This window comes from Pectobacterium sp. PL64 (assembly GCF_022477975.1).
GTDB lineage: Bacteria > Pseudomonadota > Gammaproteobacteria > Enterobacterales > Enterobacteriaceae > Pectobacterium > Pectobacterium jejuense.
In genome coordinates this window covers 173,015-230,685 of the sequence record NZ_CP092070.1, presented here as the reverse complement: position 1 = coordinate 230,685, position 57,671 = coordinate 173,015, and the positions used below count along the sequence as shown (strand labels likewise).

At 54.2% G+C, this 57,671-nt stretch carries 53 protein-coding genes, 4 tRNA genes and 1 pseudogene (1 of these 58 cut by a window edge); 23 read left to right on the top strand and 35 right to left on the bottom strand.

What is annotated here, in order from left to right; all coding sequences use genetic code 11:
- The 9 genes from HP572_RS01090 to xerD all read right to left on the bottom strand — a co-directional run.
- On the bottom strand, positions 1-70 hold the start of the coding sequence (locus HP572_RS01090) for an SgcJ/EcaC family oxidoreductase (RefSeq protein ID WP_240584539.1). The gene continues 323 nt to the left of window position 1, outside the view; 70 of the gene's 393 nt are visible here — the first part of the coding sequence; its start codon is at positions 68-70; the stop codon falls past the left edge of the window.
- A gap of 270 nt (positions 71-340) precedes the next feature.
- Positions 341-414 (bottom strand) — tRNA-Gly (locus tag HP572_RS01085).
- Between the two features lie 81 nt (positions 415-495).
- Positions 496-1,179, bottom strand: a complete 684-nt coding sequence (locus tag HP572_RS01080; protein WP_240584538.1) for a LysE family translocator — start codon at positions 1,177-1,179, stop codon at positions 496-498.
- Between the two features lie 62 nt (positions 1,180-1,241).
- On the bottom strand, positions 1,242-1,997 hold the full coding sequence (locus HP572_RS01075) for an AraC family transcriptional regulator (RefSeq protein ID WP_240584537.1): 756 nt from the start codon (positions 1,995-1,997) through the stop codon (positions 1,242-1,244).
- A 276-nt stretch (positions 1,998-2,273) separates the two neighbouring features.
- Entirely contained in the window at positions 2,274-3,791 is a 1,518-nt protein-coding gene (gene lysS, locus HP572_RS01070) for a lysine--tRNA ligase (protein WP_240584536.1), read from the bottom strand.
- Between the two features lie 8 nt (positions 3,792-3,799).
- A protein-coding gene (gene prfB / locus HP572_RS01065) for a peptide chain release factor 2 (RefSeq protein WP_117625043.1) occupies positions 3,800-4,898 on the bottom strand; the annotation gives its coding sequence in 2 pieces (ribosomal slippage) (positions 3,800-4,822 and positions 4,824-4,898; 1,098 coding nt in all).
- A gap of 114 nt (positions 4,899-5,012) precedes the next feature.
- Positions 5,013-6,773, bottom strand: coding sequence for a single-stranded-DNA-specific exonuclease RecJ (gene recJ, locus HP572_RS01060; protein WP_240584535.1), 1,761 nt, complete (start codon positions 6,771-6,773; stop codon positions 5,013-5,015).
- 6 nt (positions 6,774-6,779) lie between these two features.
- Positions 6,780-7,496: a bifunctional protein-disulfide isomerase/oxidoreductase DsbC gene (dsbC, locus tag HP572_RS01055; protein WP_205604963.1), complete on the bottom strand. Its 717-nt coding sequence runs from the start codon at positions 7,494-7,496 to the stop codon at positions 6,780-6,782.
- A 138-nt stretch (positions 7,497-7,634) separates the two neighbouring features.
- The gene (gene xerD, locus HP572_RS01050) at positions 7,635-8,534 is read right to left on the bottom strand and encodes a site-specific tyrosine recombinase XerD (RefSeq protein WP_095993685.1); all 900 of its coding nucleotides are present in this window, start codon (positions 8,532-8,534) and stop codon (positions 7,635-7,637) included.
- A 311-nt stretch (positions 8,535-8,845) separates the two neighbouring features.
- On the opposite strand from xerD, the gene HP572_RS01045 reads away from it, so the two are divergent.
- From HP572_RS01045 to HP572_RS01030, 4 genes are all read left to right on the top strand, one after another.
- Complete coding sequence (locus HP572_RS01045) at positions 8,846-10,174, top strand: MFS transporter (protein WP_039534583.1); 1,329 nt, start codon at positions 8,846-8,848, stop codon at positions 10,172-10,174.
- 244 nt (positions 10,175-10,418) lie between these two features.
- Entirely contained in the window at positions 10,419-10,805 is a 387-nt protein-coding gene (locus HP572_RS01040; RefSeq protein ID WP_039282122.1) for a thioesterase family protein, read from the top strand.
- Positions 10,806-11,133: 328 nt separating this feature from the next.
- Positions 11,134-11,652, top strand: coding sequence for a flavodoxin FldB (gene fldB, locus HP572_RS01035; RefSeq protein ID WP_240584534.1), 519 nt, complete (start codon positions 11,134-11,136; stop codon positions 11,650-11,652).
- Between the two features lie 28 nt (positions 11,653-11,680).
- Entirely contained in the window at positions 11,681-12,004 is a 324-nt protein-coding gene (locus HP572_RS01030; RefSeq protein WP_240584533.1) for a hypothetical protein, read from the top strand.
- A gap of 65 nt (positions 12,005-12,069) precedes the next feature.
- Here HP572_RS01030 and rlmF read toward each other — a convergent pair whose 3' ends face one another.
- The 3 genes from rlmF to sdhE all read right to left on the bottom strand — a co-directional run bounded on the left by rlmF (position 12,070) and on the right by sdhE (position 13,734).
- Positions 12,070-13,005, bottom strand: a complete 936-nt coding sequence (gene rlmF / locus HP572_RS01025) for a 23S rRNA (adenine(1618)-N(6))-methyltransferase RlmF (protein ID WP_240584532.1) — start codon at positions 13,003-13,005, stop codon at positions 12,070-12,072.
- Positions 13,006-13,073: 68 nt separating this feature from the next.
- The gene (locus tag HP572_RS01020; protein WP_039275532.1) at positions 13,074-13,487 is read right to left on the bottom strand and encodes a protein YgfX; all 414 of its coding nucleotides are present in this window, start codon (positions 13,485-13,487) and stop codon (positions 13,074-13,076) included.
- Complete coding sequence (gene sdhE, locus HP572_RS01015) at positions 13,468-13,734, bottom strand: FAD assembly factor SdhE (protein WP_005971623.1); 267 nt, start codon at positions 13,732-13,734, stop codon at positions 13,468-13,470. The genes HP572_RS01020 and sdhE overlap by 20 nt, the downstream gene beginning before the upstream one ends.
- Positions 13,735-13,969: 235 nt before the next feature.
- Between sdhE and ygfZ the strand changes: the two genes are divergently transcribed.
- Positions 13,970-14,971 (top strand): tRNA-modifying protein YgfZ, encoded by a 1,002-nt coding sequence (ygfZ, locus tag HP572_RS01010; protein ID WP_240584531.1) that lies wholly within the window; start codon positions 13,970-13,972, stop codon positions 14,969-14,971.
- A gap of 54 nt (positions 14,972-15,025) precedes the next feature.
- Here the strand turns inward: ygfZ and HP572_RS01005 are convergent, their stop codons facing one another.
- Positions 15,026-15,673, bottom strand: a complete 648-nt coding sequence (locus tag HP572_RS01005; RefSeq protein ID WP_240584530.1) for a hemolysin III family protein — start codon at positions 15,671-15,673, stop codon at positions 15,026-15,028.
- A gap of 429 nt (positions 15,674-16,102) precedes the next feature.
- Here HP572_RS01005 and HP572_RS01000 point away from each other — a divergent pair, with 429 nt between their 5' ends.
- The 4 genes from HP572_RS01000 to HP572_RS00985 all read left to right on the top strand — a co-directional run bounded on the left by HP572_RS01000 (position 16,103) and on the right by HP572_RS00985 (position 21,584).
- Positions 16,103-16,711, top strand: a complete 609-nt coding sequence (locus HP572_RS01000; protein WP_240584529.1) for an HD family hydrolase — start codon at positions 16,103-16,105, stop codon at positions 16,709-16,711.
- A 54-nt stretch (positions 16,712-16,765) separates the two neighbouring features.
- The gene (locus HP572_RS00995) at positions 16,766-17,770 is read left to right on the top strand and encodes a LacI family DNA-binding transcriptional regulator (protein WP_240584528.1); all 1,005 of its coding nucleotides are present in this window, start codon (positions 16,766-16,768) and stop codon (positions 17,768-17,770) included.
- A 209-nt stretch (positions 17,771-17,979) separates the two neighbouring features.
- Positions 17,980-20,124: an alpha-galactosidase gene (locus tag HP572_RS00990; RefSeq protein ID WP_240584527.1), complete on the top strand. Its 2,145-nt coding sequence runs from the start codon at positions 17,980-17,982 to the stop codon at positions 20,122-20,124.
- A 197-nt stretch (positions 20,125-20,321) separates the two neighbouring features.
- Entirely contained in the window at positions 20,322-21,584 is a 1,263-nt protein-coding gene (locus HP572_RS00985; RefSeq protein ID WP_205553502.1) for an MFS transporter, read from the top strand.
- Between the two features lie 45 nt (positions 21,585-21,629).
- Here HP572_RS00985 and HP572_RS00980 read toward each other — a convergent pair whose 3' ends face one another.
- From HP572_RS00980 to HP572_RS00960, 5 genes are read right to left on the bottom strand one after another with little or no spacing between them, the layout of a single operon-like run.
- Positions 21,630-22,937, bottom strand: a complete 1,308-nt coding sequence (locus tag HP572_RS00980; protein ID WP_240584526.1) for an ABC transporter substrate-binding protein — start codon at positions 22,935-22,937, stop codon at positions 21,630-21,632.
- Entirely contained in the window at positions 22,930-24,018 is a 1,089-nt protein-coding gene (locus HP572_RS00975) for an ABC transporter ATP-binding protein (RefSeq protein ID WP_240584525.1), read from the bottom strand. Before HP572_RS00975 ends, HP572_RS00980 begins: the two co-directional genes overlap by 8 nt.
- Entirely contained in the window at positions 24,018-24,842 is an 825-nt protein-coding gene (locus HP572_RS00970; protein WP_095993674.1) for a phosphodiesterase, read from the bottom strand. Before HP572_RS00970 ends, HP572_RS00975 begins: the two co-directional genes overlap by 1 nt.
- 36 nt (positions 24,843-24,878) lie before the next feature.
- Positions 24,879-25,799 (bottom strand): carbohydrate ABC transporter permease, encoded by a 921-nt coding sequence (locus tag HP572_RS00965; protein WP_240584524.1) that lies wholly within the window; start codon positions 25,797-25,799, stop codon positions 24,879-24,881.
- On the bottom strand, positions 25,789-26,661 hold the full coding sequence (locus HP572_RS00960; protein ID WP_240584523.1) for a carbohydrate ABC transporter permease: 873 nt from the start codon (positions 26,659-26,661) through the stop codon (positions 25,789-25,791). Before HP572_RS00960 ends, HP572_RS00965 begins: the two co-directional genes overlap by 11 nt.
- Positions 26,662-26,898: 237 nt before the next feature.
- Here HP572_RS00960 and HP572_RS00955 point away from each other — a divergent pair, with 237 nt between their 5' ends.
- Positions 26,899-27,498, top strand: a complete 600-nt coding sequence (locus HP572_RS00955; protein WP_240584522.1) for a hypothetical protein — start codon at positions 26,899-26,901, stop codon at positions 27,496-27,498.
- Positions 27,483-27,902 carry a type II toxin-antitoxin system YafO family toxin gene (locus tag HP572_RS00950; RefSeq protein WP_240584521.1) on the top strand — a complete coding sequence of 140 codons (420 nt, stop codon included), beginning with the start codon at positions 27,483-27,485 and terminating at the stop codon, positions 27,900-27,902. The genes HP572_RS00955 and HP572_RS00950 overlap by 16 nt, the downstream gene beginning before the upstream one ends.
- A gap of 138 nt (positions 27,903-28,040) precedes the next feature.
- Here HP572_RS00950 and gcvP read toward each other — a convergent pair.
- The 3 genes and pseudogenes from gcvP to gcvT form a co-directional block, all read right to left on the bottom strand.
- A pseudogene (gene gcvP, locus HP572_RS00945) lies at positions 28,041-30,912 on the bottom strand (aminomethyl-transferring glycine dehydrogenase).
- A gap of 118 nt (positions 30,913-31,030) precedes the next feature.
- On the bottom strand, positions 31,031-31,423 hold the full coding sequence (gcvH, locus tag HP572_RS00940) for a glycine cleavage system protein GcvH (protein ID WP_039274123.1): 393 nt from the start codon (positions 31,421-31,423) through the stop codon (positions 31,031-31,033).
- A gap of 175 nt (positions 31,424-31,598) precedes the next feature.
- Complete coding sequence (gene gcvT, locus HP572_RS00935; protein WP_240584520.1) at positions 31,599-32,714, bottom strand: glycine cleavage system aminomethyltransferase GcvT; 1,116 nt, start codon at positions 32,712-32,714, stop codon at positions 31,599-31,601.
- 562 nt (positions 32,715-33,276) lie between these two features.
- Here gcvT and fucO point away from each other — a divergent pair.
- Complete coding sequence (fucO, locus tag HP572_RS00930; protein ID WP_240585815.1) at positions 33,277-34,428, top strand: lactaldehyde reductase; 1,152 nt, start codon at positions 33,277-33,279, stop codon at positions 34,426-34,428.
- A gap of 44 nt (positions 34,429-34,472) precedes the next feature.
- Here fucO and HP572_RS00925 read toward each other — a convergent pair whose 3' ends face one another.
- From HP572_RS00925 to budA, 3 genes are all read right to left on the bottom strand, one after another.
- Positions 34,473-35,939, bottom strand: coding sequence for a carboxylesterase (locus HP572_RS00925; RefSeq protein ID WP_240584519.1), 1,467 nt, complete (start codon positions 35,937-35,939; stop codon positions 34,473-34,475).
- Positions 35,940-36,072: 133 nt separating this feature from the next.
- Entirely contained in the window at positions 36,073-37,752 is a 1,680-nt protein-coding gene (gene alsS / locus HP572_RS00920; protein WP_240584518.1) for an acetolactate synthase AlsS, read from the bottom strand.
- Between the two features lie 21 nt (positions 37,753-37,773).
- Positions 37,774-38,556: an acetolactate decarboxylase gene (gene budA / locus HP572_RS00915; RefSeq protein ID WP_205553524.1), complete on the bottom strand. Its 783-nt coding sequence runs from the start codon at positions 38,554-38,556 to the stop codon at positions 37,774-37,776.
- Positions 38,557-38,685: 129 nt separating this feature from the next.
- On the opposite strand from budA, the gene HP572_RS00910 reads away from it, so the two are divergent.
- Together HP572_RS00910 and HP572_RS00905 are read left to right on the top strand one after the other, a co-directional pair.
- Positions 38,686-39,588, top strand: coding sequence for a LysR family transcriptional regulator (locus tag HP572_RS00910; RefSeq protein WP_174868582.1), 903 nt, complete (start codon positions 38,686-38,688; stop codon positions 39,586-39,588).
- Between the two features lie 106 nt (positions 39,589-39,694).
- Positions 39,695-39,985, top strand: a complete 291-nt coding sequence (locus HP572_RS00905) for a DUF1435 domain-containing protein (RefSeq protein ID WP_029369019.1) — start codon at positions 39,695-39,697, stop codon at positions 39,983-39,985.
- Between the two features lie 145 nt (positions 39,986-40,130).
- On the opposite strand, the gene HP572_RS00900 is transcribed toward HP572_RS00905, so the two are convergent.
- From HP572_RS00900 to HP572_RS00885, 4 genes are all read right to left on the bottom strand, one after another.
- Positions 40,131-40,217 (bottom strand) — tRNA-Leu (locus tag HP572_RS00900).
- A gap of 43 nt (positions 40,218-40,260) precedes the next feature.
- Positions 40,261-40,347 (bottom strand) — tRNA-Leu (locus tag HP572_RS00895).
- Between the two features lie 73 nt (positions 40,348-40,420).
- Positions 40,421-40,507: transfer RNA gene (locus tag HP572_RS00890), tRNA-Leu, on the bottom strand.
- A gap of 103 nt (positions 40,508-40,610) precedes the next feature.
- Positions 40,611-41,516, bottom strand: coding sequence for a LysR family transcriptional regulator (locus HP572_RS00885; RefSeq protein ID WP_240584517.1), 906 nt, complete (start codon positions 41,514-41,516; stop codon positions 40,611-40,613).
- Positions 41,517-41,629: 113 nt separating this feature from the next.
- Here HP572_RS00885 and HP572_RS00880 point away from each other — a divergent pair, with 113 nt between their 5' ends.
- Positions 41,630-42,622 (top strand): aldo/keto reductase, encoded by a 993-nt coding sequence (locus HP572_RS00880; RefSeq protein ID WP_240584516.1) that lies wholly within the window; start codon positions 41,630-41,632, stop codon positions 42,620-42,622.
- Positions 42,623-42,637: 15 nt separating this feature from the next.
- On the opposite strand, the gene rsmC is transcribed toward HP572_RS00880, so the two are convergent.
- Positions 42,638-43,687 carry a 16S rRNA (guanine(1207)-N(2))-methyltransferase RsmC gene (gene rsmC / locus HP572_RS00875; RefSeq protein WP_205553553.1) on the bottom strand — a complete coding sequence of 350 codons (1,050 nt, stop codon included), beginning with the start codon at positions 43,685-43,687 and terminating at the stop codon, positions 42,638-42,640.
- Positions 43,688-43,846: 159 nt separating this feature from the next.
- Between rsmC and HP572_RS00870 the strand changes: the two genes are divergently transcribed.
- From HP572_RS00870 to HP572_RS00860, 3 genes are all read left to right on the top strand, one after another.
- A complete protein-coding gene (locus tag HP572_RS00870) occupies positions 43,847-44,260 on the top strand; it encodes a DNA polymerase III subunit psi (protein ID WP_240584515.1) in 414 nt (137 codons plus the stop codon).
- Complete coding sequence (gene rimI, locus HP572_RS00865) at positions 44,229-44,672, top strand: ribosomal protein S18-alanine N-acetyltransferase (RefSeq protein WP_014914153.1); 444 nt, start codon at positions 44,229-44,231, stop codon at positions 44,670-44,672. The genes HP572_RS00870 and rimI overlap by 32 nt, the downstream gene beginning before the upstream one ends.
- 202 nt (positions 44,673-44,874) lie before the next feature.
- Positions 44,875-45,354 carry a discoidin domain-containing protein gene (locus tag HP572_RS00860; RefSeq protein WP_094433628.1) on the top strand — a complete coding sequence of 160 codons (480 nt, stop codon included), beginning with the start codon at positions 44,875-44,877 and terminating at the stop codon, positions 45,352-45,354.
- Between the two features lie 143 nt (positions 45,355-45,497).
- On the opposite strand, the gene HP572_RS00855 is transcribed toward HP572_RS00860, so the two are convergent.
- Positions 45,498-45,887, bottom strand: a complete 390-nt coding sequence (locus HP572_RS00855) for a tautomerase family protein (RefSeq protein WP_240584514.1) — start codon at positions 45,885-45,887, stop codon at positions 45,498-45,500.
- 4 nt (positions 45,888-45,891) lie between these two features.
- Positions 45,892-46,191: a carboxymuconolactone decarboxylase family protein gene (locus tag HP572_RS00850; RefSeq protein ID WP_012773310.1), complete on the bottom strand. Its 300-nt coding sequence runs from the start codon at positions 46,189-46,191 to the stop codon at positions 45,892-45,894.
- 100 nt (positions 46,192-46,291) lie between these two features.
- Here HP572_RS00850 and HP572_RS00845 point away from each other — a divergent pair, with 100 nt between their 5' ends.
- From HP572_RS00845 to HP572_RS00825, 5 genes are all read left to right on the top strand, one after another.
- Positions 46,292-47,188, top strand: coding sequence for a LysR substrate-binding domain-containing protein (locus tag HP572_RS00845; protein WP_240584513.1), 897 nt, complete (start codon positions 46,292-46,294; stop codon positions 47,186-47,188).
- A 181-nt stretch (positions 47,189-47,369) separates the two neighbouring features.
- Positions 47,370-47,912, top strand: a complete 543-nt coding sequence (locus tag HP572_RS00840) for a sigma-70 family RNA polymerase sigma factor (protein ID WP_240584512.1) — start codon at positions 47,370-47,372, stop codon at positions 47,910-47,912.
- On the top strand, positions 47,909-48,871 hold the full coding sequence (locus HP572_RS00835; RefSeq protein WP_240584511.1) for a FecR domain-containing protein: 963 nt from the start codon (positions 47,909-47,911) through the stop codon (positions 48,869-48,871). Before HP572_RS00840 ends, HP572_RS00835 begins: the two co-directional genes overlap by 4 nt.
- A 149-nt stretch (positions 48,872-49,020) precedes the next feature.
- Entirely contained in the window at positions 49,021-51,375 is a 2,355-nt protein-coding gene (locus HP572_RS00830) for a TonB-dependent receptor (RefSeq protein ID WP_240584510.1), read from the top strand.
- A gap of 179 nt (positions 51,376-51,554) precedes the next feature.
- Positions 51,555-53,303, top strand: coding sequence for an ABC transporter ATP-binding protein/permease (locus HP572_RS00825; protein ID WP_240584509.1), 1,749 nt, complete (start codon positions 51,555-51,557; stop codon positions 53,301-53,303).
- 52 nt (positions 53,304-53,355) lie between these two features.
- Here the strand turns inward: HP572_RS00825 and deoD are convergent, their stop codons facing one another.
- From deoD to deoC, 4 genes are all read right to left on the bottom strand, one after another.
- Positions 53,356-54,075, bottom strand: coding sequence for a purine-nucleoside phosphorylase (gene deoD / locus HP572_RS00820; protein ID WP_010279739.1), 720 nt, complete (start codon positions 54,073-54,075; stop codon positions 53,356-53,358).
- 45 nt (positions 54,076-54,120) lie between these two features.
- Positions 54,121-55,344 (bottom strand): phosphopentomutase, encoded by a 1,224-nt coding sequence (deoB, locus tag HP572_RS00815; protein WP_039515174.1) that lies wholly within the window; start codon positions 55,342-55,344, stop codon positions 54,121-54,123.
- Between the two features lie 89 nt (positions 55,345-55,433).
- Positions 55,434-56,762: a thymidine phosphorylase gene (deoA, locus tag HP572_RS00810; protein ID WP_240584508.1), complete on the bottom strand. Its 1,329-nt coding sequence runs from the start codon at positions 56,760-56,762 to the stop codon at positions 55,434-55,436.
- Between the two features lie 93 nt (positions 56,763-56,855).
- Positions 56,856-57,635 carry a deoxyribose-phosphate aldolase gene (deoC, locus tag HP572_RS00805; protein ID WP_203470425.1) on the bottom strand — a complete coding sequence of 260 codons (780 nt, stop codon included), beginning with the start codon at positions 57,633-57,635 and terminating at the stop codon, positions 56,856-56,858.
- Positions 57,636-57,671 lie beyond the last annotated feature (36 nt).

The window sequence follows — 57,671 nt, the reverse complement described above, 5'->3', positions numbered from 1 at the left end:
CATCAAAATTTCGCTCAGAAATTGCTTTATCACAGGCGTCAATAATTTCGCGTATCGGATGTGGTTTCATAAGCATTGACCTCAGTAACGTGGCGTAAAAAACCAATAGAAATAACGCACAACCCTATGATAATAGAGATATTATTTATAATAATCTCTTGTATTCAGATTGCGAGAAAATTCTGCTTATGAATACTCTCCTTTCTTCGGGGATTACCCTATACACATTAGACTGTAGATTTAGATAGACGCGGTTTTTCCCTAAACGACTGAGAAGTAGCGCGAAGCATTGTGATTGTTGGATTTAATGGACTTGGGTCGACATTGAGAGAAGAGAGCTTGGAGCGAGTGAAGGGAATCGAACCCTCGTATGCAGCTTGGGAAGCTGCCGTTCTACCATTGAACTACACTCGCACGCAGAAGCGACTGGCATTATAGCGCTATGCCGTTGCCGAGCAAGTAAAAAACCCGGCAAAGTGCTGATGTTTTAGCCGGTTATGCGGCTGTCGAGAGCGGTAGAAACAGCGTCTCATAGCCATTGGAAATGACGTGCCAGGCAAAGTAGGCAAATAACAGCGCGGAAATCAGGCTGCAATAGAATGAGATCCGTTCTTTCAACAGGCGCTGACCGTACTTCACCAGTGCGGCAAGGAAGAACGTCCACAGCACGCCGCCAACGAAAAAGCCTAGAAGAAACAGGCTAATCATGAAGGCTGAACCATCCGTAGACTGCGCGATAATCGTGCCGCCAATCGCAGCGAACCACAGCAGCGCCGTCGGTGACGCAAGCGCCATGCCGACGCCGCTGAAAAACTCGGTATATCGGGCAGGTGATGCAGTAAAATCCGCCGCATTCGCTGTCGCAGACAGGTCGGCGAAGCGTTTAACCTGATAGTCACGCCATGCCGCGCGCGCCATGCTGAACGTCATCCAGATCAGAATCAGCCCGCCGCCAATCCATAACACCCAGCGAACGGGCGTCAGGTTAAACACCACCGCCAAACCCAGCACTGACAGCGTGGCATAAAATAGATCGCCGAAACAGGAACCCAGCCCGATATAAAACGCCGAACGCGCGCCGTGCCGCAGCCCACGGTTAATAATCGCAGTATTGACCATTCCCAGATCGAGACAAAGTGACAGGGATAGCAGCATCCCCGTGAAGACAACTAACAGCATGGTATTCCCTTCGAGCGTTAAGCAATAAGGCGAGTGTAGAGCCGAAGGGAAACGCTGTATTGTCAAAAATTGATACGGCGGAACTGCCCTGGAGTCATAGCGTTATAACGGTTGAAAGCCTTGGTGAAATGCGCCTGATCGGCAAACCCGACATCGCCCGCAACCTGACTAATCGCAGCGCCCTGCCGCAGCAACTCCCGTGCTTTACACATGCGTCGCTGCATCAACCACGCCAGCGGCGGCAGCCCAACCGCCTGATTAAACGAGCGCACCAGATGTGCGACCGACAGATTTTCCTGCTGCGCGAGCTGGTCGAGCGTGGGGACATCGCTGAGATCGTTCAGCAACCCGTCTTTGATCCGCGTGATCCGCTCTGCTTCTTTGACCTGACCCTGAGACGGCACATGATGCTGGTTTTCCATCAACCCCGCGAGCAGCAGGATAATGCGCTCCTGACGCGTGCTGTCGTCCAAATCAGAGATGACCAGCTGTTTTAGCTCGGACGCCAACTGTGCTGACGGATTCCAGCCCCGTGAGAACCGAAAGGTTTGGTGGAAATAATGCTCGAATGCCTGTGGGTGAACATACAAGGATGCGCACTGCCAGCGGTCAAATTCGTTATCGCTGCCCTGTAGCTGATCGGGATTGTAGGTCGTCACCATATCGTTGGTGGCAACAAAAGTCTCTCCATCCAGCCAGACCGTTTCCAATCCGCTGAGATTGGCGCTAATGACGAACTCGTCGTGCGTATGCCGTGGAAAACTGCGGCCATTGGTTAACAGCGCCAGTTCGAACCAGGCATCGCGGTACGTCATCATGAGGGTGTTCCGGCAGTGAATGAATGCCTGAAAATAGCATCTTCGCCCGTTGGGCGACAATCACAGAATGACGGCAAGAATACGGAGGGAAAACGAGATGATAATACTATCGAGGTGAGATCGAGATACACGGGGCTACCACGGTGCGAGGTATCCCTACGGGAACCTCATCCCCGTGTTTCCCCTAAAATTTTACATTGTCGATAATAAAAAAACCGGTGCAGTTGCACCGGCTTAATGAAGTTTGACGACAACGTCAGTCTGACTTTCTCTATCTTATTTTTGCGGACGCATCGCCGGGAACAGGATCACGTCGCGGATGGTGTGGCTGTTCGTGAACAACATCACCATACGGTCGATACCGATACCCAGACCCGCGGTTGGCGGCAGGCCGTGCTCCAGCGCAGTCACGTAGTCTTCGTCGTAGAACATCGCTTCGTCATCGCCCGCGTCTTTAGCATTCACCTGCTGTGCAAAACGCTCTGCCTGATCTTCGGCATCGTTCAGCTCGGAGAAGCCGTTACCGATTTCACGGCCGCCGATGAAGAATTCAAAGCGATCGGTAATTTCTGGGTTCTGATCGTTACGACGCGCCAGCGGCGACACTTCAGCAGGATATTCGGTGATGAAGGTCGGCTGGATCAGGCTGCTTTCTGCCGTCTCTTCGAAGATCTCGGTCACGATGCGGCCCAGACCCCAGCTTTTCTCGATCTTGATCCCCAGAGACTGAGCAATCGCGGTCGCTTTCTCCAGATCGTCCAGATCGGCAACGTTGGTTTCAGGACGGTATTTGCAGATCGCTTCGCGCATCGTCAGCTTCTCGAACGGCTTACCGAAGTCGAATGTCTGGTCGCCGTATTGCACCGTCGTCGAGCCCAGCACGTCCTGCGTCAGCGTACGGAACAGGTTCTCCGTCAACACAATCAGATCTTTATAATCGGCATACGCCATATAAAGTTCCATCATGGTGAATTCAGGGTTGTGACGCGGGGAAACGCCTTCGTTACGGAAGTTACGGTTGATCTCGAACACACGCTCAAAACCACCCACAACCAAACGCTTCAGGTACAGTTCCGGCGCGATACGCAGGTACATGTCGATGTCCAGCGCGTTGTGGTGCGTGATGAACGGACGGGCAGATGCGCCGCCTGGGATCACCTGCATCATTGGCGTTTCGACTTCCATAAAGCCATTATCCACCATGAAGCGGCGAATCGCAGCCATCACGTTAGAACGGATACGGAAGGTATTGCGTGATTCGTCGTTGGCAATCAGATCCAGATAACGTTGACGATAGCGAGTTTCCTGATCGGCCAGACCGTGGAATTTATCCGGCAGCGGACGCAGCGCTTTGGTCAGCAGACGCAGTTCGGTACAGTGGATGGACAGCTCGCCCGTCTTGGTTTTGAACAGCTTGCCGCGCGCGCCCAGAATATCGCCCAGATCCCACTTCTTGAACTGCTCGTTATAGATGCCTTCCGCCAGATCGTCGCGGGACACATACAGCTGAATACGGCCACCGACGTCCTGCAAGGTCACGAAAGAGGCTTTACCCATGATGCGACGGGTCATCATACGGCCCGCGACAGTCACTTCAACGCCCAGTTCTTCCAGCTCTTCGTTCTCTTTGGCATCGAACTCAGCGTGCAGACGATCGGACGTGCTGTCACGGCGGAAATCATTCGGGAATGCGATCCCGGTTTCACGCAGCGCCACCAGCTTCTCACGACGCGTTTTTAATTCGTTATTCAGATCTTGCGCCTGATCGGCACCCTGTGATTGTGATTCAGCCATGTGAATTCTTATAACCCCGCTTTTAAACTTGCTTCAATAAATTTGTCCAGATCGCCATCCAGTACCGCCTGAGTGTTACGTGTTTCCACTCCGGTACGTAAATCTTTGATGCGCGAATCATCCAGAACATAGGAACGAATCTGGCTGCCCCAGCCGATATCAGACTTGTTGTCTTCCATCATCTGTTTCTCAGCATTTTTCTTTTGCATCTCAAACTCGTACAGCTTCGCTTTCAGCTGTTTCATCGCCTGATCTTTGTTTTTATGCTGGGAACGGTCATTCTGACACTGCGTAACAATATTGGTCGGAATGTGGGTAATACGCACCGCGGACTCTGTCCGGTTAACGTGCTGACCACCCGCACCGGATGCGCGGTACACGTCAATACGCAGGTCGGCTGGATTGATTTCGATATCAATATCGTCATCCACTTCCGGATAGACAAACGCGGAGCTGAATGAGGTGTGACGGCGGCCGCCGGAATCGAACGGGCTCTTACGCACCAGACGGTGTACGCCCGTTTCAGTACGCAGCCAGCCAAACGCATAGTCACCGATGATCTTGATGGTGGCGGATTTCGTACCGGCCACGTCACCGTCTGACTCTTCAATAATTTCGGTTTTAAACCCTTTGGCTTCCGCCCAACGCAGGTACATACGCACCAGCATGCTAGCCCAATCCTGCGCTTCCGTACCGCCAGAACCCGCCTGAATATCCAGGTAGCAATCCGCACTGTCGTACTGGCCAGAGAACATGCGACGGAACTCGAGCTGGCCTAATTTATTTTCCAGCGCGTCCAGTTCTACCGACGTTTCATTAAACGTATCTTCGTCGTCTTCTTCCACCGCGAGCTCAAGCAGACCATTCACATCTTCCAGACCTTGAGTCAGTTGATCGATGGTGTCGACGATAGCTTCCAGCGAGGAACGTTCTTTTCCCAATGCCTGAGCGCGTTCAGGCTCATTCCAGACATCAGGCTGTTCCAGTTCGGCGTTTACTTCTTCGAGGCGTTCTTTCTTGGCATCATAGTCAAAGATACCCCCTAAGAACGGCACTACGTTCAGACAGATCCTGAATGCGGTTTTTTACCGGATTAATTTCAAACATGATTTTTTATATTCTTACGTTAAGTCGTTGACAACGGAATGGTGTAACCCGCCATTCTAGCGGATAAAAGGCCCATTTTATAGACTTTCTGCCCGCCGTATTCGGTTCACGCTATCAGCGCGGCCACAGATGTTGAATCATCAATTGCACCGAGCGTTTACCGCGAAACTCGTTAATATCCAGCCGATACACCATTTCCACTTCTTTAATGCTCGGATCCGGCCAGATGGTGGTATCGATATTGAACGCGATGCCATCTAACAACGGCACTTGCCCGGTTGCGCCGATCGGTTCAAACATCGCTTTCAAATGGCGTTCTTTGAGTAGGCGGGGTTGCAGAATGCGGAAGCAGCCATCGAACGTCGGTTCGGGGAACGCTTGTCCCCACGGCCCTGCGTAACGCAGCATTTCTGCCGTTGAGAGCAGATCCAGTTCTGGCAACATCAGCTCACCGTCAGACCAGACGACGCCTTCAAGCTGAGACGGATCGAGCCATTCGCCAACCAGATCGCCGAAGCGCTGACGAAAATCCTCGAACCGATCTTCATGCAACGATAACCCTGCCGCCATCGCGTGTCCGCCGAATTTCTGCATCATGCCGGGATACAGCGTATCCAGCCGCTCCAGTGCATCGCGCAGATGCAAACCGGAAATGGAACGTCCTGACCCTTTCAGCATGCCGTCGCCCGCGGGTGCAAAGGCAATCACCGGACGATGAAAACGCTCTTTAATACGCGACGCCAAAATGCCGACAACGCCCTGATGCCACTCTGGGTGATACATTGCCAACCCGTAAGGCAACTCAGTACGAGTGCGCTCCAGCGATTCGCACAGGCGCAGCGCTTCGACCTGCATCCCTTGTTCGATCTCCCGACGATCCTGATTCATTTCATTCAGTTCGTTGGCAAGGATGCGTGCTTGTACAATGTCATCGCTGAGCAACAAGTCGACACCGATTTTCATGTCGTGTAATCGCCCAGCAGCATTCAGCCGTGGGCCTAACGCAAAGCCTAAATCGCTGGCGACCAGCTGGCTGGCATCGCGGTTTGCCACTTCCAGCAGCGCCCGAATGCCCGGACGACACTCGCCCGCACGAATGCGATTCAACCCCTGAGCAACCAGAATGCGGTTATTCGCATCCAGCGGCACCACGTCAGCGACCGTGCCCAGCGCCACCAGATCCAGTAATTCGGTGAGGTTCGGCTTCGCCAGCCCCTGTTGCGTAAATAAGGGCTGCGTAAACCAGCCGCTATCACGCAGGCGTACGAACAGTGCCATCATCAGGTAAAACGCGACGCCCACGCCCGCTAGCGCCTTCGAGGGAAACTGGCAGTCAGGCAGATTGGGATTAATCATCGCATCGGCGTCAGGCAAGATTTCGCCCGGTAGGTGGTGATCGGTCACCAGCACTGCGATACCGCGCCGATGCGCATCTTCGACACCCGCGTGAGAAGAGATCCCGTTATCCACGGTCACAATCACTTCAGCGCCCAGCGCGGCAGCCTGCGCCACCACTTCCGGGCTTAGCCCGTAGCCGTTTTCAAAACGGTTCGGCACCAGATATTTCACGTTCACGCCGCCCATACTGCGCAGCGCTAATACGGTGAGCGCCGTGCTGGTGGCACCATCGGCATCAAAGTCACCAACGATGACGATACAGCGCTTTTCGGCCAGCGTGTGTTGCAGCAGATCAATCGCTTTATCAATGCCGCTAAGCAAACGGTAATTGAGTAAACCACTCAGGCTACGTTCCAGCTCCTGCGCCCCTTTCACGCCGCGCTGCGCATAAAGGCGACGCAGCAAGGGCGGAACGGTATCAGGTAAATCAATGTCCTCCGCCAGCGGACGCCGACGGAGTTGGGTAATCATATCCACGTAGCATTAACCGCCGGTTTTCTTCGAAGCTTTGTGTGCTTCCAGCATCGCCAGCATTTCTTTCGGCCCTTGATATCCCGGTACGACCATACCGTCTTGCAGCACGATGGCAGGGGTGCCCTGCACGCCAAACTGTATGCCCAGTTGGTAATGCGCGGCGATATCAGTTTTACACGTTGCTGCCGAGATCGCGTCACCCTTCATCGCGCTATCAAACGCTTTATTGCGATCGGCCACGCACCAGATGGATTGCATATCTTTCGCTGCCGGCGATTTCATACCCTGACGCGGGAAGGCCAGATAGCGCACGGTAATGCCCAGCGCGTTGTAGTCTTTCATCTGTTCATGCAGTTTGTGGCAATAGCCGCAGGTGATGTCGGTGAACACGGTGATCACGTGTTTTTCCTGCACGGCTTTATACACAATCATCTGTTCCTGTAGCGCATCCAGCTTGCCGATCAGGATCTTATTGGTGGTGTTAACTGGCATGGTGCCGCTCACGTCATAAAGCGGGCCTTGCAGCAAATGCTTACCGTCTTCGCTGATGTACAGCACGCCGCTGTCGGTAATGACGGTTTTCATGCCCGCCATCGGCGAAGGCAGGATTTCCGCCCCCTGCATGTCCAGACGCGTTAACGTCTGCTTGATCGCGGCATCATCGGCGTGCGCAAAATTGGTCGCCGTCGCCACCAGCAAAGAAAGCAGTAATAACCCTTTTTTCATTTCATCAATCCTGTTTGTCGCAACATGGTTCGTAGCAAAATAGCCTTGTACCAATGCGCTGTGATAGTGAACGGGGGTGTCCCGTCAGCCAGATAACGTCCTGTTACTCTGATAGTGACTCGATTGGTTATGTTATCCCTAGGCGCGCGGATGGTGCTGCTGATGCAGCTGTTTCAGCCGCTCCGTCGCGACATGGGTGTAAATCTGCGTCGTGGAAAGATCGCTGTGCCCCAAGAGCATCTGTACGACCCGTAAATCCGCGCCGTGGTTCAATAAATGGGTCGCAAACGCGTGACGCAAGACGTGCGGCGAGAGCTTTTCGCTGTCGATGGACGCCAGTACCGCATAATGCTTGATACGATGCCAGAACGTCTGGCGCGTCATTTGCCGTGCGCGATTGCTGGGAAACAGCACATCCAGCGTCTGCCCGTTCAGCAGCCACGGACGACCATGTTCCAGATAATACTCGATCCAGTACACCGCTTCTTCACCCAGCGGCACCAGCCGTTCTTTATTGCCTTTCCCCAGCACGCGTACCACGCCCTGCCGCAGGCTGACATCGCTCATCGTCAAACTGACCAGCTCGGAAACACGCAGTCCTGTCGCATACAATACCTCAAGCATGGCCTTATCGCGTAATTCCAGCGGTTGTTCAATGCTTGGGGCGTTGAGCAACGTATCCACCTGCGCCTCACTCAAATCTTTGGGTAGGCGCTGCGGCAGTTTTGGCGATGACAGCACGGCACTCGGATCGTCACTGCGCAGCTTTTCCCGATAAAGGTACTGAAAGAAGCGACGCATCGCGCTCAGCAAGCGAGCCGAGCTGGTTGCCTTGTAGCCCCCCTCAACTCTGTCAGCGAGAAACGCCTGAAGATCGAGCGACTGTGCCTGCAATAAATCGTTGTCATGGTGCGCAAGCCACTCTGCCAGCGTTCGCAGATCCAGCCGATAAGAGGCCAGCGTATTCTCTGCCAGATTTCTTTCCAGCCACAGCGCATCGAGAAACTGTTCGATAAGCGCCTGATCGTGTTCTTGCATCGCTGTGTCCTTCTTCACTGATTGGCAATATTATGCCGATGAAGCGGCGACTTTACACCCTCATCAAGTCCGCATTCTCTCGCAAACAGAATTGTGTGCGATCTCACATATCCCGTGAACATCAACATCGCCATAACATTCTCCGGCAAAAATAAGGCCGTGGCACATTATATTTTATGTATTGATAATATATTGGAACAGGCTCCTTGAAGCCGCGTACCGACTGGCATTGCCCTTACTTAATCAACGTTGAAAAGCCGATTTTTCTGTGCGTAGAATGGTCGTTCGTGTTGTTAAAATAAAGAAACATTATGCAAGCCACCACCGTCACTCCCACTCTCGATGCCGAAGCGGAAGCACCACCCGTAAACTCACGCAATAAAGTGATTGTTGCGTCATTAATTGGCACCGCTATCGAATTTTTCGATTTTTATATCTACGCCACTGCCGCGGTGCTGATTTTCCCGCACATTTTCTTCCCACAAGGCGATCCGACTGCCGCCACGCTACAGTCGCTGGCAACCTTTGCGATTGCCTTTGTGGCTCGCCCGATTGGCTCGGCGGTCTTCGGTCACTTTGGTGACCGCGTCGGACGTAAAGTCACGCTGGTCGCTTCTCTGCTGACCATGGGGATTTCAACCGTTCTTATTGGACTGTTACCGACCTACGAAACCATTGGTATTTTTGCACCGATTCTGCTGGCACTGGCACGCTTCGGCCAGGGGCTGGGTCTGGGCGGTGAATGGGGTGGCGCAGCGCTGCTGGCGACCGAAAATGCCCCGTCCCATAAACGTGCGCTGTATGGGTCGTTCCCTCAGCTTGGCGCACCGATTGGCTTCTTCTTCGCTAACGGTACCTTCCTGCTGTTGTCCTGGCTGCTGACGGAAGAGCAGTTCATGACCTGGGGCTGGCGCGTGCCGTTCGTCGCGTCTGCCGCGCTGGTGCTGGTTGGTCTGTATGTCCGTATCTCTCTGCATGAAGCTCCCGTCTTTACCAAAGCGGTCAAAGCCGGCAAGCAGGTACGTATGCCGCTGGGCACACTGCTCAGCAAGCATATGAAAGTCACGATTCTCGGCACCTTCATCATGCTGGCGACCTACACGCTGTTCTACATCATGACCGTTTATTCCATGACGTACGGTACGACGCCAGAACCTAAAGGGCTTGGCTTCTCGCGTAACAGTTTCCTGCTGATGCTGATGATCGCGGTGATCGGTTTTGGTCTGATGGTGCCGGTAGCCGGCTATCTGGCGGATGCTTTTGGCCGCCGTAAAACCATGATTACTATCACCTGTCTTATGATCGTCTTCGCCATGCTGTTCCCTTATATGCTCGGTTCAGGTAATCAGGCGCTGGTGATGGGCTTCCTGGTGTTGGGTCTGAGCATCATGGGACTGACGTTCGGCCCAATGGGTGCGCTGCTGCCGGAGCTGTTCCCGACGGAAGTGCGCTACACCGGCGCGTCATTCTCCTATAACGTTTCGTCGATTTTGGGTGCATCGGTTGCACCGTATATCGCGGCGTGGTTGACGGCTAACTATGGCCTGTTCTACGTCGGCGTTTATCTGGCAGCCATGGCGTCGCTGACACTGATCGCACTGCTGGCAACCAAAGAAACGCGTCACCAGTCTCTGGGATAATGTCCCTTCAGTGGGGGCTACGGCCCTCACTGCACCTTTCCTTTTCACGATGTCACCACACCGCTCAGCCCCGCTCAAACCATAACCCCACGTTATTATCACTTTGATACATTTTCGCATTTACCACGCTAATCAAGTGAGGTATACCAACAAGCCTGTCGGTGTAACAAATCCGTTCAGTACAACAAATTCATTCGGTACAACAAATCTGTTCAGTACATACAACCAGATTGGGATGCAAAAAATGTTTTCAAAACATTATGAAGTTGAGGACAGCCATATCGACTTTCAGGGCGTCGTCGACGGTCTCTATTACCCGTTTTACATGGAGTGGACGCGCCATGCCTTTATGAAAGAGGCGCTGGGCATTGATATTGAAGAAGAGTTCAAGCAGGGAAAGATTTACATGGTGCTTGAGTACACTCTGCGCTTCCGTAAAAGCCTGCAAAAAGGCGATCAATTAGAAGTGACCTGCCAGTTGGAAAAGAACGAGAAACGTAATCGTGTCAATTTCGTTCAGCAAATCAAGGTTGGCGGCGTCCCTTACGCAGAAGCCACGTTTGTCGCTACTTGCCTGACCAATGGTCGACCATCCATGCCGGAAGCAGTAGTGAATGCGTTAGCGCTTTAAGCGTTCGTGTTGCCATGAGTTCTCTTCGTTAGCACACTCGACATATACGCGGGTGTGCTAATACAGAGATCCTGAATGTTGTAATGAGATATGTGCTTTCCTTTGAAATCATCCCCCCAATACGGTTCTTTCCCCCGCCATTTAAGCCAATAGCTCTGCGCCGCGAGTTTCACCAGCGATTGTAAAAGACCTCAATATCATCGAATATGGCAGCCATTACCTGTTTTCTGCTGCAAATGAGCGATGGCCTTGCAGTGACATCGCTGCGCAGAGACGGAACCAACGCATTGATTGTAGAAAATAATTAAATCATGGACTTATAGATAGTATGAAAATCGGTCTGTTTTACGGCTCAAGCACCTGCTACACCGAAATGGCGGCGGAAAAAATTCGCGACATTCTGGGCGAAGAACTGGTGGATCTGCACAATCTTAAGGATGTCGACCCTCAACGTATGGAAGATTACAGTACGCTGATTCTCGGCATCCCCACCTGGGATTTCGGTGAGATTCAGGAAGACTGGGAGAACATTTGGGGTCAACTAGCGACGCTAAACCTCAAAGGCAAAGTCGTCGCGCTCTACGGTATGGGCGACCAGCTTGGCTATAGCGAATGGTTCCTTGATGCGCTGGGCATGCTGCATGACCAACTGCTGCCGCTGGGTGTCACATTCATTGGGTACTGGCCGATAGAAGGCTACGAATTCACCAGCCCGAAACCGCTGACCGCCGACGGCAAACACTTTGTCGGGCTGGCGCTGGACGAGGTGAACCAATACGATCTCAGCGATGAACGGCTGGAACAGTGGTGCGAACAGATCCTGCAAGAAATGGCGTCACTGCTGTAAACCGTACGACTCAACAGAGATAAGCACGATGAAAATGTTACTCATAGCGGTCGCAGGATTGTTGCTTGCCGGTTGTGCTCAAACAGGCACAGAGGAATACGCCAGAAATCTGGGCGGGAAATGCGATGTGCCGCAGTATTACGCTATCGATTTCTCAAGGTTTGATGAGACAGCACAACAAATCGCGCATGCAACAGGCTGTGGCATCATCACCGATACCACGTTGACTGGCGCGATTAAACCGCATCCCGTCAAAGGCTATCTGACCCGGCGGGAAGCGGTGTTTATGGCGATTCTGGGAACGTCGTTGAAGGTGACCCAACAGGAACCGGATACGATTACCGTCGAGTAACATGTTCACGGATACCGTTGTGACCGGTATCCGCGAATATTGATATTTGTAGACGTTGAAATGGCTTAGCGCTTTTGTAACCAGCGGGTACGCGCGGCGGTATCAAGGAAACTCCACGCGACAAAGCGGCTTTGCTTCTGGCCTTGCGCCATATCTATCGTTCTGACCTTCTCCGCATCAACCGCTTCCAGCGCACGATAAATATCCGGCAGATTCTCTTTGCGTGACACCAGCGATGTAAACCACAGGCACTGACGGGCGAAACTGGCGCTCTCTTTGATCATCTGACCAATGAAAGCAGACTCACCACCTTCACACCACAGCTCATCCTGCTGGCCGCCAAAATTCAGCGGTGAGCGCTTATCCAGCCCCAGATTATGCAGTTTGCGCTGCGATCCCTGACGGGCATCCTCCGCAGACGCATGGAACGGCGGGTTACACATGACGGCATCAAACGAGTCGTTCTTGTGAATAATCCCTGCCAGTATCGCTTTGCTGTTCTTCTGACGACGCAGACGAATCGACCGGTTCAATCCAGGGTTCGCCTCAATAGTCTCATTGGCGGCTTTCATCGCTTGCGGATTGATCTCGCTGCCGGTAAAACGCCAACCGTACTCGCGATGTCCAATCAGCGGATAGATACAGTTGGCACCACAGCCGACATCCAGCACGGACGCATCGCGCGGCACCACCGAACGGTTATCTTCCGCCAGCAAGTCAGCCAGATGGTGGATATAGTCGGCGCGACCAGGAATCGGCGGGCACAGAAAGCCCTCTGGAATCGTCCAGTGCTCAATCTGATAAAAATGCTGCAACAGCGCCTGATTCAGCGTTTTTACCGCCTCAGGATTGGCAAAGTCCACAGACTCATCACCGTAGGCATTCACCTTTACAAACGGGATCAGCGCAGGATAGCTCTGTTTGAGCGCGGGGAAATCATAACGGTCGCGATGGCGATTACGAGGGTGCAGACCATTTTTTTGCACTGCGGGCTTAGTCATCAGTTATATCCAATCAATTTCAAAGCACGGCCAAACGATGACCGAATAAAAACCAGTCCAACGCGCGGCTATCTTGCCCAGTGTTTCTGCTGCAAAAGAATTTGGCGCAAGTGACGCCATTCGTCATCGCCCATGCTGTCCGATGCCAGCCACAGCTGTTGCTTGTCTTTACCGTTAACCGCTTGTAATGACAGTAATACGCCATTCTTCAGCAGCCACGGTCGTTTAACGATCTGCCATTCCTGCTGCCGCCAGTTCAGGGTCGTTTCGCTGAGCAGAACGATTTCCCCCTGTCGGGATTTAATATTCCGTTGGCTACGGATAAAACCGAACATCACCATCGTGACCAGGCATAGCCATAGCCACGCGTAGCCGTCCGGCCACGGTGCCAGCAGAATGAGCAATACTAATAGGCCATGCACAACCAATGACAGCAGTTGCATGCGCCAGGAAACGCGAAGGTCACATCGCCACTGGGCCACGATCTTTATTTCGCGTCTGAATAAGGGAAATCATGCGTTTCAGCTCTCCGTCCTCCGGTTCACCGTGGTTCATCAGCCAGTTGAATAAATCGGGATCGTCGCTTTGTAACAAGCGTACAAACGTGCGCTTATCAGTGTCATTAAGTGTGTCATAGTCATGCTCAAAAAACGGCATGATCGCGATATCCAATTCGCGCATACCACGGCGGCATGCCCAATGAATGCGTGATTTATTATCGATTTCCATATTTCATGTCCACCTTGTTATCGCTGCTTGCCGCTAGTGTACTCTGATTCCGGTAGCGGGTATCAACTAATAGTAACATTTTGACATAGTTTACCGGCGTGCGCCGCGCCGAGTGCGCTCATCAGTATCAGGATGTGCTCTCTAATAACGCAGCGTGAATAACCACTTGCAAACCCTGAGCGCTCTTTTACCATTAGGTCATTCGGGTATCGCCCTTAGCGCAGGATTGTACTATATGGTTAATCAACATACGGCTCATCAACGCCCTTTTGCATCACAACCCCCATTTGCTTCCGCTCAACTGGCCGCTACGCTCATCTCACTGGATGACTGGGCACTGGTCACGATGGTCGGGCCGGATACCGTCAAATATCTTCAGGGGCAGGTCACCGCAGATGTCGGCGCGCTGCCTGACGATGGGCACATCCTTTGCGCCCACTGCGACGCGAAAGGAAAAATGTGGAGCAACCTGCGTCTGTTCCATCACGGCGAAAGCTTTGCGTTTATTGAGCGTCGTAATCTACGCGACGCCCAGCTTAACGAACTGAAAAAATACGCCGTTTTCTCGAAAACAACCATCGCACCGGACGACAACGCCATCCTGCTGGGCGCGGCGGGTGCGGGCATCCGCGATCTGCTGGCATCTGTATTTAGCCAGCTTCCTGACGCTGAACACCCTGTTGTGCAGCACGAAGGGGCTACCTTACTGCATTTCGCCCATCCTGCAGAACGTTTCTTGCTGGTTCTGTCGCCTGAGCACAGTGCGTCGCTGCTTGAACAGCTCGGCGATAAAGTCAGCCTGAATGACAGCCGTCAATGGCTAACGCTGGATATTGAAGCAGGTCAGCCCATCATTGACAGCGCAAACAGTGCGCAGTTCATCCCGCAAGCGACTAATCTACAGGCATTAAATGGAATTAGTTTCAGCAAAGGGTGCTATACCGGTCAGGAAATGGTCGCTCGGGCAAAATATCGTGGTGCCAACAAACGTGCGCTTTATTGGCTAGCGGGTAAGGCAAGCAAGGTGCCGCAGGCGGGGGATGACCTCGAATTGCAGCTCGGTGAGAACTGGCGTCGTACCGGTACGGTGTTGGCAGCCAGCCAATTGCAGAACGGTGACGTGTGGGTACAGGCGGTGCTGAATAACGATCTTACCGCAGAGAACGTTTTGCGCGTCCGTGAAGATGCCGACAGCCAGCTCACGGTTCAGCCGCTGCCGTATGAAATAACGGATTAATTCGACGAGTAATACCACGCATGAGCCAGTCTGGCTCATGCGTTTTATGCAGGCTCAGATATAAAGATAAATAGCCAGAAAGTGGCAGACGCTGCCGCCCAACACAAATCCGTGCCAAATCGCGTGATTATACGGAATGCGCTTGCAGGCGTAGAAAATCACCCCCAGCGTGTACACCACGCCGCCCACCGCCAGCAGCGTCACGCTCCCCGCCGCCAGTTTCATCACCATCTGATAAATCACCACCAGCGACAGCCAGCCCATCACCAGATAGGTAATTAACGATAGCACTTCAAAACGGTGAGCAAACGCCAGTTTGAAGATCACGCCCAACAGCGCCATGCTCCAGATGACGACCATCAGGCCATGCGCCAACGGCGAATTCAACCCAACCAGCAAAAACGGCGTATAGGTTCCGGCAATCAACAGATAGATGGCGCAGTGATCGAATTTCTTCAGCCACGGCTTAATACGCTGAGACGGGATCGCGTGATACAGCGTCGATGCCAAAAACAGCAGAATAATGCTGCCGCCATAGAGGCTGTAGCTGGTAATCGCGACGCTGCCAGCGTCATTGTTGACCGCCTGCACCAGCAATAAAACCAGCCCCACAATCCCGAAAATCACACCGATTCCATGGCTTATGCTGTTCGCAATTTCCTCTGCCAGAGAGTAATCCGGCATGTGTTCATTTTTTGACATCAATCGATTCCGCAGTATTCAACAGTACACGTCGTGTGCTGACGTTATCCACCTTGCCTTTCCCATTTTCATGCAGGGACGCAGGTGCAGGTGCTTAACCTTTGAGCAGATTAACTGAGAATAGTTTCAGTGTACACGTGTAAGCTAAAATATTTACACTCACCTGATTTCCGGTTTTCTCTCTCACTGAGCGTGTAATCATTCATGTCAATCTCGGGCGACATCCCCTACAATGATCGACGTTGATATCTCCCTGTTTTTTGAAGGGCTCTGCCGTTGTTACCGGTTATTCGCGTTAACGGTCATCCGGTTCTGACGCTCACAGCGCCTTCCTGTAGTTTTCGCTACATATCGTTTTGGTTTTCGCTACATATCGTTTCACTGCATGATTTTTACTGCATCGTGTTCACTGCAAGAGGTAAGTTTTTCATGTCATCTGCCCCATCTACTCTGAATTTCGGTTCCATGACCGATGTCTTCGGCTTTCTGATAGAAATCGATAAATTAAAAAGCGTGCAGCGCCGTAACAAAATTATCGGCAGCGAACGTCACGAAGATTCTGCCGAACACAGCTGGCACTTTGCCGTCGCAGCAATGGCGTTGGCGCCTTATGCCGGTGAAGGCGTGGATATCCAGCGCGTGATCCAAATGGCGCTGATTCACGACATCGTCGAAATTGATGCGGGCGATGTGCTCGTTTACGATCTTTCCGCTCGTCTGGCGATTCACGATCAGGAAGTCGCCGCCGCCGCCCGTATTTTCGGCCTGCTGCCCGAGCCACAGCGTCAGCAATTCCACGATCTGTGGGAAGAATACGAAGCGAATGAAACCCCCAGCGCCCAGTTCGCTCTGGTGCTTGACCGCGTCATGCCGATGCTGATGAACCTGTCTAACGGCGGCCAAAGCTGGGTAGAAAACGGCATCCGTCTGGAACAGGTTCTTGACCGCGCCGAGTTCATCTCCACAATCAACCCAGAACTGTGGCAATACCTCCAGCAACATCTGGAAGACGCCAAAGCCAAGGGCTGGTTGCTATAATTCGGTTTTCCCGCTAGACGCCCCGTCGCCGGGCATGCACGTCAGGAGAGGGTGATGTCTTTAAAAACAATCGCGAATAACCTGGGTTTGTCCGTGGCGGCGGTGAGTCGTGCGTTGAACGGCCATAGCGATATCTCCGACGCCACGCGCCAGCGTATTCAGGAAGAAGCGGCGCGCATTGGCTACCGCCCCAATACCCACGCACGCCGTCTGAAAATGGGCAAAAGCAACGCCGTTGGTCTGGTCTATCCCTACGCCTCTTCACTGAGTAACGATATCTTTTTTGAGATGATTGGCGCGATCAGCCGCAAGCTGGCACAGCATGAAGTCGATTTTCTCCTGCTGGCTGACGAGCAAGACGCCTGTCAGGGTGCCGCCAGATTGATCGCCAGCCGCCGTATCGATGCGCTGATTGTGGCGCATACGTGCGAGCAGGATGCACGACTGACGTTACTGCAACGCCACAACGTGCCTTTTCTGGCGCTGGGTCGAAGCCAGCTTCCCCATCCTTACGCCTGGTTCGATTTTGACAACCGCGCAGGTATGGCGCTGGCAACCGAACACCTGATCGCGCTTGGGCATCGCCGTATCGCCATGTTAAGCGAAGATCACCCGCAGGCGTTTATCATGCAGCGTCGTCAGGGCTATCGCGATGCTCTGCAACACCACGGCCTGCCGTTTCACGATGCCTATCTGCGCTGTGTGAACCCCACGCGCCGCGCGGGCTATCAGGCCATGCTCGATCTTCTGGCGCTGCCTGAACCGCCCACCGCGATGGTGATGGACGGCAACGTCTACGGCGACGGTGCCGTTGCCGCATTGCAGCAGGCGGGGCGGCTTTCTGGTTCACACCCTATCGCATTAGTGATGTATGACGGCCTGCCACAGGACAGCCTGACCGACATCACCGTGACCGCCATCGAACAGGCGACACGCGAGCAGGTTGGCGAACAGATTGCCAGCATGATGCAGGCGCTGATCGCGGGCGAAGCCGTAGAAAACTTGCAGGTGCTATGGCAGCCAACGTTACGCCTCGGTAACACGAGTTTTCCCGCCTAATCTATCCCGCTCTCTGCCACATTTCATAAAGCCACCGGTTGGTTTGCGACGCCAGCCGTCAGCGAGATGATCTTCACATCCCCATCGCAACCTTTTTCCATTTTCTAACGATTATTTTAACAATATCACATTTCTTAAACGTTTAAGTTGATGACTTAAACGTTTAAGTTTTCACTGAGATCCACTATTCGTAATTTGGAATCCTCCTCATGATGCGTGATATTGTTCAATTAACCAGCGCACAGTGCGATGTCATCGTACGCTGCGCCCCAGCGGCGGAAATTCTCTACTGGGGACCACGGCTGCGCGGTTTTTCACCAGAAGATATCGTTTCTCTGCAACGCCCCGTCGCTAACGGTCGTCTGGATGTGGATCTTCCTCTGACGCTGGCGATGGAATACGGGCGCGGTCAGTTCGGTTCGCCGGGTATTGAGGGGCACCGCTCAGGCTATAACGCCGCGCCGATCTTCACGACGACGCAGGCTGACGTTCAGGGCAATACGCTCACCATCACGGCGGAAGATGAACTGGCAGGGCTACGCCTGATCAGCGAACTGCGTCTGGATCCGCAGACCGACATCCTGCAACTGCGCCACACGCTAGAGAATCTGCGTGCGGATGCCTGGCAAGTACAGCGCCTCGCCGTCACGCTGCCCATCCCGGAACGAGCGAGCGACGTCATGGCATTCCACGGCCGCTGGCTGCGTGAGTTTCAGGCCCACCGCCTCACGTTGCAGCATGGCGGTTTTATTCAGGAAAGCCGTCGGGGCAGAAGCTCCCATGAATATTTCCCCGCCTTTATCCTCGGCGAGTCCGCGTTCAGCGAACAGCGTGGATCGGTATGGGGTGTGCATTTAGGCTGGAGTGGCAACCACCGCCTGCGTGCCGATATCAAAACGGACGGCCGTCGTGTCGTCCAGGCGGAAGCCCTGTATCTGCCGGGCGAAATCACGCTGGCGCAGTCGGAATCCCTCACCACGCCGTGGGTCTACGCCGCCTTCTCCGATGCCGGTTTAAACGGCATGAGCCAGCGCTATCACACCTTCTTGCGCCAGTCCCTGATCCAATTTTCCGGCGATAAACCACGCCCGGTACACCTCAATACGTGGGAAGGGATCTATTTCGATCATGACCCCGAGTACATCATGCAGATGGCGAGCAAGGCCGCCGACGTCGGCGTGGAGCGCTTCATTATCGATGACGGCTGGTTCCGTGGGCGTCACCACGACCAAGCCGCGCTCGGCGACTGGTATCTGGACGAGGAAAAGTACCCTAACGGGCTGATGCCAGTGATTGAGCACGTCAAAGCCTTAGGGATGGAGTTCGGCATTTGGGTCGAACCGGAGATGATCAACCCCGATTCCGACCTGTTCCGCGCCCATCCTGACTGGGTGCTGCAACTGCCCGGCTACGCACAGCCAACGGGTCGCTACCAGTACGTGCTGAATTTAAACCAGCCCGAGGCCTTTGCTTATCTGCTGGAGCGGCTGAGCTGGCTGCTGGGCGAACACCCGGTCGATTATGTGAAGTGGGATATGAACCGCGAGCTGGTGCAACCCGGCCATGAAGGGCGTCTGGCCGCCGATGCGCAAACTCGGCAGTTCTATCGTCTGCTCGATACCCTGCGCCAGCGCTTTCCTCATGTCGAATTTGAATCCTGCGCCTCCGGTGGAGGACGCATCGACTACGGCGTACTGGAGCGTACCCAGCGCTTCTGGGTGTCGGATAACAACGACGCGCTAGAGCGCCAGACTATCCAGCGCGGCATGAGCTACTTCTTTCCACCAGAAGTCATGGGGCAACACATTGGGCACGCTCGCTGCCACGCCACCTATCGGCGTCACACCATCGCCTTTCGCGGCCTGACGGCTCTGTTCGGCCATATGGGCATTGAGCTGGATCCCGTGAAGGCTGACGACGACGAGCTGGAAGGCTATCGCCACTACATCCAGTTGCACAAAACGCTGCGCCCACTGCTGCACAGCGGCACCACCTGGCGGGTCGAGATGCCGGACGATACGGTGCAGGTCACCGGCGTGGTGAGCAACGATCGGCAACACGCCGTTTTCCAGGTAGCTCAGCTACGTATGCCGGATTATTCGCTGGCGGGGACGCTCCGCATCCCCGGTCTACAGCCTGACGCACGCTATGAGGTCACGCTGCTGGACGGCCCGGAAATCAAAACGGTGCGAGAAGGCGGCGGCACTATGCGTGAGCTTCCGCCCTGGTTACGTCAGCCGATCGTGGTTTCCGGTGATTGGCTGATGCAGGCCGGCCTTGCCCTGCCCGTCCTGACGCCGGAAACCGCGATTCTGGTCGCGCTTTCCGCAGTGCCGGACACCGCTGGCAGCTAGCTTTTTTGCTGTATAGCAATCATGGGACACCAACACATAACCACACACCGATACCCTAAATAATTCGAGTTGCAGGCAGGCGGCAAGAGAAGGCATCCCGATGAGCTTACTCAAGTAAGTGATTCGGGTGACTAAGCGCAGCCAACACACCTGCAACTTGAAGTATTGACGGGTATACCCTCCAGGGGGAAAGTAAGATGCCTACAACCTCGTGCTACTACAAAAATAACCGTAACTTCTGGATTTTCGGCGCGTTCTTCTTTCTTTATTTCTTTATCATGGCAACGTGCTTTCCGTTTTTGCCAATTTGGCTGGCGGACGTTATCGGGCTCAACAAGACCGATACTGGCATCGTTTTCTCCTTCCTGTCGTTGTTCGCGATCCTGTTTCAGCCTTTCCTCGGCATCCTGTCCGATAAGCTGGGTATGAAGAAGCACCTGCTATGGGTGATCTCGGTGCTGTTGCTCTTTTTTGCCCCTTTCTTTCTGTATGTCTTCGCACCGCTGTTAAAAATCAACGTGATACTGGGTGCTTTAGTCGGTGGTTTGTATATCGGGTTCTCTTTCAGCGCGGGAGCCGGAGCCATTGAAGCCTACATCGAACGCATCAGCCGACAGCACCACTTTGAGTACGGCAAGGCGCGCATGTTTGGCTGTTTTGGCTGGGGAATTTGCGCCTCAACGGCGGGTATGCTGTTTAACATCAACCCCGATATCGTGTTCTGGATGGGATCCGGCTCGGCGATTATCTTGATTGTGTTGCTGTGTCTGGCGAAGACGGAAAGCAACCCGACTGCCGCCGTCATGGACTCGCTCGGGGCTAACGCTTCGCCTTTTAGTGTGAAGCTGGCGTTAGGATTGCTGGCCAACCGTCAGTTCTGGCTGCTGGTGCTGTACGTGGTCGGCGTCGCCTGTATTTATGACGTCTACGATCAGCAATTCGCTAATTTCTTTAAATCGTTCTTTAGCTCGCAGGAACAGGGCAACCAGATCTTTGGTTTTGTCACCACCGCGGGGGAAGCTGCAAATGCGCTAGTGATGTTCTGTACGCCTTGGCTTATTAACCGGATCGGCGCTAAAAATGCGCTTCTGGTGGCTGGCACGATTATGTCGATCAGGATCTTGGGCTCGGCCTGTGCCACGTCCGTCACGGAGGTGATCATACTGAAAATGCTGCACGCCTTTGAAGTGCCGCTGCTGCTCATCGGGATTTTCAAATACATCGCCAATACGTTTGATTCGCGCCTGTCGGCCACGATTTATCTGGTGGGCTTCCAGTTCGCCAAGCAGTTTATGGCGATATTCCTCTCCTCCGCGGCGGGCAATCTGTATGACCGCATCGGCTTCAACCAGACTTACCTTATTCTGGGCGGCATCGCGCTTACCTTCACTGCAATCTCTGCCTTTACGCTGTCATCGTCACGTAGCTCGGCGGGGATGAGTTCTCAGGCTGCGCATTAACATTATCGCGCCCCATCGGTTTAATACCAACGGGGCACGATATTACTATTTCACATCTCGCAACGCCGTTTTATCCACATAAGGCTTCATGATGCCATCCGCCTCTTTTTGTGCGGCAGCAGCGGCGTCATCGACCTTTTTCGCCGGATCGTTTAGCAGCGCCGCCAGCTGATTTTCCATCGCTTTACGTACTGCAACCGTTTCATAGGTGGCGTACCACGGATGGGCGTATTGCAGCTGTGACAGCGCAATGGCCGCACGCGGATCTTTCGCCAGATAGTCCTTCATTTCTGGCAGATCGTAGGCCGCCATGCGCGGGGCGAAGTAGCCGGTAAAACGACTCCAGTTACCGCTCACTTCAGGGCTGACCAGATAGTTCATGAATTGCCAGGCCGCTTTCTTCTGCTCTTCGGAAATCCCTTTGAAGCTCACCAGACTTGCCCCGCCGATGGTCACGCCACGACGCTCTTTTTCCGGCATCATCGCCACACCAAGCTGGAAATCTTTGGTGTTTTCACGCATAAAGCCCAGCGCGCCGGTACTCAGCATCGTCATGCCCAGCTTGCCGGAGAAAAACGCGGCGCTGATCTGTTTGGAATTCAGCACGCCAGCGGGCATCACTTTGTCGCGATACACTAAGTCGCGCCAGAACTGGAGTGCGCCTTTGGTCGAGGCGGTGTTGTAATACACTTCGCCCGGATAGTCGGCATTGTAATACGCCCCGCCGTTGGCTCGCGTCAGCGCAGACAGCATCCAGCCGCCGTAGTCATCGTTCGTGGACGGAATCATGATGCCCCACTGCCCTTTTGCCGGGTCAGTCAGTTTCTTCGCGACCGTAATCACTTCATCCCAGTTTTTCGGCGGTTCGTTGAAACCGGCCTTCTTCAGCATGTCTTCGTTGTAATAAAGGATCGGCGTCGAGTTGTGGAACGGGATCGCGTAAGTTACGCCCATCACCTGCGCGTTCTGATGCAGCGCGGGCCAGAAATTTTTAGTCAGGAAAGGCGTGGCCTTTTCTTTGCCGTATTTGAACAGCTCGTCCATCGGCAGAATTTCATCTTTGATGACCAGATCGGCAGTGAAGTTTGCCGACATAATTACCAGCGCGGGAGGATCGCCCGCTTTAGCAGCGGCTTCCGCTTTCACCTTCGTCGTGTCGTAATTGCCGGTGAAGATCCCGCGCACTTCAACCTGATCCTGCGATTGGTTGTACTCCTTGATGATGCGCGTCATTTCCATCGTCAGCTTGCCATCAACCGGCGCGGGAAACATGAAATCGATACTCTCTTTCGCCAACGCGGGGCCGGACATCAGCAAGGCTATCGCCAGCGCCATCATACGGGGCTTACGCATTTCTTTTCTCCTGGGATAAATTACGGGCGGTTTGCCCGGAAAACCAATGACAATCCTGCGGTGAAAAATGAAGCACAATGGAGGCGCCGACATCCGGCACGACATCGCGATTTGGCCGACGGTAGCGAATATTTCCCAACGGCGTATCCACATGGATCAGATACTCCGCACCAAACAGCTCCCGTTGCTTCACCGTTCCCGACAATGACAAGTCGCCGTCTGACGCGGCGTGTTCGGTAATATGCTCAGGGCGAATACCAAGCAGCACACTGGTCAGTGAACGCGTTTCTTCACTGGCGGGCAGCGCCACAGACAATGCCTGTAGAAATGCTTGCCCATCAGCACAAGGCAGCGTCACCATATTCATCGCGGGCGTGCCGATAAATCCGGCGACAAAGACATTCGCGGGGTGAGAATACAGCTGCTCTGGCGTGCCAACCTGTTGCAGCACGCCACGGTCGAGCACCGCAATTCTGTCCGCCATCGTCATCGCTTCGATCTGATCGTGCGTGACGTAAACGGTGGTTGTTTTCAACTGCCGATGCAGATCCATAATGCCGTCCCGCACATCGCTGCGCAGGCGGGCATCCAGATTCGACAGCGGCTCATCCATCAAAAACAAGCGCGGATCGCGCACGATCGCCCGCGCCATTGCTACACGCTGACGCTGACCGCCGGACAGTTTTCCCGGCTTACGTTTCAGGAGTGGCTCAAGCTGAAGCAGGCTGGCAACGCGCTGCACGCGCTGTGGATACTCCGCTTTCGGCTCACCGCGCATCCGCATCCCGAAAGTGATGTTTTGCTCGACGGTCAGGTGCGGAAACAGCGCGTAGTTCTGGAAAATCATCGAGAAATTGCGCTGCTTCGGACTCCACGTCGTAATGTCGTCGTCACCCAGCAGGATCTGCCCATCGCTCACGTCTTCCAGACCGGCCAGCATACGCAGCAGCGTACTTTTTCCGCAGCCAGACGGCCCGACCAGCACCAGAAACTCACCGTCAGCGATATCCAGCGAAAGCGACGCCAGCGCCTGCATGTGCTCGAAGCGTTTACTGATATTACGTAACTGAATCACGGCCATTACGCATCCACCGGGCAGCTGATACGCGGATCGTAGAGGTAAGGTCCAGGATACGAGGTGATCGACTGGCTGTAGCTCACCAGCCCGGTGACTGGCACATAGCGGTGCATGACCACGCTGGCGGGTTCCAGGTTGTAGTACGACGTATCGTCATAGTAGAAATACGGTACCTGATGGACGGTACCCGGCACGGTGGCGATAATCGCCTGCCGATGCTGCGTCATAATCAGGCGGTGCGTATGTCCACAGAAGATCCGCGTAAGCTGCGGGAAACGCTCGATCAGCGTCAGCAGCTCACTCCCGTTTTCGCAGGCGATCCGATCCATGTGCGCCGATCCCAGAGGAAGAGGCGGATGGTGCATGAAGATCGCCGTTTCGCGCGTTGAGTGATCCTGCAATTGCTGCTCCAGCCAGCCCAACGTGGACGGCGTCAGCCAGCCTTTCGCCTGCCCGGCCAAACTGGTGTCGATGAACAGCAGGCGCATCGGGAAGTCATCCACCGCATAGCGGATGTTCTCTGGATCATCGCCCAATTGCGGGCAAAGCGGGCGCATCGCATTGAGGAAATGCTGCTTATCATCATGATTGCCCGGAATCACGTACATCGGGTAATCCAGCATCTGCAATACGCGCTGTGCCACCTGATACTCCTGCGGGCTTCCGCAGTTGACGATGTCGCCGCTAATCACCACCGCGTCCGGCCGCTCGCTCAGCGCGTTTAGCTGGTTAATGACCTTGGCGTTTTCTCCGTTAATATCAATAAATTCATAGAGCTTGCGCCCCTCACTGCGAAAATGCAGATCGGAAATTTGTGCCAGCAACATAACTACCACCTCATCGTTATTTCGCCCGTTGGCGATTCACTTAATGCCCGAGAAGCCGAAGCTGCTCAGGAACTGCTTCTGGAACACCACAAAAGCCACCATCAACGGCAGGCACACCAGCAGCGTACCCGCGCAGATCAATCCCCACTGCCCCCCGGACTCCGCGCCCATAGCAAACGACACCAGCCCGATGGTCAGCACCTGTTTGTCAGGGTCATTGAGCACCATCAGCGGCCAGAGATATTCGTTCCAGTGGTAGGTAATGCTGACCGTGGCAAAAGCCAGAATCGACGGCCAGGTCATCGGGATCAGGACGTGAAATACCACCTGCCACCAGCGACAGCCTTCCATCAACGCGGCTTCTTCAATCTCTTTGGCGATATTGAGAAACGCCTGACGCATCAGGAATACGCCAAATGCCGAGGCGAAATACGGCATCATCACGCCAGTCAGAGTGTTAAGCAGGCCGAGCTGTTTGAGCGTCATCATGTTTGGCACCATCATGACGACGGGCATGATCATCATCTGAATCAACAGCAGGTAGAACAGCAGCGTTTTGCCGCGAAACTCGTGGTAGGCAAAGATGTAGCCCGCCGTGGTGATCGTCACCAGCTGTACCAGAAACGTGCCGACCGCAAAGATCAGCGTGTTGGTGTAAAGCCGTAACCAGTCGGCGCTATCCCACGCATCGCGGAAGTTATCGAGCGTCAGCGGGAGACGCGGCAACAGCGAGGCCATGTCCACGCCAAAGCTGCTGGTGCTGACGGAAGAAGACAGCATCCAGATAAACGGGCTGACCCACAGTAACGCGGCGCAAATCAGCAGCAGCGGCAGCGTGAACCGCGTCGTAATGCGCAGCGGATGACGATTGGCAACGCTGCGGTTAGCAACATGCCGAACGTCAACGCTTAGGTTCTCAACATTCGGGCGATCAACGCTCGGATTTTCAACGTTCATAGTGCGCCCCTTTCTCCAGCACTTTCAGATTCATAATGGAAAAGGCGAACAGCATCGCCAGCGTCAGGAAGGTCGCCGCAGAGGCTTTGCCCAGATCGTGCGTGTCATTCGCCAGATCCTGGATGTAATAGAGCAGCACAGTCGTCGCATTATTCGGCCCGCCGCGCGTCATCACGGCAACATGGTCGATTTGGGTAATGGCGTAGATAAAGGCGATGGTGACCACGAAGGCGATGGTTGGCCGCAGCAGCGGCAGCGTGACGTAGAAAAACACCTGACGCCGTGAAGCCCCTTCCATCAGCGCCGCCTCACGTGCAGAGGCTGAAACGGCTTGCAGACCGGCGAGAAAAAACAGCATGTAGTAGCCAGCGAATTTCCAGATGCCGATGATGCTCACCGCCACCAGCGCACTGTCGCTCATGCCGAGATAGTTGTTGTTCACCGGGCCGAATACTTTCGCCAGATAGTAATCCAGCAGCCCCAGCCCCGGCATAAAGATGAACAGCCACAGCGTCGCGGCACTCACCAGCGGAATAATCATCGGAAAGAAGAAGGCGGTACGCAGCCAGCGGTTAACGCGCGTGTTTTCCCACAGCAATACCGCCAGCAACAGCGCCAGTAGCACGCCGGGCACCACCGTCATCAGGATATACAGCACATTGTTCAGCAACGCCTGCCAGAACACTGCGTCCTGCACCAGACGTACAAAATTATCCATCCCGACAAACAGCGGCGTATCGGCATTCAGCCGGGTGTCATACAGGCTGTCGATGACCGAGCGCAACAGGGGGAAATAGGTGAAGGCAAGCAAAAAAACCAGCGTCGGCAACAGCACAAGATAGGGAAAGCATTTTGCACGCATAACTCAAAGGTCGCTCAGTGTGAAACACAGAGGCCTTACCCTAGAACGCTAGCGTGTCAGTGGGGCGTCAGTTTAATGACAGTTTGTTTTCGGGTAGGGAAAATATGCCTGCGAACGATTCATCTGCGTTTTGACAGGTGATTTGCGGGAAGGCTCGAAGTCCCTAAAAATACGGCTGGGAAGAGTGACTGACTTTGCTGTATCATTTTTAACCTGTAAAATTATAAGGAATCAATCATGCTAGGGCTTGAAGCTATGGCTATCGTCAACCAAGGGCCGGATAAGATAGAGAGCGTTTTCAATAACGTGTCTCAGCCTATTGAGCGATCCATATCTGACTTTGACAGAAGTCACGGGAATTCTATCTCGAAAAAACAAGCCTCCGATGCATTGAAAGTCATCTACAAAGTCATGACACCCGTTGAAAAAAACTGTGAAAAATATAAAGAGTTTATCGATACCCTTAGCAATGGAACCGATAAGGACATTGCGGCACTAGACATTCAGCGTAGTGACATCGACAAGCTAAACAATCAGGTTAATCAAATAGATCATGGCATAACGAGGCTTCTTTATACCTTCTTTGTTGCCGAAAATAACAAAGCCTGGTTGCCACATCTCACCACGCTTATGACAATGAAAAACCACGCGATCAACACATTCATTGAATACAAGAAGTTGACTATGGCTTTAGCCACTCTCGGCACTCAGTTTCTTCCTCTTGAATACGAAGAAGCAGAGGAATTTAGTGATGAAGAATTAGCTGCTTTCAAAAAGTCAGTTGAAGACAGCCACAAAAGACTTGGCATGGAGCCGCCAGCATGGAAAACCGCGTAAGCATTATTATTGATGCAGCCGCAGGTCAATTGGAAAATTTCTTTGCTAAAGCATTAGCAAATTATAAAAACAACGGAAAAGTCTCTGCATATATTGGAAAGATGGGGGGCTTTGAACGTTCACCTCAATCTACCCTTTCTGGGATTTACAAATCTCATATTCGTATTCCAGGAGAAGAGGCTCCGTGGCCTGCATCACAACTTCTTCATCGCAGAGTCAGTGATAATTTTTTAGTGTTTGCGATACACAATATCCATCCCCTGCATATTCAAGTGATTGCGATTATTAAGCCAGATGGTCATGAAAAAATTAAGAAACTATTACCCACTATTATAAAAATAACGGAAAGCAAATTTCAGTCTCTAAATGAAAGACAGCTTAATTCACTCTCTTATTATAAATAAGAGAGGCTGAATATCGAGTAATGATTGAATAAACCAAAAACTCCTTCTGGTATCAGTTTCAAATTCCCCGTAGAGCCAAATACATTTGGCCTCGCATGCGTTAAAATACATGCGAGGCCAATATTCACACCGAACTTATTAATAATCGCTCATCGGCACACACGAGCAGAACAGGTTACGGTCACCGTACACATCGTCCAGACGCTTCACGCTCGGCCAGTATTTGTGTTCGCTGCCTGCCGGGAAGACCGCCAGCTCGCGGCTGTACGGGTGCGCCCAGTCAGCCACCAGCTCCGCCTGCGTGTGCGGTGCGTTCACCAGCGGGTTGTCATCCAGCGGCCATTCGCCCTGTGCAACGCGGTTGATTTCGGCACGGATCGCCAGCATAGCGTCAACGAAGCGATCGATCTCTACCTGACTTTCCGATTCCGTTGGTTCCACCATCAGCGTACCCGCTACTGGGAATGACATGGTCGGCGCATGGAAACCGTAGTCGATCAGGCGCTTGGCGATATCCATCTCACTGATGCCGGTACTCTCTTTAAGCGGACGAATATCCAGAATACATTCGTGCGCCACGCGACCGTCACGGCCGGTGTAGAGCACCGGATACGCCTGCTGCAAGCGCGTCGCGATGTAGTTGGCGTTCAGGATCGCCATCTGGCTAGCCTGTTTCAGCCCTTCCGCGCCCATCATGCGGATATACATCCAGCTAATCGGCAGAATAGACGCACTGCCGAACGGTGCCGCAGAGACCGCGCCTTGTTCCGTCAGCACACCCTCGATTTTTACCACCTGATGACCCGGTACAAACGGTGCCAGATGCGCTTTCACGCCAATCGGCCCCATACCCGGACCGCCGCCGCCGTGTGGAATACAGAAAGTTTTATGCAGGTTCAGGTGCGACACATCTGCGCCGATGTAGCCCGGCGTCGTGATGCCAACCTGCGCATTCATGTTCGCACCGTCCAGATACACCTGACCGCCGTATTGATGCACGATCTGGCACACTTCGCGGATCGTCTCTTCATAGACGCCGTGAGTGGATGGATAGGTCACCATGATGCAGGAAAGCTGTTCGCCCGCCGCCTGCGCTTTCTCACGCAGATCGTGCAGATCGATATTGCCCTGCTTGTCACAGGCGACCACTACCACGTCCATCCCCGCCATCTGCGCCGATGCCGGGTTCGTACCATGGGCGGAGCTAGGAATCAGGCAGAGATTGCGGCCAGCTTCATTGCGGCTTTCATGATAGCGACGGATCGCCAGTAGCCCCGCATATTCGCCCTGCGCACCCGAATTGGGCTGCATGCAAATCGCGTCATAGCCCGTCAGTTGCACCAGCCAGCCCGATAGCTGTTCGATCATCTGACGATAGCCCAGCGCCTGTTCCGTCGGACAGAATGGATGCAGCTCGGCAAATTCCGGCCAGGTGATCGGCAGCATTTCCGCCGCCGCGTTGAGCTTCATGGTGCAGGAACCAAGCGGGATCATCGCCTGATTCAGCGCCAGATCCTTACGCGCCAGACGGTGCAGGTAGCGCATCATCTCGGTTTCGCTGTGATAGCGGTTGAACACTGGATGCGACAGGATCGCGTCGTGGCGTACCAGCCCGGCGGGGATCGTTGCCGCTTTCTGGCCGATGGCCGCATCAAGCGCGTCAATATCCAATCCGTGATCGTCACCTAACAGCACGGCAAACAGCGCCAGCACGTCTTCACGCGTGGTCGCTTCATCCAACGTGATGCCTACCGCACTCGCCAGATCGCTGCGCAAGTTGATGCCAAAACTTAATGCCCGGCTCAGCACCGCGTCTTTGTCCGCGACTTCGATAGTCAAGGTGTCGAACCAACTGCGATGGCGCAGCAGCAGCCCGCCCTGCATTAATCCCCGCCGCCAGAATATCGGTCAGACGGTGAATGCGTCCTGCAATACGTTTGAGCCCTTCCGGCCCGTGGAATACCGCGTACATCCCCGCAATGTTGGCCAGCAACACCTGCGAGGTACAAATATTGGAATTCGCCTTCTCGCGGCGAATGTGCTGTTCACGCGTCTGCATCGCCATGCGCAGCGCGGTATTGCCTGCCGCATCGCGCGACACGCCGATAATACGTCCCGGCATAGCACGTTTATGTTCATCACGGCAGGCGAAGAACGCCGCGTGTGGCCCACCGTAGCCCATCGGCACGCCAAAGCGCTGTGCGGAGCCGAAGACGATATCCGCGCCCTGCTTGCCCGGTGCGGTCAACAGCACCAGCGCCATGATGTCCGACGCCACACAGCTGACGACCTTGCGCGCTTTCAGAGCGGCCATCAGGTCGCTGTAATCGTGCAGTTCGCCCGTTGTCCCCGCCTGTTGCAGCAGTACGCCAAACACCGCATCGTCTTTCAGTGCTTCTGCAGCCTTACCGATGACAATCTCAAAACCGAAAGTTTCCGCACGGGTACGCACCACGTCCAGCGTTTGCGGATGCACATCGTCGGCGACGAAGAAACGCTCAGCCTGTTTGAGTTTGCTGATGCGTTTTGCCATCGCCATCGCTTCCGCCGCCGCGGTCGCTTCATCCAGCAGCGAGGCGGAGGCCAAATCCAGACCGGTTAAATCCTGTGTGACCTGCTGGAAATTCAGCAGCGCTTCAAGACGCCCCTGAGAGACTTCCGGCTGATACGGCGTATAGGCGGTGTACCAGCCTGGGTTTTCCAGCAGGTTGCGTAAAATCACCGGCGGCATCAGCACCGCGCTGTAGCCCATACCGATGTAGCTTTTATAACGTTGATTGCGTCCTGCAATGGCCTTCAGTTCAGCTAACGCTTCATGTTCCGTCACTGCTTCTCCCACCGCTGGCGGGCTGGGCAATTGAATGTCCACCGGGACAATCTGGCGGATCAGCGCATCCAGCGACGTCGCGCCCACCACCGACAGCATGTGCTGCTGTTGGCTGACGGAAGGACCGATATGGCGCTCGATAAACGCGCCGTCATGTTCGAGTTGACTGAGTGTCTGGGTCATTACAGTAATTTCCTGCATTAATCGTGCTTGCATCAATCGTGATCGCTGCCGCGCTGAAAGACGACGCGGGCGAATAAAACAAAACGCCCCCGGTTCAGCAAAACCGGGGGCGCGATAACTACTCGTCTTCTTCTAACGACGCCTGATAGCCTTCGGCATCAAGCAGTTCGTCCAAATCAGACTCATCAGAAATTCTGATGCGGAACAGCCAGCCATCGGTGTAAGGCGCGCTGTTGACCAGCTCAGGGGCGCTTTCCAGGTCTTCGTTCACTTCCACAATCTCACCGCTGATGGGCGCATAAATATCCGACGCAGCTTTTACCGACTCCGCCACCGCGCAGTCATCGCCTGCGGCAACGACCGTGCCCACTTCGGGCAAATCGATAAAGACCATGTCACCCAGAAGCTCCTGCGCGTGTTCGGTAATGCCCACGCTGTAGATACCGTCGCCTTCGTGCAGCACCCATTCGTGCGACGTGGTATATTTTAATTCTACTGGTACGTTGCTCATTGCATCCCCTTTCCTAAAGTCGTTAATCCCGTGCGCTACCCGTCATACTTCAAGCTGCATGTGCGTTGGCTTTCCTCGTTCACCCCAGTCACTTACTTGTGTAAGCTCCTGGGGATTCACTGTGTCGCCGCCTTCCTGCAACCTGAATTATTTAGGGTATGACATAAGAAGTTATTCAATACTGAACGATGGCTTTTCCGGCGCGGACAAAGCCGGGTTTGGTCACGTGGACAGGTAGTTCGCGGTTACGAATCTGCACAATCGCCTGCTCACCAATTCCCACCGGAACTCGCGCCAGCGCGATGCTCACGCCAAGCGTCGGCGAGAACGATCCGCTGGTGATGACCCCTTCGCGCATCACGCCATCACTATCAGTAAAGCGCACAGGTAAATCATTGCGCAATACGCCTTTTTCCGTCAGCACTAAACCAACCAGTTGATCGGTCCCTTTTTCGCGCTGATGCGTTAATGCTTCACGCCCGATAAACTCGCGATCCTCCGGCTGCCAGGCGATTGTCCAACCCATATTGGCCGCCAGCGGCGAAATGCCTTCATCCATATCCTGACCGTACAGGTTCATCCCCGCTTCCAGCCGCAGCGTATCGCGTGCGCCCAGTCCGCATGGCTTCACGCCAACTGCCAGCAGCTGTTGCCAGAAGTCGACCACCTGCTCATTCGGCAGCGCAATTTCATAACCGGCTTCGCCCGTATAACCTGTCGTGGCAACGAAGAAATCCCCCGCCAGCTTGCCAAAAAATGGCTTCATGCCAGCGACCGCAGCCACATCGGCATCACTCAGGCCTTTTGCCTTCAGGATTTCTTGCACTTTTTCCTGCGCCTGCGGACCTTGCACCGCGACCAGCGCCAGATCGTCGCGCTCACGGAGTTCAACCCCGAACGGTGCAGCGTGCTGCCCGATCCAGGCGAGATCTTTTTCACGGGTCGCGGAGTTCACGACCAGTCGGAAATGGTCTTCCGTGAGAAAATAAACGATCAGATCGTCAATGACACCGCCGGAGGCATTCAGCATGCCGCTATAAAGTGCTTTGCCCGGCTGTGTGAGTTTGGCGACATCATTCGCCAGCAGATAGCGCAGGAATTCACGCGTTCTCACACCGTGCAAATCGACGATGGTCATGTGGGAGACATCAAAAATGCCGGCTTCCCGACGCACAATGTGGTGCTCATCCAGTTGGGAACCGTAATGCAGCGGCATCATCCAGCCGTGAAAATCCACCATTTTGGCGCCATCGGCCAGATGTTGTTGGTACAACGGGGTCTGCTTTGCCATTCTTCATCCCTCTTCAGCGCATGGCGTTCAGGCGATAAAACACACTGCGCAAACGATATCTTATGACTGAACTTACCACCGACGCGCAGGTTAAACCACTCTCTCAGACATAAGATAAATTATATAGAAGACAAAGAAAGTCGAATCGTCCACAAAAAACAAAGTAGCGTAATATTCTTAGTAATTAACAAAAATAAGCACGTAAATTATTTAAATCAGCGAAAACCACAGATTAATGACATTAAAACTGGCTAACGCAGGCATTGACACCCAACTGAAAATGCCATTCGGATTAGATAATATAATGATAAAAACAAACCTAAATTAGATTTTTTCAATCAAAACCCAACAACGACTCCCAACCTGACGCCCTCCCTTCCGCCATCATCATCACGATTCTGTGAACCGCTTCTCAGGCGTCTTTATCTCAGTGCCAGCGAACAAAATGACATGGCACTTGACGGAAGGCGCTGAGAACTGACTTATCCCACACTAATAGCAAGGAATTGCGCGACATGTATTTTTCGCTTTATCAAAATCAAACGTGATTAGGAGATAGATGATGGCTAACAGAATGATCCTTAACGAAACATCCTACTTTGGCACGGGCGCGATTGCGCACATCGTCGATGAAGTGAAGCGGCGGGGGTTCAAAAAAGCGCTGCTGGTGACGGACAAGGATTTGGTTAAATTTGGCGTCGTGACCAACGTCACGGCGAAGCTGGATGCGGCAGGCTTACCCTACGATATCTACGATGAAGTGATTCCCAATCCAACCATCACCGTGGTGGAAAGAGGCGTCGAGCGCTTCAAGGCATCACAGGCCGATTATCTGATCGCGGTTGGCGGCGGCTCACCGCAGGATACCTGTAAGGCCATCGGGATTATTATCAATAACCCTGAATTCGCCGATGTCCGCAGTCTGGAAGGCGTCGCGGCCACCCCACGCCCCGCCGTCCCGATTATCGCGATCCCGACCACTTCCGGAACGGCCGCAGAAGTCACCATCAACTACGTCATCACGGATGAAGAAAAACGCCGCAAATTCGTGTGCGTCGATCCGCACGACATCCCGATTGTCGCCATCGTCGATCCCGACATGATGATGAGCATGCCTGCCTCGCTGAAAGCCGCTACGGGGATTGACGCCCTGACGCACGCCATTGAAGGCTTCACCACCAAAGCCGCCTGGGAACTGACCGATACGCTGCATCTGAAGGCCATTGAGATTATCAGCCGCTCACTGCGCGATTCCGTCGCCGGGAAACCAAAAGGCGTGGAAGAGATGGCGCTGGGGCAATACATCGCTGGCATGGGATTCTCGAACGTCGGGCTTGGGCTGGTACACGGTATGGCGCACCCGCTTGGCGCGTTTTACAACACGCCACACGGCGTTGCTAACGCGATCCTGTTGCCGCATATCATGGCCTACAACGCGGATTATACCGGTGAAAAATTCCGAGACATCGCTGTGGCAATGGGAGTAAAAGGCGCGGCAGAGATGTCGATTGCTCAAGCGCGGGAAGCCGCGATTAACGCCGTGCGGCAGCTTTCCCACGACGTGGATATTCCACCGAGACTGCGTGATGTCGGAGTAAAAGAAGAGGATATTCCAGCACTGGCGCAGGCCGCCTTTGACGACGTCTGCACCGGCGGCAACCCGCGCGATACGAATATCGATGAGATTAAAGCGCTGTATCGATCTATTTATTGAGAATATCTCAACGCCACCCGCGATATCCCGCGGGTGGCCGTTCACTATCGTGGAATTTTCTCTTCAATACGTTGGATCAAGTAGGGATAAAACGGATTCGATGACAGTCGCAGCAGCGTATCCAGATCGACCACCAGCGCAGCACGTTCTCCTCTTGGGGTAATTTTCCCCAGCGGCAAGCCAAACTCGGTAGGGTTCTGTGAGAAACGGCCATACAGCGAATCTGAATCCGGGAACGGCAGCGCGACATGCGATAGTGAATACACGTCAGATGGATAATCCATTCCCAGCTCGCGCGTCTGTTCTTGCGTCGTCCCCGCGGCGACGTCAAACGCTACGGCACGCGAACTATGCGGGGCAGCGTTGGATATCACCGTTGTATCGTAATGGCGTGGAGCGGTAGGTAGCAGTTGGCTGACAGCACCATTCGTTGACTCACGCAGAAGCGGGCCAAAATTAACGGTACGGTTTACATCAAAGAGTACCAGCTGACTGACGTTAGCAGGCAACAAATTATAGAACGCCGTAATAACGGCACGCGTACTAACGGTAAAATCCATCACCGACTGGAACGTCAGCACCGGCGGCAGATTGACCAACGTGCTCGCCTGCGCTTTACGGCTTAGCTGACTCTGAAGTTCATGCGTCAACAGCCAGGATTGGCGAGCACCATTTACCGGAAATGAATTGTATTTGAAGGGATTAAATTCCGGCAAAATACCCAGCCAGGCAGATTTGGCAAAGGCGGGAAAGATCGCGGGTAACCCAGCCAGTCCCGCAAAACGCGCATAGCTGGTAATACCGATCATCGGGGAAATGAGGATGAGCTGGTCAGGGCGCACCAGCGCGGGATTATCTAACGCATCCAGTGCGTACTTCAGCGCCAGCGCACCGCCGTTGGAAAAGCCGACAATATGTAGCGGCAGCCTTTGGCCCTGTTGCACCGTCAGGTGTGACGTCGCTTCACGCACAGCAAGCCTCGTAGCCGCTAGCCAATCTTCCCATTCCACATCGGTCAGCGCCCCCGGCACCGTCCCGTGAGCAGGTAAACGAATCCCGACCACGAAAAAACCACGTTGGCGATAACGCTCCGCAACATGTCGCAAGCTGTAGGGGGAGTCGGTCAGGCCGTGCAACATCACTACCGCGCCTTTCAGTTCCCCTTCCGGCGACAGTTCATAGGAACGATTCCAGTCATGTTGAAATTTCCCAGGATAAACCGGGCTACCCGAAAAATAGCGGTTGACCGGACGCTGTTCATCTTCGTCCAGTTCCTGCGTGACGTGCTGATTCACTTGCTGGAAGATGAGTGCTTCCTGCTTTACATACGCAGTCCAATCGCTTTTATCCAACTCATCAGCGGACAGTTCATCCGGCACATAGGTATGCCAGGGTGCAAGCGGCGGCCCGCTTTGCGTATCATAAACGCGAATAGCCAGCAGCGTCATCGCGATCACCCCAATCACAATGAGCCCACGTCTGACAATGCGCCGGGCTGATTTCATTAGCATGCTCGTTTCCCTTACCGTTACCGTGTAGCGATGCAGATGATTCTAAAGAAAATCATGCAGACACACAGTATTATTTAGGGAAATACGACACACTCCCGCCCGATACCACACGGGCGGGTGATTACCTGCACTATCAGATCAGCACACTAATATTCAGATTCTCCATCAGCCAGTGGTTGTCGGAATAATCAACGGGGATTGCAATAACAGCGGGGCCGTCAACGTCCATCGCCTGACGAAGTTTGCTGACCAGTTCATCCGCAGATTCAACGGCAAACCCTTTTGCACCGAATGCTTCCGCATACGCTTTGAAGTCAATCGGCCCAAACGACACGCCCGCCGGACGGTGGTATTTATGCAACTGCTGGATTTCTACCATGTTGTAGCCGTTATCCACCCAGATGATATGCAGAAGATTGCTTTTCAGGCGCACCGCCGTTTCCAGCTCCATACTGGACTGCATAAACCCGCCGTCGCCGGAGACGGACACCACTTTTTTGCCGGGCTGCACCAGCGATGCGGCGATCGCCCACGGTAACGCAACCCCCATCGTCTGCTGGCCGTTGGTCATCAGAATCTGTCGCGCCCGGAAGCTATACAGGTAACGCGCCAGCCAGATGTGAAAACTCCCCATATCTACACACAGCGTGACATCCTCATTCACGATATCCTGCATCGCCCGCACCAGACGCAGAGGGTGGATCGCAAATCCAGCCATGTCGATCGCGCGCGTACTGAGATCGTGACGCTGGCGCTGACGATCCTCCAATACGAGCCGTGTATCAGCAGACAAGATAAACGGCTCGCTGATGCAAGCATTCAGCGTGTCCACCGTCATCGCGATATTCCCCAGCAGCTCAATATCGGGACGATAGGCACTGTCGATCTCCGCCCGCAGCACATCGATGTGGATCAGTGTCGCCTTACCGCTATTCCATAACACCGGATCGTACTCAATCGGGCTGTAACCCACGGTCACGATCACGTCCGCCTGTTGCAGTAGCTTATCGCCAGCCTGATTGTTGAATAATCCGACACGTCCGGCAAAGTGATCGAACTGCTGCTGATCGATCACGCCAGCAGCCTGATACGTGCTGGTCACAGGCAGTTTGCTACGGTGAAGGAAACGACGCAGCGCCTGCGCATTTTCCTGCTGGCTAGCCATTAACCCGAGCAGTAACACCGGATTTTTAGCCTGCCGTAACCGCTTGGCCGCTTCGGCAACATCACTATGCGGCGCACCGTTTAACAGCGGTAAATGTGGGCAAGCCAGCACCGGGCTAATCACCGGTTCATTGACGATATCCTGCGGCAGGCTGACAAACGCCGCCCCCGGACGGCCGCTTTCCGCTGCTCGGAACGCATTCGCCAGCACTTCAGAAATCGCACTGGATGCCGTGATTTCCGCACTGAATTTGCTGACCGGCTGAAACAGGCTAACGGTGTCCAGACTCTGGTGCGTCAGCTTAAGTTTATCCGCCCGCTTAACCGCCCCGCCCAGCGCCACGACCGCATCACCTTCTGCGGTTGCCGTTGCCAGCCCGGTGACCAGGTTGGAACAACCGGGGCCGGACGTTACCAGCGTCACCCCCGCTTTCCCCGTGAGACGCCCTATCGCTGCCGCCATAAACGCGCCGTTTGCCTCATGCCGTACGGGGATCGTTTGGATCGTTGAGTCTTCCAGCTCATCAAACACGCGATCGATTTTTGCGCCGGGAATACCAAAAATATGCTTCACGCCCTGCGCTTCCAGGTGTTTTACAATCAGCTCGGCTCCGCTACTCCAGCTTTGCTGTTCGGTGGACTTTTCCATGACATGACTCCGATGAAATGACTAACTCTCTACTGACTTGATGACGCTGTTGAGGTTTTCTGAGGACAGGTCGGCATTGAGAAATTCCCGATCCTGAGGCAGATCGATGATCAGTTTGGCAATCACGCCAAACGTCAGCGTGCCGTGTTCGACGTCATAATTCAGAATATGTCCGCCGCCTTGGCGATCGTCAGTAATGAAATGTTCGTGGTAACCCGCGACATTAATTCCCTGAGTGTAAGCTGGACTACGAAAACCAATAACGCTGCCGCTACGGTGTTCAAAATGAAATGTCGGTTGCCCTTCAACCGCTTCCTGCATCGGTTTATAAGGTCGGCACTGTCGGGGGACGGTACGGGTTTCAACACAGCGAAAATTCCCGTCAATCCGCAAGGCGCAAAACAGGTTATCCGTTCCCACAACCTCATCGATCTGACGATGCACGTCTTCACGCGAGGTCCAGCGATCAAAACGGATCGTTTCTGTCGGACGAAAGAACGTCATCACCGCGAACGGCGTTTTCTGCTCTGGCTTTGCCGCCCGTGCGCTGCCGTCGGATAACAGCTGGAAAATCTGGCTATTCAAGGCAACCAGTTCCCCATCCAAACTATTAAATGTCCCTAATCCAAAGTCGCCATGTTCCAGTAATTCGGTCATCGTTCGGCTACCTTCGTATACGCCATTTATTAGTCCACTCATTAATGAGGTTTGATAAATAACGCTGTCTGCATGCTGTCGACGAAAGTCATAAGCGTAGCTAACAAAGGCTTCTTCACAGGATTGGTCACTGACACTCGTTTTCATACCGTCCTTCTCATCGCACCAATTACTTAAACAATACTAATATTTAGATAAAGATTGACGTGGAAGAGGACAAAATTCCAATATGCAATTAAGGTCATTTCAAGATCGGATACATATGGAGTCACGTAAATGGAGCTACGTTATCTGCGCTACTTTGTCGCTGTTGCACAAGCTAAGCATTTCACGCGTGCAGCGGAAAATCTCGGGATGTCACAGCCACCACTCAGCCAACAGATCAAAAAATTCGAGCAGGAGATCGGTACACCGCTGTTCAAGCGACTGACGCGCGGCGTAGAAATGACGGAAGCGGGACAGGCGCTATATGAGGACGCGCGCCAGATTTTGCAGTTGACCGATTCGGCAATCGCGCGAACCAGAAGCATTGCGCGAGGCGAAAAAGGGAGCCTGAACGTAGGGTTTTCGCCGTCGGCCATGTTCCACCCGACCGTGCTTGCGCTGCTGCATCGCTACTGTCAGCAGTATCCACACGTTCAGCCTCTGCCAAAAGAAGAAAATCCGGCAGCGCTCATCACGGCGCTGCAAGAACGCAATATCGACATCGCATTTCTGCGCCTACCCTGCGATCTTAGTGATGACATTAACGGGGAAATTTTGGCTGAAGAGCCGATGAAACTAGTGCTACCTGCCGGGCATACGCTTAGCCATAAGGCGCAGGTCTCGCTTAGCGAGCTGCGTCAGGAACCGCTGATTATTTTCCCACGCGAGGTGTGTCCGGGGCTACACGACATGATTATCCGCACCTGCTATCTATCAGGCTATGGCCCTAGACCCAGCCCATTTGCTCCACAGTTAACGGCCACCGTCGGGATGGTGGCCGCGGGCTTCGGCATCACGCTTGTGCCGGAGTCTCTCGCCTGTATTAAGGCGGATAATGTGACCTATCATGATATCGGCATGCCCGAAATCCATACACAAATTGCGGCTATCTGGCGCAAACATGAACGATCGCCCGCTATCGTGAATATGATCCACCTGATACGCCAGCATTTAAGCACTCAGCATCCCGATTAACGCGCCTAGGTAGAAAATTCCAACAATCTGCTCGTCAAAAAGCTAGTAATTGATATAAATTCTTATATGATATTAGTTATCATTATCATTTTTGACGGGTAGAAAAATGCTGACAGCAATGATCACAGCCTGCGGGCTATGGGGTGTGAGTTGGTGTATGGGGAAGCATCTGTCTAGTGCGTGGGGCGTACTGCTGCCTTGTGCCATCATGCCGCTATTGGCACTGCTCAACCTGAATCTGACACATCTGAAAGTGATTATCGCCATCGCCCTGCTGGCGACGCTTGTCATGCTGTTCCATCAACGCTTACGCCACTATTTACTGCTGCCATCCTGCATTGCACTGGCTGGCGGTTTGGCGGCGTTGTCCGTCACGTTTAACCTGACGACGCTGTAAATCTGCGTTGATCAGTAAATGGATAAGTAGACGTGGCAAGATGCAAAGAACCAGAATTTCGAACAACGAACAGGTACAGAAAAGCCAGAAACGGGATAAAAGAGAACAAATAGGGGGAAAATCAGGGGAGTACAGAGCAAGTCTGTGGTGCGAAGAGAGGGACTTGAACCCTCACGTCCGTAAGGACACTAACACCTGAAGCTAGCGCGTCTACCAATTCCGCCACCTTCGCACTGAGAACGTTGTTTGTCTTATTCGGTAAATCTATCACGACATGGTGCGAAGAGAGGGACTTGAACCCTCACGTCCGTAAGAACACTAACACCTGAAGCTAGCGCGTCTACCAATTCCGCCACCTTCGCAATTCTGTCATGCTGCTTATGCAATACTGATTTACTGCTTCGGTTCGACAAACTAGAACCGTTGTAGTGATGTTGGTGCGAAGAGAGGGACTTGAACCCTCACGTCCGTAAGAACACTAACACCTGAAGCTAGCGCGTCTACCAATTCCGCCACCTTCGCAACACTGCTTTACGCAATACCACTACGGGGGCGAATTCTAGAGGTTTTCGCGTTCACGTCAATGATTATTTCCTCTGGAATGCGGGGTTTGCTGCAAAAATCATCATCTCGCTGCGGCGTTGCGTGTAAAGAGCTCATCGAGCCATTCTATAAACACCCGAATCCGTGGCGCGAGAAAACGACCGGGCGCATACATCACGTAAAGCGGCATCGCAGGCGGCGGCATTTCCGGCAGGATCTCCACTAGTTCCCCACTTTCCAGAAACGGGCGCAGGCCGCGACGCGGCGCCTGAATAATCCCCAGTCCGGCACGCGCGCTGGCGATGTAGGCATCGGTGCCGTTAACCTGCAACGCACCGGGCAGCATACGCGTAATGCACTCCTCGCCCGACATGAATTCCAGCGGATAACGGTGTTCAGTACGCAAAGAGAAATAGCCAACCATCTGATGCCCTGACAGCTCATCAAGCGAACGCGGCACGCCGTATCGCGCCAGATAGTCGGCCGACGCACAGGTAATCTGCGGCATTGACGGCAAATGGCGGGTCGCCAGCGTTTCGTCGTCCGTCTGCCAGGCACGCAGCACACAATCGACACCTTCACGCAGCACATTAATCGCCGCATCGTTAGCGCTCAGCATCAGCGTCACCTGCGGATAGCGCGCGTAGAACTCGCCCAGCGCCGGAACGACGATTTCCCGCGCCAGCGAATGCGGCATATCCACCCGCACTTTGCCCACCGGCTGCTGCTTTTGCTGCGTGAACAGCGTGTCGATCTCTTCAATTTCCGCAAGCAATTGCAAACAGCGTTCATAATAAACGCGCCCTTCATCGGTGATCTGCACCTGACGGGTCGTACGTTGCAGCAAACGAACCCCCAGCCGTGCTTCAAGCTGTTTGATGGTGTTGCTCACCGTCGCGCGTGGCAGCATCAGTCGCTCCGCTGCGCGGCTGAAGCTGCCCAGTTCGACAATACGCACAAAAACCCGCATCGCCTGAATATGATCCATCGCCGCCACCATTGTTGGTTATTTTTGAATAGTGTTGCATAAAAAGCGGTATTTATCTTTGTTGGATAAACAACCAGACTGCTTTCACTGCCAACGAGATGAGGAAGATGACAATGCAACAACGCAAATTAGGCGCGAACGGCCCGCAGGTGTCGGCTATTGGGCTGGGCTGCATGGGAATGAGTGATTTCTATTCCACGGCGCAGGATGAAAAAGAATCCATTGCCACGTTGCATCGCGCACTGGAACTGGGCGTCACGCTGCTGGATACCGCCGACATGTATGGCCCCCACACCAACGAGCAACTGCTCGGCAAAGCAATAAAAGGCAAGCGTGAGCAAGTCTTCCTGGCGACCAAGTTCGGCATCATCCGCGATCCGGCAAACCCCAATGCACGCGGCGTCTGCGGTAAACCGGACTACATCCGCCGCGCGGTGGAAGGCAGCCTGACGCGACTCGGCACCGACGTTATCGATCTTTACTATCAACACCGCATTGATCCAACCGTTCCCATTGAAGAGACAGTCGGCACGCTGGCCGAACTGGTTCAGGAAGGCAAGATTCGCTACATCGGCCTGAGTGAAGCCTCCGCCACCACGCTGGAACGTGCGCATCGCGTACACCCTATTACGGCGCTACAGAGCGAATACTCACTGTGGACCCGCGATATGGAAACCGAGATTCTGCCCACCTGTGAGCGTCTGGGTATCGGATTTGTGCCTTACAGCCCGCTGGGGCGTGGTTTCCTGACTGGCGCGATTCGCAGCCCAGACGATCTGGCTGCCGACGATTTCCGTCATACCAATCCACGCTTCTCGGGGGAAAATTTCGGCAAGAATCTGCAACTGGTAGAGAAAATTAACCAACTGGCACAGGAAAAACAGGTTACGCCATCACAGCTGGCGCTGGCGTGGGTATTGGCACAGGGTGAACACATCGTGCCGATTCCAGGCACTAAACGCCGCCGCTATCTGGAAGAGAACGTCGCGGCGCTGGATGTCACGCTGACGAAAGAGGAACTGGCCGCCATTGATGCCATCTTCCCGCCCGATGCCGCAGCAGGTGAACGCTACGGCAAGGAGAGCATGGCGGCACTAAATCAGTAGATGAAGTATCAGTAATTACCGACGACGACCTTTACTGGCTGTGCGCGGCGGACGACCCACGGTGGCTTGATACACCTTAAAGCGTCCGGTCTGCGCCAGCACTTCATGGCTACCAAAGGCGGCATCTAACAGCGCCGGATAAGGCAGGAAGGCGTTAGCGACAATGCGTAACTGTCCGCCAATCGGTAAATGGGTCACCGCACCACGAATCAGCATTTCCGCGGCTTGCAGGCTAGTCTGCAAGCCATCATGGAATGGCGGATTAGACACGATCATATCGAAGCGACCGTCGATGTCTGAATAAACGTTACTCGCAATCACGTTGCCTTCTAACGCATTCGCTGCCAGCGTTGCCTTACTGGATTCGACAGCGGCTGCGCTGACATCGCTCAGCGTCAGGCGGATTTTCGGCGACTGTTTCGCCAGCACCGATGCCAGCACGCCTGCACCACAGGCGATATCCAGCACTTTGCCTTTCATGTGCGGCTCAAACGTAGACAGCAGCAGTCGGCTACCCGGATCCAGGTCATCACGACTGAAGACGCCCGGAAGCGTTTTGACGGTCACACCGTCCGTCACATACTCGTCCCACCAGTCATCCAGCGTGAAGCTGGCCTGCTTGTCAATCCGACCGTGGTAAAGCCCACAGCGACGTGCGCTGTCGATTTTTGCCAGCTCAACGAAGTCAGACAGCACGGGTTCAGCACTGCGCACGCCGCTGCGGTTTTCCCCAACAACGAAGATTTCCGCGCCGATCGGCATCAGGGACAGCAGGTTACGCAATTGGAATTCGGCTTCCTGTTTGCTCTTCGGCCAGTAATAAATCAGCGTGTCGCTATCCGCCACCAGCGCCGCATCCGCAACCAGACCATATTGAGCATTATCCCCAAGTGGCTTTGCCATCTGTTGCCAGTGGTGATATTGGTTGCAATGGACACGCACCGACGCCGCCTCAAATTGAGCGGGCAGGGTATCCTGCAAATCACCGGCAAACAGAACTCGGCGTGAAAGAAATTCGTCACTATGGCGCAGTATGACTTCACTGGCGGGGGTTAATGCGGACATCGGGCTACGGCTCCTTAATCATTGAGCGGGGGATTATATACGCTTCGTCCCCGAAGTTGCAGAGCGGAGAGGAAATAACCGCACCGACATTGGCGCAGCCTGACGGGGTTTGTTAGCATAGGCACGAATCATTTTCTCGCACGCCAGACAGGATAACGCATGGAATCAAGACGTGACAGTCTGCTACAGCAACTGGGGATTACGCAGTGGACGCTGCGTCGCCCGACAGTGCTGCAAGGCGAAATCGCCGTCAGTCTGCCCGCACAGGTGCGTCTGGTGATCGTCTCCGCCGAGCCGCTGGCCGATGATGAACCGCTGCTAACCGACGTGCTGCACAGTCTGGCGCTCACACCTGCGCAAGCCTATCGCCTGACGCCACAGCAGATCGAAATGCTGCCCGCCGATGCACGCTGCCACAGCTGGAGGTTGGGCATCGCGGAACCCATTGCGCTACAGGGCGTTCAGCTTTCCAGCCCTCTGCTTTCCGAACTTTATCAAAATGCCGACGCCAAACGGGCGCTGTGGCAACAGATCTGTGAACATGAACACGATATCTTCCCTGACGCCAGCTGACCTGGCACAAGCCTTTAAAATTGAACAAGTCAGCCACGCCTTTCCCTGGTCGGAAAAGACGTTTATCAGCAATCAGGGTGAGCGTTATTTCAACCTGAAACTGGAGCATGACGGGCAGCTTGCCGCTTACGCCATCACGCAGGTCGTGCTGGATGAAGCGACGTTGTTCAATATCGCGGTGCATCCCGATCATCAGCGTCAGGGGTTGGGTCGCCAGCTGTTAGAACACCTGATCGACGAAATGGAGCGACGCGGAATTCTGACGCTGTGGCTGGAAGTTCGCGAGTCAAACGCGCGAGCCATCGCGCTGTATGAAAGTCTGGGGTTTAACGAAGTCTCCGTGCGCCGCGATTACTACCCCACCGCACAAGGCCGGGAAGACGCGATTCTCATGGCGCTGCCGCTCGGCTAACACCTTTATCTACGGCACTCGCCACAAGGAGAGTGCTATAAATGTGCGCCCCGTCCCGCTCTGCCTTTTTTCCTGCCAGAAAAATCCCCGCAACGTGATCGCCATAAATAAAACCTCGTTTCTTTTTTATCACAATACGATTCCATTTCATGTTTCTGGTTTGCAGGCATGTATGGTTTATCCGTTATCTACGAGGAATAATATGAAAAAATACACTCTGGCTACGACGCTCCTGTGCGGCTTATTCTCTCTTTCCGCTTACGCGGTACAAGTAACGGCGGTGACAGCTTCCGCTTATGATTCAGACAAGGGCCACAAACCTGCCAACATTGCCGATGGCGACGTAAAAACCCGCTGGGCAGCAAATGGCGAGAGCTGGGTTCAGTTAGAACTGGATAAAGAACAGTCGGTTGAGAACTTTGTTCTGGTTCCTTTCAAAGCGGATGAGCGCAAACTGAAGTTCTCCGTGTCCTACTCCACCGATGGGAAAACCTGGCAAAAACTGGCTGACAATCTGGTCACCTCCAACAACGCCAAAGCCGGTGAAAAATTCACCTTCCCTGCCGTTAAAGCGAAATTCTTCAAGCTGGATACGTTTGGCACCGATGTGAACAAATGGAGCGCCATCAACGAGATCAGCTTTAACAGCGCTGCACAGGTTCCAGCTCAGGCCATTAAGTAACGTGTCGGGATAACCTGGAGCTTAAGTCTCATGCTGGTCAGTTAAGAGAATATGTTGATAAAAGCTGCTATTTCATTAGGCGATAGCAGCTTTTTTGCTTAGTTAGTTGGGAGCTAGCAGAGTGAAACGGTATTGCATCACAATCATAATCCCTCCTCCGACAACATCTGGCCGTTGCTGAAACTCCATTCATCGGCAGTGTTGAACTGGATTATCACCATCACATCATCCGGATGAATATTCAGCGCACTATGCAGTCGCTCGCTTAGCATGCGGAAGAAGTTTCGCTTTTGCTCACGGGTTCTCGGTTTTCCCGCAAAAATATGGAACAGCATAAAATCGTCACTACGTCCGCCACTTTTATAATGCCTGTCAAATATGCGCTGGCCAGCTGGTAGCGTTTCAAACACTTGAAAGCGATCGGCAGGCGGGACAGCAAACTCACCTATCAGGCTTTGTTGCAGAATATCGGAGAGCTGACTTATCTGTGCGTCGCTATAACCCTGACGCAGGGTGATACGGGTGAAAGGCATTTCCTTATTCCTCCAAGCAGCCAAGGGCGGAAACGGCCGCTGGCCAGCCTGCGTAAAATGCCAGATGAGTGAAAACCTCAACGATTTCTTCACGGGTTAACCCATTCTGCTGTGCGAAGTTGATATGCCAAGGAAGCTGCTGCACGCGCCCTTGCGCCGTCAGGGCGCCCAGAGTGATCAGGCTACGCTCACGCGGAGAAAGCGTTTCACGCTTCCAAATATCATTAAACAGTGTGTCTATGCTCAGTTCGGCCAGTTTCGGTGCGACGCGAGCCAACGTTTCACGATCAAGCGATTTCGCCATGGTATTTTCTCCGTATTGACAGTAGATCAATTCTGGCGCGATAGTTTCATCCCGAAAATCAAATTATTTTCAAATAACCATCCCGAATTTCAGGACGATAATGGACAAACTTTCACTGACGCTTGACCTCGATGCACTACGCAGTTTTGTGACGGGTATGGAGTGCGGCAGCTTTGCACTGGCTGCGACACGGCTTTGCCGCTCAACCTCGGCGATAAGCGCCCAACTAAAAAAGTTGGAACAACAGTGCGGTGCCAAACTGGTGGTAAAGCAGGGCCGTCACCTGGTGTTGACCCATACAGGCGAGATATTGATAGGCTATGCCCGTCGTCTGTTGGCACTGAATGATGAGGCGCAGCGAGCGGTGAAAGGTGAGCTATTGCAGGGGGAAATCCGCATTGGCATGCAGGAAGATTTTGGTGAGTCGCTGATGCCTGGTATTTTGGGCGAGTTCAAACGCCACCATCCGGGACTGCGGATTATTGCGCAAGTAGATCGTAACCAGGCGCTGCTCACCGCGCTGGATAACAACGCACTTGATATGGCACTACTGTGGCAGCCGGAGAACACCACGCGTGAAGGCCGACTGATCGACCAGTGCCAGTTGGAGTGGATACAGCATCCAGATTTAGACATCAACACACTACTAGCACGGGGGGAACCCTTGCCGTTAGTGATGCTTGAAAGCCCGTGCCTGATGCGTTCACGTGCCACAACCTGCTTAGACCGGGCGGGTATAGCGTGGAAAGTGGTGTTTATCAGCCATAGCCTGAGCGGTATCTGGGCAGCAGTGCAGGCCGGGTTGGGTATTACCGTGCGTACACGTATCGGGATGCCCAACAATCTCCACATAATGGGGAATGTTTTACCCTCACCAGGGACTCTCGGCATTAGGCTGGAGCAAAGGACTGAGAATCAAGCCATTCACAACGTGCAGGCAGTTCTGGGACAGTTGATGGAAAAGGCGCTGTTAAATGTGAAGCTTGAGTCGCCATGATCAACCTAAATGTCAGTCTCCCACGGGTTTACTTAAACGCCCCCTAATAGTCGTACGCGGGTGGAATATTTTCCCTCTCCCCATCAGTACCCACATTTTCCTTAGCATTGAAATAAAAATCATTCTCAACTAATATGCGCCTGAAATTTGACCTCCTATCGCTCCGTTTCAGGCACCAGACATGTCATCAGCCAATATTGATACCTCAGCAGATCTGCACCAGCTCTATTGTCAGCATCATGGCTGGTTACAGGGGCTATTACGCAAACGGCTGGGGAATCTGTGTGATGCGGCCGATCTCGCGCAGGATGTATTTTTACGGCTGTTGCTGAAACCGCGCCAGTTCGACAGCCACGCAGGCGCGCGAGCTTACCTGAGCGTGATGGCACAAGGCATGTGCGTCGATCTCTGGCGCAAACGGGAAATTGAGCGCGTCTGGCTCACCTCATTAGCTGAACAGCCGGAGCCAGTTGCCCTGTCGGCGGAAGACAGCAACATCATTCTCGAAACGCTGTATCAGGTTGATGCCATGCTGCGTGCGCTGCCAGAAAAGGTGCGCGCCGCCTTTATCATGGCGCAGGTTCAGGGATTGCCCTATCGGGAAATTGCTACGGCGCTGGGCGTTTCCGAACGCATGGTGAAAAAATACATGGCGCAAGCCATGCTGCACTGTGTACTGCTGGAAGCGGAGATAGGCGCGGACGATCAGGCCGTTCATTCATGAATAAGCCCAGCTTTATCGCCTTGCAGCAGGCATCGCAATGGTACGCCCAGCTGTGCGATCGGGAACCTGGCGACGAGCACTATCACCACTGGCAGCGCTGGATGGACGAAAGTGAGGAACATCGCCAGGCCTGGGAATTCGTGCAAACGGTCAGCCAGCGTTTCCAGCCGCTGCGTGGCGACAGTCAACAACCCGCGCTGAATACGCTGCTGCACCAGCCTGCGCCGATGACACGCCGCCGTGCGCTCAAGCTCGCTGCGCTGCTCAGCACCGGTTCTCTGCTGTCCTGGCTGACTTACCGCCACACGCCGTTAAAAGGCTCGCTGCTGGCGATGACGGCCGATCATCACAGCGCCGTAGGAGAAATCAAACCGCTGACCTTACCGGACAACACCCGACTGTGGCTGAACACCGCCAGCGCGATTGATATCAGCTACAGCGATCGGCGTCGGGAAATTGCCCTGCTGGCGGGGGATATTCTGATTGATACCGCCGCCGACGCCCGCCCTTTCTTCGTCACCACTGCACAAGGGCGCTTGCAGGCGCTGGGCACACGCTTCAGCGTCGCGCAGGAACCGGACACCACCACGCTGACCGTTTACCAACACGCGGTCGACGTCAGTGCCAAGAACGCCACCACCACACGTCGGGTCAACGCGGGCTATCACCTGAGTTTTAACGCCGATGGTCAGGGTAACATCTCACCCAACCAGCAGAACGACGCCGACTGGTCACACGGCGTGCTCCAGGCGGACAACATGCCGCTGGGGGACGTTGTGGCACAGCTGTCCCGCTATCGCCACGGATATCTGGCGTGCCAGCCTGCTATCGCGGATTTACGCGTGATGGGCACCTTCCCCTTAGCCGATACCGACATGGCACTGAACATGCTGGCGCAGGCCTTCCCGGTTCGCATCCATCGCCGTTTTCCGTGGTGGGTGACCGTCGAACCGCGCTGAACTCGCCTGCTTTTTCGGATACCACTTTTTTGGATACCGTTTTTTGGGATACAGATAAAAATTTTCTCTTTTGAGTTCCCCTTTTTCCACTGTCGTTCGATTCACAGTAAAACCACCAATTTTTACTCTGGGTCAGAAGGCGAATTTTCATGGCATTGATTCCATTTTTCTCTACACAGCGCACACCGTCCAAACTGGCAATGGCCGTTCATCTGCTGCTGTGCGGCGCACCGCTCTTCGCGCATTCCACCGCAACGGCGGCAGAAACAACAGTCGCGGCGGCAACCAAAACCTACGCGATTCCTGCTGGGCCGCTTAACCAGCAGCTAAACCAATTTGCCGCCCAGTCGGGCGTTTATCTGGTCGGCGATGCACAGCTGGCGACCGGAAAAACCGGGCCATCCCTGCAAGGGAATTACAGCGTCGACGGCGGATTTTCGGCGCTGCTCGCCGGAAGCGGGCTTCAGGTGATTCCGCAGCCTAACGGCGTCTGGCGCTTACAGAGAATACCGCAGGGGGATGAAATGCTGGTCGTAGCGGGCGTCAACCGCAACGGCGTGACCGAAGGCACCCAGTCCTACACCACGCGCAGCATGAACACCGCAACGCAGCTGAATTTGTCGCCGCGAGAAACGCCGCAGTCGGTGAGTGTCGTCACACGCCAGCGGATGGACGATCAGAATATGACCTCACTGGATGAGGCGATGAAGCAAACCACCGGCATTAACGTGGTCAATCAGAATAGCTATCAGGTGAAGTACGAATCGCGTGCTTTCGTGATGGATAATATCAAGGAAGACGGCGTTAACTTCTCCAGCCAGAACAGCGTCTCCAACATGGGCGCGGTGCAAGCTTCCAGCGAATCACCCGATCTGGCGATTTATGACCGCGTCGAGATCCTGCGCGGCGCGTCCGGCCTGTCACAAGGCAATGGCGAACCCGGCGGCACCGTTAATCTGGTGCGCAAACAGCCTACCCACAACTTTCAGGCATCCAGCAGCGTTGGCGCGGGCAGTTGGGATAATTACCGCAACGAGCTCGATGTCTCCGGGCCGCTGAACGACGATGCCAGCCTGCGAGGCCGTCTCGTTGGGGTTTATCAGGATAAACAGAGCTTTAAAGATTACGAGCACAGCGAAAGAAAAGTGCTGTTCGGTACGCTGGCCTACGATCTAACGCCGTCCACCACGGTCACCGGCGGCATCAACTGGCAAAAGACCCGGGGCGTGCCTGATGTGTATGGCGTTCCGTTTGCTACCAATAAAAGTAGCCTGAACCTGCCGCGATCCACCTATCTGGGCGCAAGCTGGAACCGTATCGAATTTGAAAAAATTAACCCGTTTATCGAACTGGAGCACCACTTCGATAACGACTGGACGCTGAAAACCGCGCTGAACTATATCCATTCCCGTGCGGACAGCAGCTATATCGGTATCATGAACGGCACCAGCGGCGTCAATCCAGCAACGGGAAATTCGTCGCTGAACAATAACCTGCGCTACGACAACAAGGCAGAACAGTGGGGTTACAACCTGAGCCTGAACGGCCCGTTCGAGCTGCTGGGACGCAGCCATGAACTGGTGGTAGGCGGTGATTATCAGAAAGAGAACTTCAATAACAACCACATCCGCATCAACAACACCAGCACCGTGAATATCTTCAACTGGCAGCCGAATTCTCTGGCAGAACCAGACTGGTCAAATACGAGTCTCTACAGCAATCACTACAACGACCGCTTTAATTTGTATCAGCGCGGCGCGTTCGCCACGGCCAGATTCGAGCTGGCGGATGACTGGAAGCTGATTCTGGGTGGCCGCTACAGCGCCTACAGCTATGACGAATATTTCACTAACCATTTCCGCAATACGTCCTCACTCAGCAGCCTGCATGCCAGCAATGAGTTTGTGCCTTACGGCGGCCTGCTGTGGGACTTCGCCGACAACTACACCTGGTATCTGAGCTACGCCGAGATCTACAAGCCGCAGAGTGAGAAAGACCGCAACGGTAAGCTGCTGCCCGCCATTACCGGCACCAACTATGAAACCGGCGTGAAGGGCGAGTTCTTTGATGGCGATCTGAATACCTCGCTGGCGCTGTTCCGCATCATTCAGGCGAACCGTGCGATGGCGGTCGCGGATAGCTCGGTTTGCCTGATCGGGACAAGCTGCTCCCAAGCTCAAGGCGAAGTACGCAGCCAGGGTGTCGAGTTCGATGTCACGGGCAAACTGGCCGAAGGCTGGCAGATTCAGGCGGGTTATACCCTGACCAACAGTAAATATCTTGAAGGCAGCGCAAGCGAAAGAGCCGCACAGTTCAGCCCGCGCACGCCGAAGCATATGTTCAAGCTCTACACCTCATACAATCTGCCGGGTGAGTTGAACCAATGGACGATTGGCGCGGGTATGACGGCACAGACCGAGACGCAAACCTACCCTAATCGGGCTTATGGCCTGCATCAGGGCGGCTATACCCTGTTTAACGCCAATATCCGTTATCAACCCTGAGCTTCAATCTGGTGGGTAATAATCTGACGGATAAAACCTACTTCTTAAACCTGAACAACCGCCATCTTAGCGGCAACAACTATTACGGCGATCCACGTAATTTCATGCTAACTGCGAAGTGGAATTTCTAAGCGAACACGCCTGCCGGCTTATGCTGGCAGGCCATCGCCCCATCCATTATGCAAACTCTTAGACGCTTTTATTCACTGGTCGCGCCTTTCTGGCTGACTACACGCGCCACGCTGCTGTGGTTTTTGCTGCTGCTGATTATGAGCCTGACGCTCTCCGTCGTGTGGATCAGCGTGCAGTACAATAACTGGAGCCGGGATTTTTACGACGCGCTGGCCGACTATTTTCAGCACGCCTCAGTCTACGATATGGCCGTGCGCTATCTGGCCTATACGCTGCTGTTCGTGCTGGTCATCATCTGCGGCAACTGGCTCAAGAAACAGCTGATTATCCGCTGGCGCGATACCATGACGCAGCAGTATGAGCAGGATTGGCTGCGCAATCACGCCCACTATCAGCTCAACTCAGGGCTGGATAACCCCGATCAGCGCATCGCGGAAGATATTCGCCTGCTGATCGAACAAAGCCTCGAACTCCTGCTTTCGCTGCTGAAAAATACCGCCCGCTTTTTCTCTTTCATCGCGATTCTCTGGCAGCTTTCCGGCGTCCATACCTTCACGCTAAGCGGCTACACCATCACGATACACGGCTATCTGGTGTGGATCGCGCTGGTTTACGCCGCAGTAGCCAGCATCGTGACGCACCTGCTGGGGCACCGCCTGCACAAGCTGAATATTGAACGTCAGCGGACAGAGGCCGACTATCGCGCCACGCTGCTGCGGGTGCGGGATAACAGCGAGCAGATTGCGTTCTACCAAGGGAGTGACGCCGAGCAGCAGCGGATGCGGCAGTATTTCCAGCCCATCGTGCAAAACTGGCAGCGCTTAATGGCGCGGGAATTCCGGCTGGAGAGCTTTACGACCAGCTATTTCCGCTTTAGCCTGATTATCCCGGTTTTCGCTACGCTGCCACTGTTTCTCGCACGTCAGATTAGCCTCGGGGCGATTATGCAGGCGCGATCCGCCTTCGGCTATGTGCTGGACGCCTTTGGCTGGTTTATCGATGCCTATCGGCAGTTAGTTCAGTGGTCTTCCACGATTGAACGCCTGTGGGAATTCCAGCACCGCTTACAGCAATTGCCAACGCCAGACGCTCCGCGCCATGAAGGCCATACTCTGCATATCAACGCGCTGTCCGTACCGCGTCCCGATGGTTCGCCGTATTTCGCCCCGCTGACGCTCACGCTTCAGGCTGGCGAATGGGCGACGCTTAACGCGGCCAGCGGCACGGGGAAAACCACGCTGCTGCGCACACTGGCGGGGCTATGGCCTGTCTCACAAGGAGACTGGTATTTCCCAGCGGGCCGCGCGCTATTTTTGCCGCAAAAAGCCTATTTACCGCAGGACACGCTGCGTCAGGTACTGTGTTACCCGCAGGCGCAGTTAGCGGATACCGCACAGTTGACCGCAGTGCTGAAACAAACCGGACTGACCGCGCTGATTCCTCGTCTGGACGACAAGGCGAACTGGAGTCGGGAACTATCGGGCGGCGAACAACAGCGCCTGTCGCTCGCGCGTGCGCTACTGCTGCGCCCGACGCTACTTTGTCTGGATGAAGCCACCAGCCAGCTCGATGACACAGCGGCGCTTCAACTGCTAGAACACATCAGGATTACGCTGCCACAAACCATTGTCTTGGCCGTCAGCCACCAGCCTGCCGTACAGGCCAGTTTCAGACATCAGATACGGTTAACGCCGCTCGAAGCAGAGAAGAAAGCGCACACAGAGAACCACACAGACGAGCCTTCCGTTGCGCCGCTAGCAGCGGACAATCAGCAGGTTGCTTACGGAAAGATGTGAAGGGAAAAACAGGAAAAAACAGCCCGGAGCGAACGTCCGGGCTGATGTGAATTTACTCGTTATCGCCCAGCAGAACGGATTCCAGCGCGATTTCGATCATTTCGTTGAAGGTGTTTTGACGCTCTTCTGACGTGGTCTGCGCACCGGTACGAATGTGGTCAGAAACGGTACAGATGGCCAGCGCTTTCGCACCGAACTCTGCCGCTACGCCGTAGATACCGGCCGCTTCCATTTCCACACCCAGAATGCCGTACTTTTCCATCACGTCGAACATCTGCGGATCTGGCGTGTAGAACAGATCGGCGGAGAAAATGTTACCAACGCGGACAGAAACATCGCGAGCTTTAGCAGCATCAACGGCATTACGCACCATGTCGAAATCGGCAATCGCCGCGTAGTCGTGATCTTTGAAACGCATACGGTTCACTTTGGAATCCGTACAGGCGCCCATGCCGATCACGACGTCACGCAGTTGAACATCTTCACGTACCGCACCGCAGGAACCCACACGGATGATCTTCTTCACGCCGAATTCGGTGATCAGTTCTTTTGCATAGATTGAGCAGGATGGGATACCCATACCGTGACCCATTACCGAAATTTTACGGCCTTTGTAAGTCCCGGTGAACCCTAACATGCCACGCACGTTATTCACTTCGCGGGCATCATCCAGAAAGGTTTCCGCAATGTACTTAGCACGCAGCGGGTCGCCCGGCATCAGTACAACGTCCGCGAAATCACCCATTTCTGCATTAATATGTGGCGTTGCCATGCGTTTATTCCTTATTAATCAAGTTCACGTAAAAAACGGTGTGTTTTACAGTATCGATTTGCCGTAGTCCATAGGCGACAGGCCAAAGTAAGCCGCGACTGTCTGCCCGATATCGGCGAAAGTGTCACGATGGCCGTATGAGCCCGGCTTCACGTTCGGCCCATAGATCAACACCGGTACATTTTCACGGGTGTGATCGGTACCGTGCCAGCTTGGGTCACAGCCGTGGTCAGCCGTCAGAATCAGGATGTCGTCGCCCTTCACGCGGGACAGCATTTCTGGCAGGCGGCGGTCAAACAGCTCCAGCGCGGCAGCGTAGCCCGGAATATCGCGGCGGTGGCCGTAGGCGGAATCGAAATCAACAAAGTTGGTAAACACAATGGTGTTGTCGCCCGCGCTATCCATTTCTTTCAGCGTGGCGTCAAACAGCGCATCGATGCCGGTCGCCTTCACTTTCTTCGTGATACCGACCTGCGCGTAGATATCCGCAATCTTACCGACGGAAACCACTTCGCCACCTTTTTCATCCACCATTTTTTTCAGGATGGTCGGCGCAGGCGGTTCAACGGCCAGATCGTGACGGTTGCCGGTACGCTCGAAGTTGCCGGGTTTGTCACCGATAAACGGACGTGCGATCACGCGCCCGATGTTGTAGCCGCCTTCGGTCAGCTCTTCGCGGGCAATCTCACACAGCTCGTACAGCTTATCCAGACCGAACGTTTCTTCATGGCAGGCAATCTGGAACACAGAATCCGCAGAGGTGTAGAAAATCGGCTTGCCGGTTTTCATGTGTTCTTCAGCCAGCTGATCCAGAATCACCGTACCGGAAGAGTGGCAGTTGCCCAGATAGCCCGGCAGATTGGCGCGCTTCACCAGTTTATCCAGCAGCTCCTGCGGAAAACTGTTCTCTTCATCTTTAAAATAGCCCCAGTCGAACAGGACAGGCACACCGGCAATTTCCCAGTGACCCGACGGCGTATCTTTACCCGAGGAGATTTCGCTAGCGTGTGCGTAAGCACCGATGATGTCTGCGTTTTCATCCAGCCCTGGCGGGAACGTTCCCGTTGAGGCCTCAGCGGCTTTACCCAGCCCCAGACGGCTCAGGTTCGGCAAATGCAGCTTGCCACTGCGCCCTTTATCCGCCGTCCCCGCGGCACACGCCTGAGCGATATGGCCCAGCGTATCTGAACCGACATCGCCAAAACGTTCTGCATCAGCACTGCTGCCGATGCCAAACGAGTCGAGAACCATAATATATGCACGTTTCATTCTTTTTCTCCTGCGCAGCTATGCGCTAACGCCCTGCCGACAGGCAGGGGAAAATCAATTCAAGACGACCACTAAGCAGCCCTGTGCGATCACGCTTCTGCGCTCACTCGACGATAGACCATCGGGGTCTTTTCTGGCGCAGTGTCGCCCAGTTGGATCGCAGCACGGACTTCATTCGCCGCCTGCTGCCACTGCGCTTCCGTATTGGCGTGGATCACCGCCAGCGGGCGCTGCGCATCAACGCGCTCACCCAGACTGATCATGCTATCCAGACCGACGCTGTAATCGATCGTATCCGTGGCCTGACGGCGTCCACCGCCCAGCGAAACGACGGCCATGCCCAGCGCGCGGGTATCCATCCCAGTCACGATGCCTTCACGCGTCGCGAATACCGGCTTACTTAATGTCGCTACTGGCAGGTAACGATCGTAGTGTTCGACAAAATCGCCTGGACCACGCTGTGCGGCGACCATGCGACCAAAGACTTCGGCTGCTTTGCCGTTATCCAACACGGCTTGCAGAAGTGAATGCGCATCGTCCGCCGAGCTTGCCAGTCCGCCCGCCAGTAGCATCTCACCACAGAGCGCCATAGTAACATCATACAGGCGCGGATTGCGGCTCTCCCCCGTCAGGAAACGCACGGCTTCCCGCACTTCCAACGCGTTGCCTGCGCTAGAGGCCAGCACCTGATTCATGTCCGTCAGCAATGCGCTGGTGCGGCATCCAGCGTTGTTCGCTACGCCGACAATCGCCTGCGCCAGCTGTTCGGACAGTTCATAGGTCGGCATAAACGCTCCCGACCCCACTTTGACGTCCATCACCAGCGCATCCAGCCCTTCAGCCAGTTTCTTCGCCAGAATCGACGCGGTGATCAGCGGGATTGAATCGACCGTGGCGGTAATATCACGCGTGGCGTAAAAACGTTTATCCGCCGGAGCTAGCGATGAGGTCTGCCCAATGATCGCGACGCCAACCTGCTGGATGATGCGGCGAAAATCTTCATCATTCGGGAAAATATCCAGTCCCGGAATCGCTTCGAGCTTATCCAACGTGCCGCCGGTATGCCCTAAGCCGCGCCCGGAGATCATCGGGACATAGCCCCCGCAGGCAGCGACCATCGGCCCCAGCATCAGCGAAGTGACATCCCCGACGCCGCCAGTTGAGTGTTTATCCACCAGCGGGCCGTTCAGGTTCAGACTCTTCCAGTCCAGCACCGTGCCAGAGTCGCGCATTGCCAACGTCAGCGCCACGCGCTCGTCCATCGACATGTCATGAAAATAGATGGTCATCGCCAGCGCTGCTATCTGGCCTTCGGAGACGGTATTGTCACGAATACCATTGATAAAGAAGCGGATCTCTTCTTCGCTCAGAGTTTTTCCGTCACGCTTCTTACGAATAATTTCTTGAATCAGAAACAAGGTCTGTACTCCTGATGAATTCTGATGTGGCTCAGCAGCCTATCGCTGCGAGCACATTTGCTGTGAACAAAATCGTACGCTGTGTGCACGTAATTAGTAGCTACCCTGCGGAGCCGCTGTCGCGTGGCCAAGCGTGGTCAGCAGGCTTGCCAGCAGACTGGATGCGCCAAAGCGAAAATGCTGTGCCGTCGCCCATTCCGCGCCCATGATATCGTCCGCCAGTTGCAGGTAGATGGCGGCATCTTCTGCGTTACGCACGCCGCCGGCCGCTTTAAAGCCGACGCGCTCACCCACGCCTTTATCGCGGATCGCCTTCAGCATGATCGCCGCACTTTCTGGCGTCGCGTTCACTGGCACTTTACCGGTCGAGGTTTTAATGAAATCGGCACCCGCATCAATGGCAATCTCGCTCGCCTGACGGATCAGCGCTTCTTGTTTCAGCTCACCCGTCTCGATGATCACCTTCAGCAGTACGTGGGCATCCTGACACACGGCTTTACATGCCTGCACCAGCTCAAAACCGATTTGCGCATTGCCTGCGATCAGCGCGCGGTAAGGGAATACGACATCAACTTCATCAGCGCCGTAGGCGATTGCCGCCTTGGTTTCAGCAACAGCAATTGCTACATCATCATTGCCGTGCGGGAAGTTGGTCACCGTCGCGATGCGGATATCCGGCGTACCCTGCTCACGCAGGATCTTTTTCGCCAGAGGGATAAAACGTGGATAGATACAGATAGCAGCCGTTTTTCCGGCCGGGCTGTTCGCCTGACGGCAGAGCGCCGTCACTTTTTCATCCGTATCATCCTCATTCAGCGTGGTTAAATCCATCAGCGCCAGCGCACGTTGCGCGGCCGTGGTCAGCTTGGTCATACAACACTCCAACTCGTCAGCCGGTCTAACCGGCCC

Bases quoted from the DNA above. Each gene is read 5' to 3' on its own strand.
- HP572_RS01080 (WP_240584538.1), bottom strand. From the start codon at position 1,179: ATGCTGTTAGTTGTCTTCACGGGGATGCTGCTATCCCTGTCACTTTGT.
- HP572_RS01075 (WP_240584537.1), bottom strand. From the start codon at position 1,997: ATGATGACGTACCGCGATGCCTGGTTCGAACTGGCGCTGTTAACCAAT.
- lysS (WP_240584536.1), bottom strand. From the start codon at position 3,791: ATGGCTGAATCACAATCACAGGGTGCCGATCAGGCGCAAGATCTGAAT.
- dsbC (WP_205604963.1), bottom strand. From the start codon at position 7,496: ATGAAAAAAGGGTTATTACTGCTTTCTTTGCTGGTGGCGACGGCGACC.
- xerD (WP_095993685.1), bottom strand. From the start codon at position 8,534: ATGCAAGAACACGATCAGGCGCTTATCGAACAGTTTCTCGATGCGCTG.
- HP572_RS01045 (WP_039534583.1), top strand. From the start codon at position 8,846: ATGCAAGCCACCACCGTCACTCCCACTCTCGATGCCGAAGCGGAAGCA.
- HP572_RS01040 (WP_039282122.1), top strand. From the start codon at position 10,419: ATGTTTTCAAAACATTATGAAGTTGAGGACAGCCATATCGACTTTCAG.
- fldB (WP_240584534.1), top strand. From the start codon at position 11,134: ATGAAAATCGGTCTGTTTTACGGCTCAAGCACCTGCTACACCGAAATG.
- HP572_RS01030 (WP_240584533.1), top strand. From the start codon at position 11,681: ATGAAAATGTTACTCATAGCGGTCGCAGGATTGTTGCTTGCCGGTTGT.
- rlmF (WP_240584532.1), bottom strand. From the start codon at position 13,005: ATGACTAAGCCCGCAGTGCAAAAAAATGGTCTGCACCCTCGTAATCGC.
- sdhE (WP_005971623.1), bottom strand. From the start codon at position 13,734: ATGGAAATCGATAATAAATCACGCATTCATTGGGCATGCCGCCGTGGT.
- ygfZ (WP_240584531.1), top strand. From the start codon at position 13,970: ATGGTTAATCAACATACGGCTCATCAACGCCCTTTTGCATCACAACCC.
- HP572_RS01005 (WP_240584530.1), bottom strand. From the start codon at position 15,673: ATGTCAAAAAATGAACACATGCCGGATTACTCTCTGGCAGAGGAAATT.
- HP572_RS01000 (WP_240584529.1), top strand. From the start codon at position 16,103: ATGTCATCTGCCCCATCTACTCTGAATTTCGGTTCCATGACCGATGTC.
- HP572_RS00995 (WP_240584528.1), top strand. From the start codon at position 16,766: ATGTCTTTAAAAACAATCGCGAATAACCTGGGTTTGTCCGTGGCGGCG.
- HP572_RS00990 (WP_240584527.1), top strand. From the start codon at position 17,980: ATGATGCGTGATATTGTTCAATTAACCAGCGCACAGTGCGATGTCATC.
- HP572_RS00985 (WP_205553502.1), top strand. From the start codon at position 20,322: ATGCCTACAACCTCGTGCTACTACAAAAATAACCGTAACTTCTGGATT.
- HP572_RS00980 (WP_240584526.1), bottom strand. From the start codon at position 22,937: ATGCGTAAGCCCCGTATGATGGCGCTGGCGATAGCCTTGCTGATGTCC.
- HP572_RS00975 (WP_240584525.1), bottom strand. From the start codon at position 24,018: ATGGCCGTGATTCAGTTACGTAATATCAGTAAACGCTTCGAGCACATG.
- HP572_RS00970 (WP_095993674.1), bottom strand. From the start codon at position 24,842: ATGTTGCTGGCACAAATTTCCGATCTGCATTTTCGCAGTGAGGGGCGC.
- HP572_RS00965 (WP_240584524.1), bottom strand. From the start codon at position 25,799: ATGAACGTTGAAAATCCGAGCGTTGATCGCCCGAATGTTGAGAACCTA.
- HP572_RS00960 (WP_240584523.1), bottom strand. From the start codon at position 26,661: ATGCGTGCAAAATGCTTTCCCTATCTTGTGCTGTTGCCGACGCTGGTT.
- HP572_RS00955 (WP_240584522.1), top strand. From the start codon at position 26,899: ATGCTAGGGCTTGAAGCTATGGCTATCGTCAACCAAGGGCCGGATAAG.
- HP572_RS00950 (WP_240584521.1), top strand. From the start codon at position 27,483: ATGGAAAACCGCGTAAGCATTATTATTGATGCAGCCGCAGGTCAATTG.
- gcvH (WP_039274123.1), bottom strand. From the start codon at position 31,423: ATGAGCAACGTACCAGTAGAATTAAAATATACCACGTCGCACGAATGG.
- gcvT (WP_240584520.1), bottom strand. From the start codon at position 32,714: ATGGCAAAGCAGACCCCGTTGTACCAACAACATCTGGCCGATGGCGCC.
- fucO (WP_240585815.1), top strand. From the start codon at position 33,277: ATGGCTAACAGAATGATCCTTAACGAAACATCCTACTTTGGCACGGGC.
- HP572_RS00925 (WP_240584519.1), bottom strand. From the start codon at position 35,939: ATGCTAATGAAATCAGCCCGGCGCATTGTCAGACGTGGGCTCATTGTG.
- alsS (WP_240584518.1), bottom strand. From the start codon at position 37,752: ATGGAAAAGTCCACCGAACAGCAAAGCTGGAGTAGCGGAGCCGAGCTG.
- budA (WP_205553524.1), bottom strand. From the start codon at position 38,556: ATGAAAACGAGTGTCAGTGACCAATCCTGTGAAGAAGCCTTTGTTAGC.
- HP572_RS00910 (WP_174868582.1), top strand. From the start codon at position 38,686: ATGGAGCTACGTTATCTGCGCTACTTTGTCGCTGTTGCACAAGCTAAG.
- HP572_RS00905 (WP_029369019.1), top strand. From the start codon at position 39,695: ATGCTGACAGCAATGATCACAGCCTGCGGGCTATGGGGTGTGAGTTGG.
- HP572_RS00885 (WP_240584517.1), bottom strand. From the start codon at position 41,516: ATGGATCATATTCAGGCGATGCGGGTTTTTGTGCGTATTGTCGAACTG.
- HP572_RS00880 (WP_240584516.1), top strand. From the start codon at position 41,630: ATGCAACAACGCAAATTAGGCGCGAACGGCCCGCAGGTGTCGGCTATT.
- rsmC (WP_205553553.1), bottom strand. From the start codon at position 43,687: ATGTCCGCATTAACCCCCGCCAGTGAAGTCATACTGCGCCATAGTGAC.
- HP572_RS00870 (WP_240584515.1), top strand. From the start codon at position 43,847: ATGGAATCAAGACGTGACAGTCTGCTACAGCAACTGGGGATTACGCAG.
- rimI (WP_014914153.1), top strand. From the start codon at position 44,229: ATGAACACGATATCTTCCCTGACGCCAGCTGACCTGGCACAAGCCTTT.
- HP572_RS00860 (WP_094433628.1), top strand. From the start codon at position 44,875: ATGAAAAAATACACTCTGGCTACGACGCTCCTGTGCGGCTTATTCTCT.
- HP572_RS00855 (WP_240584514.1), bottom strand. From the start codon at position 45,887: ATGCCTTTCACCCGTATCACCCTGCGTCAGGGTTATAGCGACGCACAG.
- HP572_RS00850 (WP_012773310.1), bottom strand. From the start codon at position 46,191: ATGGCGAAATCGCTTGATCGTGAAACGTTGGCTCGCGTCGCACCGAAA.
- HP572_RS00845 (WP_240584513.1), top strand. From the start codon at position 46,292: ATGGACAAACTTTCACTGACGCTTGACCTCGATGCACTACGCAGTTTT.
- HP572_RS00840 (WP_240584512.1), top strand. From the start codon at position 47,370: ATGTCATCAGCCAATATTGATACCTCAGCAGATCTGCACCAGCTCTAT.
- HP572_RS00835 (WP_240584511.1), top strand. From the start codon at position 47,909: ATGAATAAGCCCAGCTTTATCGCCTTGCAGCAGGCATCGCAATGGTAC.
- HP572_RS00830 (WP_240584510.1), top strand. From the start codon at position 49,021: ATGGCATTGATTCCATTTTTCTCTACACAGCGCACACCGTCCAAACTG.
- HP572_RS00825 (WP_240584509.1), top strand. From the start codon at position 51,555: ATGCAAACTCTTAGACGCTTTTATTCACTGGTCGCGCCTTTCTGGCTG.
- deoD (WP_010279739.1), bottom strand. From the start codon at position 54,075: ATGGCAACGCCACATATTAATGCAGAAATGGGTGATTTCGCGGACGTT.
- deoB (WP_039515174.1), bottom strand. From the start codon at position 55,344: ATGAAACGTGCATATATTATGGTTCTCGACTCGTTTGGCATCGGCAGC.
- deoC (WP_203470425.1), bottom strand. From the start codon at position 57,635: ATGACCAAGCTGACCACGGCCGCGCAACGTGCGCTGGCGCTGATGGAT.